Origin of the sequence: Kitasatospora sp. NPDC001309 (genome assembly GCF_042896295.1) — a bacterium.
Lineage (GTDB): Bacteria > Actinomycetota > Actinomycetes > Streptomycetales > Streptomycetaceae > Kitasatospora.
Genome location: NZ_JBIAXC010000057.1, coordinates 1 through 55,778 on the forward strand (window position 1 = coordinate 1; position 55,778 = coordinate 55,778).

Here is a 55,778-nt window from a genome sequence, read left to right on the forward strand (position 1 = left end):
ACCACCCGCCTGACCGCCAGCCCCGACAGAATCGGGCAATACCTCCGCCCGAAACCCTTCGCGGCAGCCTAAATCGGTATCGAACGCCCTCTGAGGCCGCGGCGTTCCTGCGCCACGGAGCCGAGCACTACGCCGACCGGCTCACCGACCTGTTCGAGGTCATGCTCGGCACCGGCATGCGCCGCGGCGAGATCCTCGCCCTGCACTGGTCTGACGTGCACCTCATGGACCGCAAGCTCTACGTCCGCTGGACGCTGACCGCCGTGAACAACGGGGAGATCCACCTCAGCGAGCCCAAGACCGAAGCCAGTCGCGCATGGATCAGCCTCTCCCCCAGAGTCATGGCCGCCCTCCACCGCCAGGCAGAGCTCCAGATGGCCCACCACCCCGACGGCCGGCTCGAAGGCCTCGTCTTCGCTCGCCCGGACGGCGAGCCCCTACGCCCGCAGTGGGTCCTCGAACAGCTGCGCAAACGCACCGCCGAACTCGACCTCCCCCGAATCGGCCTGCACGACCTTCGACACACCGCCGCCAGCATCATGATCGCCGCCGGAATCCCCCTCGCCGTCGCCTCCAAGACCCTGCGCCACGCCAACCTCGCCATCACCGTCGACCTCTACGGCCACCTCCTCAAGGACTCCGCCGACCAGGCCGTCAACGCCCTCGCCCGAGCACTCGACCAAGCCCAGGCAAGCCAGCTCCGGACCGTCCGCAGTGGCGACGACGACCTGCCGCTCGCGGCGTAACTCTGGCAGCCGCCCGACCTGCCGAGCTGTGCCCGTCATGCTCTGGCGGACGCGCTGTTGCGGGGAGACAGGGCACCGAGGCGGTAGTCACGTGGCCTGCTGCGGCGGTCAGGAGTCGGAGTAGCTGAGGTCTCCGACCGTCCAGCTGCTGATGTCCTCGATGGCGATGCGGTACATGCCGCCGGTGTGGGGCAGTCCGAAGTCGCCCTGCAGGATCCTCGCTCGGTGGAGATGCAGATGGGTGGGCCGTGCGGGCGGCGCGTCGGCGGGCGGGGCGAAGAGAGTGGCGAAGGGCTTCAGGTGCTCCGACGACTGGAGGACCTCGGCCACCCGCTCCAACCACAGGGCCACCGGGGCGAGTCTGCCGGTGATCACGGCCCCGGGGACCACTACGGTCAGGGACATCTGGTTGCTGTGCTCGGACTCGACCATCGCCGCGATGTCGATGAGCAGCCCGTCAGGGGTCGACATGTCCCACAGAATATGACATCGCCCTCCGCGGGCCCAAGGGCCTGGGCACCGGCCATGGCGGTCATCGTCCCTGCGCCTGCTGTACGGCAGCTGTGAGGGCCGGGCCGTCGCCTGGATCGCGCCGGCCGGCGGTGACGAGCAGGGCCGGCACCGAGGGCGGTGACGGTGGAGCCCGCAGAGCCGAGGGCCTTCGTCATGTCCGGCGTCAGCTCGCCGCCCAGGTTGGATGATGCGCTCCTGTCGCCGTCACCTTCGGCGGAGTGCTCGCGCGCCGCTTCGGTCCGGGCTTTGAAAGGACTGGCGGGCAGGGCGCTGCGGACTGCTGCAGTGAGCGCGGTTGAGGGCGTCGAGGACGCCGGTGTCGGGGCTTCTCGCTCTCGGGGCGGCCTGCGGTGAGCGCTGCCGCTCACCGCAGGCCGGTCTCGTCGGGCCGGCGGGCGGTCACGTGTCTGCGGTGGGCTCCTGGCGGTGTGGGGAGCGGCGGAGGTGTTCGTTGATGCGCAGGGCTTCTTCGAGTTGGTCTTCGAGGACGACGATGCGGCAGGCGGCTTCGATGGGGGTGCCCTGGTTGACCAGGTCGCGGGCCCGCATGGCGATCCGTAGCTGGTAGCGGGAGTAGCGGCGATGGCCGCCGTCGGAGCGCAGGGGGGTGATGAGGCGGTGTTCGCCGAGGGCTCGCAGGAAGCCGGGGGTGGTGCCCGTCATCTCGGCGGCGCGGCCCATGGTGTAAGCGGGGTAGTCGTCGTCGTCGAGCCTGTCGGGTGTGTCGGGGCTGGCCGTTGTAGTCACTGCACCTTTCTGGTTCTCGGGGAGAACGCGTCGAGGGGCCCCGGCGCCTTGTCGGCTCCGGGGCCCCGAAGGGGAACAACACCATCTACCGGCCTGGGCCGGTCCTTCTACTTCCGCAGTGCCCCGGGGAGGGGGTGCGGGGATCGCGTATGCGTGACCGGGAACCACCGTCCTTGCGTTGGGGTCTGCGGTGTCCGCCCGGACGAGTGTTCACGGGCCGGGCGATCCTGATGGCGCTTGCGCCCTCCGTTCATCCGTAGTATCGGTCTGTCACTTCGGTACTGCTGGCACTGCACCTGCTGGTCGGTGGCCGTGACGGCCCACCTGGTTCGAGAGCCCGCGCCCCGCGGGTCGTCCCGCGTCCGCGGTGACCTCGGAACCCAGTGCTCGAACCCCCGGGCACGCGCGCCCGCAGTCTGAGCGCCTTTGCCGAGGTCCTGCCTTTTCGCGACTGCTGGTACTGCACACTCACTGAACTGCGTACTGCTCGATACCGCCGGTGGCGGCCCCTGATGCCTGCGGGCCGCCTGGTCCGGCAGCCAGTCCCGTCGCCGCCGTACACCTGCCTGGCTTTGGAACTCCACTGCCGGACCGAACTGCGCACTTCGGTCAAACAACCCCGGCCAGTTCGTGTCTGGCCGGTATCGCCGACTGCTGTCTACGGGAGAAACCATAAACCGGCCCGCAAGCAATGTCTACTCCGGCGAACATAGATTTTGCGGCGCCGCCGCGTGAGGTAGCCCTGCTGTTCTGACGGCCCTCCGAGCCGCACCGCGTGCTGGAAGTACAGGCGAGACCGAGCAGTGAGGCGGGAATGGTGGAGCTGGTGGCGGCGGCTTCGGAGACGATCCGGGACGAACAGGTGGACCGAGGTTCTGGGTCGCTTCCGGGACGAGGCCGTCCAGACGCCGCTGCCGACGCTCGCACCGCCGGCTCCCTGAACCTGCTGGCCGCGCAGGATGACGGGTCTCCGCTGATCGAGCGCGCTCGAAGTCGAGGAACCACACCGAGACCGCGGCCGATCTGCTGGCGCCACGGCCCCCGACCGCGGCGCCGGCGCCGCGCGATCGGCTGATCCTGTCAATGCGCTTCACCGAAGCCTCACGCACTCCCCGATCGGCGCCCGCCCGGGCCTGTCGCAGGCGTGGGCCTCGCGGCTGCTCTCGCACGCCCTGGCGACCCTGCGAGAAGAGCCGAGCACCGACTGGGAGCGCCCCCGTCCGGCCCAGCTCCGCGCTGCGCGGACGCCGCCCTGGGCCGGCCGGCGACTACGAACCCACGCGGCACCGGACGACCAACGCGTTCTCGCGCGTGGTCACCACGAAGCCGGCCTCGACCAGGACCACGGACAACGCGGTCACCATCACCTGCCGGATCCCCTCGGAACGCTGTCGCTGCTGCGCCACCGTGAGCGGGCCGCGCAGTTCGGCGCTCGGACCGAGCAGGTCGGGGCCGGGGTTCCAGCCCACCAGCACCCCTTCATCGTGCTCCTGGGCGAACAGACCGGCTTCAGCCCCGCCGCCCCGGAGGGGCTGGAAGCCCGCAGCCCGCAGGGCCCGCATCACGTCGCCCGCGAGATCAGCGGCCGGCACGCACCGAAGGCTACCCGACCGGCCCAGAGAGCCGGGCCTCGCATGCCGGGACCGGCGAACAGAGGGCGACAGCGGACGGCGCGACCAGCGGGTGGGCCGGAGTGTGGCGGCCCGGGCACCACCATCGGTGGCCGGGCCGCACGTGGTGCCGGGGGCGACGTGACTCACTGGTCCCGGCGGTTCACTGTACGACACTTGCGCAGTGGCGCGCCGGCCACAAACCTCCTGCCGAGCCAGCGCGCTGACGGGCCGTCACGGTGCGGCGACGTCGGCCGCCGGCGGCTCGGGAACGTCGTCGTCGATCCCGGCCTCGTGGGAGGTGGGACTGTTCGGCTCCACCCAGCGCTCCCCGTCCGCCCAACGCGCACGCTCCGCGCTGTGGGGCTGGAGCTCCTCGTCGTGGCCCTGCTTCTCCTGCGGCGTCTTCACGGTCTGGTCCTCTCGTCGAATCGGACAGGCACCGGGCCAGTGCCGGCGGGCCCCGGGGCAGCCTGTGGGGCTGGCCTGTCGGGAAGTCCGTCTGCCCTGGATCGGCTGGAGGATTCCTGCGCATGTTCGTGCCGACCCGGGGCATCCGGTCTCGCGACACCGACTCGGAGGTAACGATGGTTCCCCTTCTTCTGGTCCTTCTGCTGGCTCTGCTCCTGTTCGGGCTCGGGTTCGCGATGAAGCTCTTGTGGTGGGCAGCCGTGATCGTGCTCGTCGTCTGGCTGGTGGGATTCGTGGCCCGCGGCACGAGCGCCTCCGGAGGCCGGGGCCGCTGGTACCGCTGGTAGCACTGCGCCCCAATCCCGGCGGTAGCCGCATTCGAATCTGAGAGGTGTTCGGATGACCACGACCCTGTTGCTGTTGCTGCTGCCGCTCGCACTGGCCGCGATCCTGACCGCGCTGGCGCCCACAGCCGTCCACCGCCGCACCCGGCCGCGGGCCGCCGTGGTCCGTACGACACGCTCCGCAGGACCGCGGCACGCCCGCGCCGCGCGCTGAGACCGCGGCGAGCACGGGCGAGACCCGGGCCCGACCAACCCTTGGAAGAGCCAAGTGCCTCACACGCCCGCTGGACCACCCCGAGGGGTGGTCCAGCGGGCGTTGGGCGTGTTGGGCAGCGAGCACCTGACGCCGCGTACAGCGGGGCTCGACTGCTCCGGCGCCAGCCGAGCCCGCGTCAAGGGCCGCACGGGCCCGTCTGCGGCGACTCTGGAGGTCAGCCCTGGCGCCGACAGCGGTGGCCATCGCGCCGCGCCACCGAACCGGCCGGCGGTCTCCTGGATCACCTCGCCCTCGATGCAACGAGCGATTTCGTTTCGCGCTCGGTCACCCGTGGCAACGTCGCCCGGTTGGTTCCGGGGCGGTCATGCCGACATCGCTCGACTGCACCGAGAGGAAGCCTCGTTCCCCACCGGCGAGGGCCCGATGAGCGTCGCCGCATCAAGCGGTAGGGGTCCGCGACAGACAAACCGCAGAGCTCTCGGCACCCCTGTGGCAGACCCCTTCCCGCCTGCAGTTCCAGGCGACCGGGGCGGGCCGACCGGAACGACCTCTTTCCCGACTGCGCCGATCGGACTGGTGCGACGCGACACGACACGCTGTAGGATGTCATCCATAAGATGACAGTGACCCAGTCAGCGAAAGAGTGACGTGGAATGGACGTGCAGGACACCGGCGGGACCGGAGTGGGACCGGCCTCTTTCCTGGCCGCTGCTGCCGCGCTGGGCATGATGGACGCCGCTGCCCGCACGGCCCGACACGCGCCCCCGGACGACTCGGGGCAGCGCGATCCCGCCGGGGCCCTGTCGGCGCTCATGATGCTGCGCCACCTGCGTGAGGAACTCGCCGGCTGGGAGACCGGGCTCATCGAGACCGCCCGCGGCGCCGGTGCCACCTGGGCGGATCTGGCCGAACCCATGGGCGTGCAGAGCCGGCAGGCCGCGGAGCGGCGCTACCTGCGCATGCGCCCGAACGCCGATGCCGGCACCGAGGCGGGCAGCACCGGGGAGCAGCGCGTCCAGGCCACGCGCGACCAGCGCGCCGCTGACCGGGCGGTGACCACCTGGGCCCGCGACAACGCGGTGGAACTGCGCCGCCTGGCCGGACAGATCGGCGCGTTGGACGACCTCACCACACCGGCGGCCCCCGCCATGGAACGCCTGCTGGACGCGCTGGGCCACCACGATCCCGCGCTCCTGCTCGCCCCGCTCGCCGACACCCGGCCCCTCCTCGCGGCGGAGCATCCGAAGATCGCCGGCCGCCTGGACGAGCTCAGTGCCCACACCGAGCAGCTGCGTGCGGACAGCGACCGGCAGCGCCGCACGCCCCCGGCTGGCCCCTGAGGCCCTGGGCCACACCTTGGCGGGGGCTCGGACCGCCGACGCGAGCCTGCCCCCGGCCCCGCAGAACGTGACGCGCGCTTCCCCGAGAGGCCTGACGCGATGACCGCCTTCCGGTGACGGCGTGCCGTCCCCCGACCCCGATCGACACCCATGACCCCAGCCGACCTGCAGCAGCTGCTGATCACGCGCGCGCCCGGTATTGCGGGCATCGCCGGCGCCCGCAAGCGGGACGACGACAGCCCCTACGGACTGGCCGTGACCCTGGACGGCGGCGGACAGGTGTGGTGGTCCGTCACCGGCGCCCTCGGCCCCGCGCCCACCACGGAGCCGGCCAAGGCCGAGGGCGTGGAGGCACCGGACCTGACCGGCCAACCGGTTGCTGTGGCCCTCGTCGAGCAGGCCCTGGTCGCCGCCGCGTCCGATCCGTGCGGCGACGTCGTGCGCGCCGAGCGGTACAGCACCCGCCCGAACCCGCCCGCCGTGCGCTACGGCGCCACGCTGGAATGCGGAGACGGATGGAAGCTCTACCTCTCGTGCTACGGCACCGCCCGCCCCGGCCACAGCCGCCCCGAGCAGCCCTATCAGCCCCTCAGCCATGTCTGACCGTGAGCGGACCGGCCACTTGGCCGGCTGCGACGACCCGGCCCCCTCTTCCCACCTCTCGAAGGAGACCCCTCCCGTGGCCAGCCCGACCCAGACGCTGGAGTTCCAGGCGGAGACCCGCCAGCTGCTGCAGCTGGTGATCCACTCGATCTACTCGAACAAGGACATCTTCCTGCGTGAGCTGATCTCCAACGCCTCCGACGCCCTCGACAAGCTCCGCCTGGAATCCCTCACCGACACCGGCCTCGACGTCGACACCTCCGACCTGCACATCACGCTGGAGGTCGACAAGGGGGCCCGCACCCTGACGGTGCGGGACAACGGCATCGGCATGACCCGCGACGAGGTCGTCGAACTGATCGGCACCATCGCCAAGTCCGGCACCGCCGGCCTACTGGCCAAGATCAAGGAGGCCAAGGACGCGGACGCGGCGCAGCACCTGATCGGGCAGTTCGGAGTCGGCTTCTACTCGGCGTTCATGGTCGCCGACAAGGTCACCCTGCATACCCGCCGGGCCGGCACCGAGCAGGGCACCGCCTGGGAGTCCGACGGCGAGGGCACCTACACCATCGCGCAGGCCGAGGGCCTGCCGGTGGGCACCTCGGTGACGCTGCACCTCAAGCCGGCGGACGGCGAGGACGGGCTCGGCGACTACCTCGCGGCGTGGAAGATCCGCCAGATCGTCAAGCAGTACTCGGACTTCATCCGCTGGCCCATCCGCATGGCCACCGAATCCCTCGGCAACGCAGAGCCTGCTGCCGAAGAGGGCACCGAGCCCGCCACCGGAGACAGGGCCGCCCCCGAGCTGGAGACGCTGAACTCGATGAAGGCACTGTGGGCACGCCCGCGCTCGGAGGTGTCCGAGGCGGAGTACCGCGAGTTCTACCAGCAGATCAGCCACGACTGGCAGGCCCCGGCCGAGACGATCCACATGCGCGCCGAGGGCACCTTCGAGTACGAGGCGCTGCTGTTCGTCCCCGCCCACGCCCCGTTCGACCTGTTCTCCCGCGACACCAAGCGCGGCGTCCAGCTGTACGTCAAGCGCGTGTTCATCATGGACGACTGCGACGCGCTGATGCCCAACTACCTGCGGTTCGTCAAGGGCGTCGTCGACGCCCACGACCTGTCGCTGAACGTCTCCCGCGAGATCCTCCAGCACGACCGCCAGATCACCGCCGTTCGCCGGCGCCTCGTCAAGAAGGTCCTCGGCGCCCTCAAGGACATGCAGACCAACCGGACGGACACCTACACCGGGCTGTGGGAGCAGTTCGGCCGGGTCCTCAAGGAAGGGCTCATCGAGGACCGCGACAACACCGACGCCCTGCTGGAACTGGTCAGCGCCGCCTCCACCCACGACCCGCAGGAGCCGACCACGCTGCGCGAGTACGTCGCGCGGATGAAGGACGGCCAGGACGCCATCTACTACCTGACCGGCGAGAACCGGGCCATGGTGGAGAACTCCCCGCACATGGAGGCATTCACCGCCAAGGGCTACGAGGTCCTCATCCTCACCGACCCCGTCGACGAGGTCTGGACCGACCAGGTCCCCGCCTTCGACGGCCACCGCTTCCAGTCCATCGCCAAGGGCCAGGTCGACCTCGACAACGACGCCGACGAGGAGGGTGGTGAGGAGGCGAAGGCCGAGAAGGCCCGGCGCGAGCAGGACTTCGCCCTGATGGTCTCCTGGCTCCAGAGCACGCTGGCCGACCACGTCAAGCAGGTCCGCCTCTCCACCCGCCTCACCACCTCCGCCGCCTGCCTGGTCGGCGACACCCGCGACCTGACCCCCACCCTGGAGAAGATGTACCGGGCCATGGGCCAGGACCTCCCCCAGGTCAAGCGCATCCTCGAACTCAACCCCACCCACCCTCTCGTCACCGCCCTGCGCCAAGCCCATGACACGAACCCCGACGACCCGGCACTGGCCGAGGTCGCCGAACTCCTCCACGGCTCCGCGCTGCTCGCCGAAGGCGGCGACCTGCCCGACCCGGCCCGCTTCACCCGCCTGCTGACCGACCGCCTCACCCACACCCTGTAACCGCCCCCGGGTGCGGCCGGCCCACCGCCACTGCCCGACCCGCCCGGCCGACCACACCCAGGCCATGGCGGCCAGGACCGCCCGGGTCGACAGGCGCGCACGCGGGCGGAGCACCCCCAGCAGGAATGCAGCCCGCAGCACCGCTCCTACCGCTTCGGCGGCCGGAAACGGCCGCCGCTCCCGCCGATCATCAGCCGACCGACCAGGACATCCGCACATGTACGAGTACACCGACCGCAGGGACCGCAGCCTGGCCGACCGCGTCAACGCTGCCGCCGAGCGCCGCCCGGACCGGGGCACCGAGCAGGACAAGGCCGCCGCGACCGCCCTGCTGGCCGACCTGCTCCAGGCCGCAGCCAAGCACGGCATCACCCTCGACACCTTCGACTGGGTCGCCGACCTGCCCGGAAACTGCTATGCCGCCGTCGTCTCACCCCCGCGGGCACAGGCCGCCCAGTGGGCCACGGCCAGCTGAACACGACGTCCGAGCCCAGCCGGCCGTCTTCCCCGCGCGGCCGACGTCTGCGCACCGGCCGCGCTGGGCCGCGGTCCCCACTGACCCGCACCAGCTCGCGGCACAGCCCCTACAGCTCCAGACCGGCGGCCGGCAAGGACGCACCGACCGTACGTTGAGGGGGTGCTCATTCTCGACGGCTCCGTGCTGCTCGGGGAAGACCTCGTGGGTGCACGTACAGCCGGCGCCCCGCAGCCGTCGGTGCCCATCGCCCGAAGACGCCCGTTCGGCCAGGGGCAGACACCTCGCGCCTCGCAGGCGGAATATCCAAGATCCGCAGATGGTCGAGTCTCATGCCCGCGCTGCCACCCACCTCGCCACCTCCAAGGCCACACGTGCCAACACGAATCCGACCGCGTCCGTGTCGCTGGGCACAGGACGGGCAGGCGTATTCATGGACCCTCCGGCCAGAGCGAACCGGCACGGCCACGATCGATCGAAGGCGGTCCACACCATGGGTGACAACGCACGCGGCCCCGGCGGCAACATCGATTCGTGCCTTCTGGGCATCTACCTCAACGATCACCTGGCCGGCGCCTGCGCCGGGGTCCAGCGCGCCCGCCACCTCGCCGACGCGACCAGTGGAACGCCACTGGGCCGGGCCATGAGCCCGATCGCGGCCGAGATCGCGCAGGACCGCGCCAGCCTGCTGGCCATCATGCGCCAGCTCGACCTGCCGGTACGCCGCTACAAGGCGTGGGCCGGTTGGCTGGGCGAGAGTTTCGGGCGACTCAAGACCAACGGCCGCCTGCTGCGCCGCTCCCCGCTGACCACGTACCTCGAACTGGAGCTGCTGCGCACCGCCGTCGAAGGCAAGACAGCGGGATGGCAGACTCTGCGCCGTCTGGCCGAATCCCACCAGCTCCTCGACCCGGCGCCGCTCGACGAACTGCTGCAACGGGCCGAACGCCAGCAGCACACCCTGGAACTGTGGCGGCGGCGCCAGACCGCCGCCGGTTTCACAGCCGGCTGACCTCGGCTTCGCGCCGCTGCTCCCCGTCTGCGACCACTGCCCCCGTCCACGCCGCGGGCCAAGGAAGTCGGGGCCCGAACCGTCGACCAGGCACGGGCCGGTCCCGGCGAGTCCGCGACCACCAACCGCTCCCCCACGAGAACCAACTCGCTCTCCCATGCCGGCGGTCAGCGTTCCCGCTCCGGTTCCCAGGGCCCGACGAAGGAGCGCCGTACAACGAGGCCTAGCAGCAACGTCCACTGCCGCTCGCAGATGAACAGGAAGGAACTTACCGACCCCCTCGGATGCTGACCACCCGGGCGACCAGTCGCAACGGCCATGGGTCGGCGTTGACCTGCGTCAGCGGAACATCGAAGTCGAATGCCAAGGGTTACGGGTCAGCTGCGTCCTCACCGACGGATGTGCAGCGCGCAGACATCGTCGTGCCGGCTGTCACGAGCCACCAGCTCAGTCACGAGGGCGGCAAGGAGACCGGGCTCGCCGGCGCAGAGCAGTGCGGCACGAGCCAGACGCGCCAGGCCCTCGTCGATGGGCTCGCCCGCCCGCTCGACCAAGCCATCGGTGTAGAGGAGTACATGGTCACCCTCCGTCAGGTCGAGCGAGGCCACCTCGTAGCGTGCCGTGGGGGTGGCGCCCAGGAGGATGCCACCGGGCGCGGGCAGGAAGCGGGCTTCGCCGTCGCGCAGGAGCAAGGGCGGGAGGTGGCCGGCGCCGACCCAGCTGAGACGGCAGGCAGCGGGCTCGTAGCGGGCCATGATCATGGTGGCTGTGCGGCTCTCCCGTCCGGTGGCATGAAGCAGGAGAGCGTTGAGGCGGGCGAGGACGACGGGCAGCGGGGTGCCGGTCATGGCCATGCCCTTGGCGGTGAAGCGAAGCAGGGCCATCGTGGCGACTGCGTCGAGTCCGTGGCCGGCGACGTCGCCGACGACGAACAGGGCGCTTTCGTCGGGGAGTTCGATCGCGCTGTACCAGTCGCCGCCGAGGTTGAGTCCTTCTTGGAGTGGCTGGTAGGCGATGTCCACGGTGAGTCCGGCGACCTGCAGGGTCTGCTCGGGCACGGGCAACAGGGTGTTCTGGAGGCGGGCGGCCAGATCGCGCTCAGCGGCCAGCAGCGCCTGCTGGGCGAGGGCGTTCTGTTCGTGTTCCAGCAGCTGCTGCTCAGTCTGTTTGGCTTCGCTGAGGTCCTGGAAGAAGCCGTACAGCTGGACCGGCTGGCCCTGAGCGTCGGTCTCGGCCTCCATGACGACCCGCACGTGCCGCGTCCGCCCGTGCGGCAGGTGGACGCCAAAGGTGCAGTCGGCGGACTCGCCCGACTTCAGCAGCCGCTGGACCGCCTCGACCAGGGCGGGGCGGTCCTCAATGTCGGCGTAGGCGGACAGCTCCTCCAACGCCAGGGGGCCCAGGGACCGGTCACGGTCGAAGATCGAGTACACCTCGTCGGACCAGGCGATCGCGCCGCGGACGAGGTCCCGGTCCACCCACCCCATGTTGCCCAGACGCTGCATCACGTCCAGGCGGCGCTGTTCGCGCTCGCGCCGATCCAGCCGGTTCCACGAGACGACCAGTCCCCCTTCGCACGGCGTGGCACACACCCGGTACCGGGAGCGGTGGGGGATGCCGGCAGCGGCCTCCTCGTACTCCAGGTCCCCCTCCCAGGCTGTCTCCGTCGCCAGCACGCGCAGGTACCCGCGCCACAGGTCGGTACCCGCCACGGCGGGATAGGTCTGGAGGACGGTCAGCCCCACCAGGTCCGAGCCGCGTCGGCCGCCGATGTCGACCGCGCGGGGCGAAGCAGCGGCGAAGCGGAGGTCCTCCACCTCGCCGCTGGGACCGAATTCAGGCACGAGGAAGGCGACCGAACCGGGAAGCCCGGCCAGCACACGACGGACCACCTCCAGCGAGGCTTCGTTCACCGTGCTGCTGTGCACGGGTCGTGCTGCCGCTTCCTCGTGCTCCGCCATGCACCGAGCATGCCACGCATCAGCCGCGATGCCGACCGTGTCTGCCGCGCCGCCGCGTTCGTCGGGCAAAGCGCCGCAATCGGCTCGGACGCATGGTGCGCATCCGGTCGGCGGCCGAGTCGCATGCGCACCACGGGGGTGGTCCTCGCGTGTTCCTACCTGCGTGCTTCGCGCCGACGCCCCAGGCGCATGCCACCGAACACGAGTGCGGCGACGAACAGCACGGCGCCGATGACCAGCAGCCACAGCAGGCCCTTCACCAGGGCGCCGACGAAGCCGCACACCACGGCGATGAGGACGATGAACAGGAACAGGGCCATGACGGCGCCTCCCTCGGTCAGTCCTTGTGCCCCAGGGCGCCCTTCAACCGGTCGACGGCGCCCTGCGCGGCCTCCTTCACGTCGTCGACGACCTGCTTGGCCTTCGACTCCACCTGGTCGGCCTGGCCCTCGCCCTTGAGTTCCTGATCCCCGGTCAGGTCGCCGGCCTTCTCCTTCGCCTTGCCGGCCATTTCCTGCGCCTTGTTCGACAGGTCGCCCATCGGATCCTCCAGTCGTCCGGCGAGCGGTGCCACCGGCACCGCCTGTTCGTCACTATTTCTACCGATTCCTCTGCATTTTCGCTCGCCGAGCACACCTGCGGCCTCGGACCGCCCCGGGTCAGGCGGCGGCCGGAGTGAGGTCAGCGCGGCCGAACAGGAGCGCGTAGCCGCGGGGCAGGCAGGCCAGCAGGTGGGCGGTGAGGCCCTCGCCGGCCAGGTCGGCGAGGGCGGTCAGGACGCAGGAAGCGTCCCACCGAGCGCCCGCCAGGGTGGTGTTGAGGTTGCCGGCCACGGCCTCGACGAACGCCGGGGCGCCGACCGGTCGGTCGAGCGGGATCGGGGCCACGAACACGGCACGGGCGCGTTCGGGCAGGGCGGCGGCGAGGGCGCAGCGTTCCTCGCCCGCGAGCTGGGCGCCGAGTATGGCCACGACGGTGTCCAGAACGTGCTCGGCTTCCTGGTCGGTGGTGTAGCCGCCGAGTTCGCGCAGCTGCGCAAGGAGGCGGTGGTGCCGGTTCATGGCGGGTCTTCCGGGTGCGGTGCGGGAGCGGTCGGTCAAGGGGTGTGGTCCTGGGGGCGGCCGAAGAGGATGTCGTAGCCGGGGGGCAGTTGGAACAGGATGCGCCGCAGGAGGTCCTCGCCGGCGGCGTCGGCGACCGTGGACAGGACGGCGCCGATGTCCCACAGGGCCGTGGTCTCGCTGGCGCCATCGATCCAGGCGGCGGTGGCGCGCACGAACCGTTCAGGGGCCAGCGGTTCGGTGGCCTGCAGCGGGTTGAGCAGGATCAGGGCCAGGTGTTCGGGCAGACGGGCGGCGAGCTGGGCACGGATCTGGCCCACGAGGTGGGCGCCGAGCAGGGCGAGCACGACGCGCGCCGCCCGTTCGGCCTCCACCGCGGTGTCGTACTTGCCGCGCTCGCGGACGGCTTCGAGGAAGGCTTCCCATCGCAGGGTCACGTCGTGTCTCCCTTCCGCGGCGGCACCGGGGGGCAGGACCCGGGGAGCAGGTGCCGGTGCAGGCTGGTGAGTCGGAACAGCCTCTTGAGGTCTCGCCCGACCCCGCGCAGGACCAGGTGCGCGCCCAGGCGGTCGGCCAGGTTGCGGGCGTGGACCAGGGCTGCCAGCCCCGCGCAGTTCATGAACGTGACCTGGGACAGGTCGAGCACCACGTCCCGGTGCGCGTGCAGCGCGGCGACGAGGCTTCGGCGAAGTTCGGGGGCAGTGGCAAGGTCGATGTCGCCACAGGCGGTCACGGTGGCGGCATCAGCCGTGTGAGGAGCGTGCATGGCGCCCTCGCTGTCAGCTCGGCCTGCACAACGCCCGGCGGGCTCGGGGCGGATGTCCTGTGGGGTGGTGCCGTGGGCTGCGTCGCGCGGCCGGGGGGAACCGCGCGACGCAACCCGGCCCGGGTGCTGCCGGTCAGGCCTGGATCTGCTTGCGGTCCCCGCTGTGGCTGATGGAGATCTTGCGGGGCTTGGCCTTCTCCGCGACCGGGATCTTCAGGGTCAGCACGCCGGACTCGTAGTCGGCGGTGATCCCTTCCGGATCGAGGGTGTCGGAGAGCATGACCTGGCGGGAGAACACGCCGAGCGGGCGCTCGGCGAGCTCCCACTTCACGCCCTCACCATCGCGGCGCGGGCGGCGCTCGGCCTTGACCGTCAGCATGTTCCGTTCCACGTCGATGTCGATCGCCTCCGGATCCACCCCGGGCAGATCGAAGCAGATCACGTACTCGTCGCCGGCGCGGTAGGCGTCCAGCGGCATCGGCGTGGGACGCGACCAGGTGCCGGTCGTGTTCAGGAACTGCTGAGTCAGCCGGTCCAACTCGCGGAACGGGTCAGTGCGCATCAGCATCGCGAAACGCCTCCACTTGATTGTTGGGTGCCAGTGCGCTTCACCTGACACCTTTCTAGCACGTCATCCACTCGATGACAAATACTGAGTCGTCAAAGAAGTGACATCAGCTGGGAGGCAACACGCCCCTGGCGACACGACGTCGGACTTGCTGGGCACGCACGGCCAGGCAGGATCGGCCGGCAGACAGGCGGCCCAGCTGAACGACGGTCTCCTCCGCCCAGGTCCGCCGGGCGGTGTCGTCGGGCAGCGGGTCGCAGCCGGTGAGCCAGTTCCAGCCGGTGGGGGCCGCTGGGCGCAGGTGGCGGGGCAGCGCAGGGCGGCGGCGGAGGCTTGCCGGGTCCGGGCCCGGGCGAGTGCCTGGTTGAGCGCGCGGGCCGGCGGCGGTAGGCGGCCAGGAGCCAACGGGTGGAGGCGGCTACCACGGGTGTCAGGTCGGTGGGCACGGCGTCGGTTCCTCGTGGGCGTACTCGCCCGGGTCCGGTGCGGGCCGGTTTTTCGCGCCGCGTGAGCTGAGCTGAGCTGCCCCGCTCGCGACGGACCGATGTAGGTGGCCGCCGCTGTCCGACGGAAGGACCCGCATCACGCCCTGCCCGGGCGGGTGGCCGGCTCGGCGAGCGGGACGCCTTCGGCAGGGCGGTGTGCGCCCGGCGTCCTGGCTGTGCCCAGGGGGCTGATGGTCCTGCACGTGGTGTCGATCCAGGAATCCGCTCCCCGCCGGGAGACCATGGGGCCATGAGCACTTCGGACGAGAACGACGCCCCGACCGACGACGCGACACGGAAGCGGTCCGCGGAGCAGCGCAACATCACGGCCCCGACTCCCGAGGACGTCCGGGCCAAGGCCGATGACGAGAAGGACGGAACGGACGACGAGCCGCCGGCAGCCGACCCCCAGGCTCCGTGAGTACCGGGCCGCGGCGAGCACGATCCGCGGCCCCGGACGCCGGTGGCAATCTTGCGGCGGTTACCCCGCTCAGGGGCTCTGGCCCCGGTTCCCGGCGCCCCGGGGGTGCGTGACGTTTGCACCTGCCATGAGTACGAGGTCATTCGTCCGCCTGGCTCGTGCAGCTGCAGGCCAGGACGCCGAAGATGTGCACCAGCCGCTCAGTGAGGGCATCCAGGTCGCCGTGCCCGACGAGCTGGGGCAGCCGGAGCACCATAGGCCGCAGGCCGTAGGAAAGCAGGAAGTAGGCGGCGGTGGCAAGGCAGGCGAGCACTGGTAGGCCGGCGGCGGCCGCTGAGCCGACGGCGGCGGTGAGCCAGATGGTCGCGGCGGTCGTCAGGCCGCACACCGACCCGCGCTGGACGAAGATCACGCCCGCGCCGATGAAGCCGAGCCAGGAAACGATCTGGGCTGCCATCCGCGAGGGATCCACGCTCACCGTGCCGGAGTGCAGCACGTCGGTGAACCCGTACTTGCTGATGAGCGTGAACGGGGCTGCACCCAGGCCGACAACCGTGTAGGTGCGCAGCCCTGCGGCCTTCTGGCGGATCTCGCGTCCCGGACCGATGACACCCGAGAGCATCAGGGCGATGCCGAAGCCGTCGGCCAGCTGTGCCCAGCCCTGGACGGACGGTTCGATGATCCCGTGCAGTGTCCGGCCTCTGATCGGCTTGTTCACGCCGCCCGGCCACTTCGGCCGGCCGGCCGGGCGGGCGGGTGTGCCCGTAACTCAACGACGTCCCCGCGTTACGTCCCCGCCCGCCTGCGCCCTCCTTGCCCGTGCCCTTCCCGTCGGGGCGGCCGACGGCACCGCCCGCCTGGTGAGGGCCAGGGGGCCTGGCCGGCCGAGCCGGCCTGGTGAGTCCGGCCTGCCAGATGGTCCGCCGCAGGGGGATTCCGCCGCCCGAGCGGCTGGGCCTGCGGGGACGACAGCTGGTGACGGAGGAACGCTGCTGCGTTGCTGGGCCGCACGGGATCCCGGGCGCTGGACGGCGCGGTCAGGGCAGCGCGGTGGCGTGTAGGCAGGTGTGCCGGCTCGGACCTGGGGCCGCGGCCAACGGCTTGGCCACTCCGGCTTGGACCTCCACCCGGAACGTGCCGGTGTCGTCGGCATAGATCGGGGCTCCGGCGGCGCTGAGCTCGCCGGTGGCGTGGACGACGACGACCTCGGGAGGCCGGTGCGCACCGGGCGGGCCCGGCAGGGTGACGGCGTAGCGTTCGGCGATGTCCACGGCGGGCCTCATCCGGCGGGCGGGCAGCGGTCGCCGCTGAGAGCGGCGCGCAGGGTGTCACGGATGGTGAGGACCTCGGCGGTGCCGGTGACCTCCAGCAGCCGCCGGGGCTGCGGGAGCGGTGCGGCCAGCACCAGCTCGGTTCCGATGGTGCGGGCGTCCAGGCGCGTCTCGAGCAGGACGTTGCGGCCGGTGGAGTCGCAGAGGACGAGGCGTGACAGGTCGACGACCAAGAGTGGCGGGCCGTCGTCGAGTGCGCCGGCGAGCGCGCCTTCCAGGCGGTGGCGCTCTTCCTGATCGACCTCGCCGTCCAGGCGGACGAGGATGGCCGTTCCCGGCAGGCCCGCGGTCGTGTTCCGCAGGACCGGATCATCGGGTGCCGACGTATCCGCCGGATGGGTCTGGCGGTGGGCGCACATGAGAGGGCCTCCTCGCGCGGGAAGCTGTCCGCCTACGATCCTCCTCTACGGATCGGTGACCGTCCACCGCCCGGAGCCCCGAGGCGACCGCTCGGCCTGCCCCGGCAAGCCGCACCGTCCGCACGCCCGAGTTGCCGCGACCGGCGGGCGCCACAAGACAGACCGGGTTCGGCCGGCCGGCGCTGCCTGCGACGGCGCCACAACCCGTACCGACCTAAAGTCCTGTCTGGAGGGATTTGTTCGGTTTGATACTCAGTTGGTCGGGCAGCCGACCAACGCCAGGTGATGCACAGACAAGCCCTGGCTGGCCACTCGGAAGGAGCACACGGCATGACCGTCAATCCCGGACCGCCCGAAGGGCGCCCTCACGCGCCCCTGGTCACCGAGACCCCCAACCCCGGCCCGCCCGCGCGCGGCGGGCGGGACGCCAAGGACGCCGCGCTCGATGCCGCCCGGGCTGTGGATGCGGACGGGCCGCTCACCACCGACCAGGGTGTGCGCGTCGACGACACCGACAACTCCCTGACGGTGGGCGAGCGCGGCCCGACGCTTCTGGAGGACTTCCAGCTGCGCGAGAAGCTCACGCACTTCGACCACGAGCGGATCCCCGAGCGGGTGGTGCACGCCCGGGGTGCCGGCGCCTACGGCTTCTTCGAGCCGTACGAGTCGCTGGCCGAGTACACCTGCGCCGACTTCCTCCAGGAGCCGGGGCGCCGCACGCCGGTGTTCGTGCGCTTCTCCACCGTCCAGGGCCCGCGCGGCTCGGCCGACACAGTGCGCGACGTGCGCGGCTTCGCCACGAAGTTCTACACCCGGCACGGCAACTACGACCTGGTCGGCAACAACATGCCGGTCTTCTTCATCCAGGACGCGGTCAAATTCCCGGACTTCGTGCACGCGGTGAAGATGGAGCCGCACAACGAGATCCCCACCGGCGCATCCGCGCACGACACGTTCTGGGACTTCTGCTCGCTGCAGCCCGAGTCCACCCACATGCTGATGTGGGTGATGTCGGACCGGGCGATCCCGCGCAGCTACCGGATGATGCAGGGCTTCGGCGTGCACACCTTCCGCCTGGTGAACGCCCAGGGCCAGGGCTCCTTCGTCAAGTTCCACTGGACGCCGAAGCTCGGCACCTACTCCCAGGTCTGGGACGAGGCGCAGATCACCGCAGGACGCGACCCCGACTTCCACCGCCGCGACCTGTGGGCGGCCATCGAGGCCGGCGACTTCCCGGAGTGGGAACTCGGCGTACAACTGATCCCCGAACAGGACGAGTTCGCCTACCCCTTCGACTTGCTCGACCCGACCAAGATCGTCCCCGAAGAACTGGTGCCGGTTCGGCCGGTCGGCCGGATGGTGCTGGACCGCAACCCGGAGAACTTCTTCGCCGAGACCGAACAGGTCGCCTTCCACACCGCCAACATCGTGCCGGGCATCGACTTCACCAACGATCCGCTGCTGCAGGGCCGCAACTTCTCCTACCTGGACACCCAGCTGATCCGCCTGGGCGGCCCGAACTTCTCCCAACTGCCGGTCAACCGCCCACTGGCCGAGGTGCGCACCAACCACCGCGACGGCTACGGCCAGCACACCATCCACTCCGGTACCGGCTACGCGCCGAACTCGGTGGGCGGCGGCTGCCCGTTCACCCCAGGCGGCGGACGCCTGCCCGAGGGCGTCTTCGAGCACTACCAGCAGCGCATCGACGGCGCCGCGATCCGGCGCCGCAGCCCCAGCTTCGCCGACCACTACAGCCAGGCCGCGCTGTTCTGGCGCAGCATGGCCGACTGGGAGCGCGAGCACATCACCGCCGCGTTCTCCTTCGAGCTCGGCAAGGTCGGCGACCGGGCGGTGCGGCAGCGGATGGTGGCCAATCTGACCCGGGTGGACCAGAGCCTGGCCGAGGAGGTCGCCCGACGCATCGGCGAACCCGCGCCCCAGCCGTCCCCCGCGGACGGCGAGGCGAACGCGGCCGGCGTGCCGGTCTCGCCTGCGCTGAGCCTGGAGAACCAGCGCGCAACCGGCATCCGCACCCGCAAGATCGCCGTCCTGGTGGCGGACGGCGTGGACGCCGAGCAGGTCCAGGCGGCGCGGGACCGCCTCGGCGCCGAGGGCGCGACGGTGGAGACTCTCGCCGGCCACGGCGGCACAGTGTCCGGCCGCGACGGCCAGGACGTGGCGGTCGACCGGGCGCTGGCGACGACCGCCTCGGTGCTGTACGACACCCTGGTGCTGCCGGACGGCACAGTGGTGCTCGCCGCCGATACCGACGCCGTGCGGTTCGTCGGTGAAGCCTTGCGGCATGGCAAACCGCTTGCCGTGCTGGGCTCGGGGGCGGCACTGTTCGAGGCCGCAGCAAGTGGCCGACCGGAGCAGGTGGCCGGGGTCGCGGTCCGCGGCAACGGCCAGGAAGCCGACACCGCGTTCTGGGACGAGTTCGTCGCCTTGACCGAACAGCACCGCTTCCCCGACCGCTGACGCCCGCGAGCTTCGCACCCCCGTGCGCCACCCCCTGGTCTCCGGCCGGGGTGGCTGTCGCCCGGCGCCGTCCGGCCTGGCGTGGTGATCGGACTACTCAAACCCGCAACGCGCACCGTTCGAAAGGAGCGGATGTCGATGACGGAGTACGGCTACTTCCTGGCGTGCGAGGAGTTCACCCCAACGGAGCTGATCGACCAGGCCCGCCGGGCGCAGGAGGCGGGGTTCACGAGGTTGGCGATCTCCGACCACTTCCACCCGTGGAACGACGCGCAAGGCAACAGCGCCTTCGTGTGGTCGATGATCGGCGCGCTGTCGCAGACCGTCGGCCTGCCGGTCACCACGCTGGTCACCTGCCCGACGGTGCGGCTGCACCCGGCGGTGACCGCGCAGGCCGCCGCCACGTCCAGCGTCCTGCTCGGTGGGCGGTTCGCGCTCGGCGTCGGCACCGGGGAGGCGCTGAACGAGCACATCCACGGCGACGCGTCGCCCTCGTTCGACGTGCGGGCCGAGATGCTGGAAGAGGCGGTCGAGGTGATGCGTCGGCTGTTCACCCGCGAGGTGACCAGCCATCGGGGCCGGCACTACACGGTCAACAACGCCCGCCTCTACACCGCCCCCACGCAGCCTCTGCCCATCTACGTGTCCGTGTTCGGGACGAAGGCCGCCGAGCTGGCCGGCCGGATCGGGGACGGCTTCGTCACCATGACCTCGGACGCGGACCTGGTGGGGGCCTTCCGGGAGAACGGGGGCGCGGGCAAGAAGGTGGTCGGCGGGGTGAAGGTGTGTTGGAACAGCAACCGGGAGGCGGCGGTCGAGGCGGTGCACCGGCTGTGGCCGACCGAGCTGCTGCCCGGCGAGCTCGCCCAGGTGCTGCCAACACCGGCGCACTTCGAGCAGGCCAGCGAGCTGGTCACCCCCGAGATGGTCGCCGAGACGGTCACCTGCGGCGACGAGGCGGAGGAGCACGTGGAGACGGTGCGCGCCTATGTGAGGGCCGGGTTCGACGAGGTGTACGTCGGACAGATCGGCCCGGACCAGGCGATCTTCTTCGACGCCTATCGCGAGCTGGTCCTGCCCGCCCTCCGCCGCTGAGCCACGCGCCGGGGTCCGGTATGCAGGGCACCCGCGTCTGCAGGTCGACACGTGCGGGTCGGTGTTACTCGGCGGCGCAGCGTGCGGCCATCAGGTCCGCGCTGGGGGCCTGCACAAGGTGCAGTCCTACGGCGTGCAGTTCCTCGGCCAGTTGTTCGGGCGGGGTGGGCCACAGGTCGAACGCCTCCCGTACCTGGCGCAGCACGTCGCCGTCGCGTTCGACGCGGTAGGTGAAGACCGTGCGCACGATGCCGCAGTCCGGCCGACGGGTGACGTCGGCGCTGTACAGGTCCGGGCCCACCCGCACCGGCCCGAGCCGGGCCACCGACTCGCACCCGTCGGGCAGGCCGGCCGGGGGCGGGTCGAACAGGAGCAGGCCCCCGGGCACCAGGGCTGTTGAGATCGCCTTCCAGACGGCGCGTCTGGTGGCGGGGTCCAAGCTGGCGATCACGTTCGAGGCGACCGCCACATCCGCCACAGCGGCCAGACCCGCCTGTGCGAGGGGGTCGGGATGCACGGTGACCCGGGCGCGCTGGTCCGCGCCGAGGTGGGCCAGACGGGACAGCAGGGCGGCGCGCATGGCCGGGGCCGGTTCGACGGCGTGAACAGGCACGCTGGAAGCCCGCAGCAGGACTTCGGTGACGATGCCGGTGCCCGCCCCGACATCCACGATCGCGTACCGGGCGCGGCCGGCTGCCCCGGTGAAACGCCGCTCGGCCAGACGCCGGTCGGTCTCGGCCTGCAGCAGGTCGTAGAACTCCGCGGAGACCGCGTAGCTGCCGCTGTCGTCCACCTTCGGCGCTACCTACCGGCCGCCGGCCGCGAACCCGGCCAGGCCACCGCGCGCGCTGTCGCCGAGGCAGACGAACAGGCCAGCGTTCTCAGCGTGATCGCGGTCCCACCCAGAAGGTGGTGGTCCAGGAGCCGACCGCCGCTTGTGCCGATCGCCTTGCGGATGCGGGCCCGCGGCGCGGCGTGGCCGACCCACGCGAGCTCCTCGGTCCGTCCGACCGCCTTGTCGGCGCCGGTGTCGAGCTGCGTGCCATCAACGTCGAACAGTTCCGCCGCCGGCATCAACCACACCACCTCCTCACGCTGGACCCGCGCTCCGACGCTACGGCCCAGCACCCGCCCCCCGTCTGTTTGCCACGCCGAATCCGGGAAACCCGGAGCACCATGGAACCTGTGGAACCTGCTTCCCCCACCGTCGTGATCACCGGGGCCGGAGCGGACGCGGGACCCTCCCGCACGGTAGTTCGCCACCTTCACCGAAATCGGCCCCGACGATCTCCGCAACGCCACCAAGGTCGTCTGCCTCGACCCCGTGACGCCGTCCGGGCCGCCCTGGCGCGCCAGCTGCCCCACACCAGCGAAGTGGCCGTCAGGTCCGCACGCGGCGAGCGCCTGCACGAGATCCGGCTGCGGAACGCCTGCAGCAGCGCCGCGCCCGGGCCGCGGACGCGGTCGGCAGCAGCAGGCCGCGCGAGCCCGTCACTGGTCCTGCGGACACGCGGCCGCACGGGCGCAAGCCGGTCGGCTCGCCGCCAGCACCTCGGATTCCTCTCACAGATGCGGGAAACAGGCGCCCCGCAGCGATCGGACAGGAGTGTGTGACCATGCCTCGCGGTTCAAGCCCGAAGCGGGAGCGGCAGTACGAGCACATCAAGGAAGCGCACTGGAGCGCGGTGAGAGCAACAAGCGCGCCGAGGAGATCGCCGCCCGCACGGTGAACAAGGAACGCGCCCGGCACGGCGAGTCGAAGACCGCCAGCCGCAGCTCGGTCAAGGACATGTCCTCCGCCCGGCGCGGCGGGCTGCACTCGTACAGCGGCTCCACGGGCCCCACGAAGGAGCAGCTGTACAACGAAGCCAAGCAGCGAGGCATCCACGGCCGCTCGAAGATGAACAAGAAGCAGCTCGAACACGCCTTGGGCCGTTAAGAGGTGACGACCATGGGCACCGTGCCCGTTCCATCCGACCCCGACGTCATCCCGGTTCCGCCGCCCGAACCGCCGCAACCGCCCGCCCCGCCCCAACCGGTGGAGCCGCCCGCCCCGCCCTAGCCGGTCGAACCCCCGGTGCCACCCGACCCGCCCACGCCACCGGACTCGCCCACGCCGCCCGGCTCGCCGCAGCCACCCCCCGAACCGTTGGCCCCACCCGGTCCAGCTGAACCAGCCCCTGAGCCCGCCGCGCCGGAGCTTTCACGGCCCCGCACACCAGAGCCCCTGACTGACCGGGGCGGCGAAGACGCCGAGCAGTGACCGGGCCCTCGGCGTCCAGACCTGCGTTTGTGCTACTCACCAGGGCCGTCATCTGCCGGGTCAAGGGCGGCTACTGGCTGCGGATGTCGGGCATGTCGGACAGAGCCTGCTCCTCAGCGGCACGCGCAGAAATATCTGCACCAAGCAAGAAGCCGAGCGGTGTGGTACAAAACTGCCGGACGTTGGTTACACATGGGTCTCCGACCATGACGGAGATTGCCATGCCCCCTTCGCCGCAACAGCAGCAGGACCGCCAGGCCCAGCGGCGCCTGGCGGTCCTGAGACACGCCGAGGAAGTCACCGGGAACGTCTCGCTGACCTGCCGGTACTACGGAATCAGCCGCAACTGCTTCTACAAATGGCAGCGGCGCTACCAGGAGGAAGGCATCGAGGGCCTGCGCGACCGCTCCAGCGCGCCGCACCACAGCCCGAACGCCACCGACGCCGACATCGTGAACAAGATCGTCTATCTGCGGCAGAACTACCACTTCGGTCCGATGAAGATCCAGATGTACCTCAAGCGGTACCACGACATCGACATCGCCTGCTCCGCCGTCTACCGCATCCTCAAGCGGCTGGGCCTGAACCGCCTGCCGGCGTCCCAGCGCTACAAGCGCCACGACCAGCGTCACACGCGGTACGAGAAGCAGCTGCCCGGCAACCGGGTCCAGATCGACGTCAAGTTCATCGAGCCGATCGGCGTCCCGACGCAGACGGCATCACCGGAACCTGTCCCGGTCACCGGCAAGGCCCCCAAGGTCCGCCGCCGGGCCAAGTACTACCAGTTCACCGCGATCGACGACTGCACCCGTCTGCGCGTTCTGCGGATCTACCCGCGGTGCGACCAGAAGACCGCCGTCCAGTTTCTGGACTACGTCCTGGAGCGGCTGCCGTTCCGCGTCGAGGTCATCCAGACCGACAACGGCGCCGAGTTCCAGTCCGCCTTCCACTGGCACGTGCTCGACAAGGGCATCGCCCACACCTACATCAAGCCGGCCTCCCCGCACCTCAACGGCAAGGTCGAACGCTCACACCGCATCGACGCCGAGGAGTTCTACCGCATGCTCGCCGGTGTCGTCATCGACGACACCGGCGCCCTCAACGAGAAGCTCCGAGAATGGGAGGACTACTACAACTTCCACCGCCCACACGGCGCTCTCGGCGGCCAGACCCCCTATGAACGCCTCAAGCAGAAGACCGAGAGTCACGTGTAACCGAGCTCCGGCAGATGCACACGCGACGATGCCTATCACCGGGCACAGTTCAGTCCTCGCCGCCGCCGGCGGCCATGGTGGAAGGGCCGGACACGATGAACAGAGCAGTACGAGCCAGGATCGCGCACCGAACCGGACGCCCGCGAGTCCGCCGCCCAGCGCCCGTGCGGCGACGCCGCCTTGCGCGCGAACACCGCAGGGTGAAATGTGCGCGGATCGCCGCCCGGCTCCTGGGAGAGCTGATCGGCGGAATCCTCGGATCCTGACAGCACACGCAGCCGATTCCCGCCCCCGGCGCACTTGCGCAGACCTAACCTGTCCCGGCACATGGGGTGAAGCCCGACGCCTGGGCGGCGGGTGGCCCCTCCTGGACCAGGGCTCGGATGGCAGCGGGCCGGGCGCCGAGCCGGCGCCCGTGGACCGGGGTGTCGTCAAAGATCCCGGGCCGGATCGGGCTCGCCGAGGGTGCGGGCGTGGTGGGGGCGGGTCGCCGCCCGCCCCAGGACGTTCATGCTCCTCGGCGTATTCAACCCGACCCGCGCCACCCTCACCGCCCCGCGACAGGACGTGCTCTTCTGACCACGGGCGCGGCCGCTCGCGGGGGTACCAGGCCAATCGCGAACTGTGGTGGAGAAGGTGAAGGGGCGCGGTGTGCACTGCGCGCCCGGCGAAAGGCAGCGATGACGAAAGTCGCGGACCGTGACCGGCTCGTCCGACCATCAACCGCGGACGCCTTCGAAGCGCCGAGCTGGAGGCCTATGCCGCCGCTTTGCTGTAGAGCTGGGTCGGTGCCACTGGCCGCGAAAGCCTACGAGGCGAAGCGACGCACGAGGGGTCTCTCGACGTACCGGTAGACGGCCAGCGACATCGTCACGGCCGCGGCGATCAGGGACAGGGCGATGGCGAAGCCCACCCATGGCGGAAGGCCTGGTCGGATGCCGATGAGGTGGCGGACGGTCATCATCAGGGGCCAGTGGGTGATGTACAGCGCATAGGACGCCTCGCCCAGGGCGAGCAGCGTCGGACTGGGCAGGCGGCCGGCGCGGCCGGCGAGGTCGGCCTGGGCAATCCTGGCGATGACAGCGGCCATGGCGGGTGCCGTCGCCGTGGCCAGCGCGTACTGCGCGGGCAGGAACGGGAGGGCTGCGAAGAAGGCCACGAGGAAGGTGCCGATCGGTAGCCGACCGATGTTCCGCCAGGTGCCGGTCTGGATCATGCGGGCGGTGAGGATGCCGAGGAGAAATTCCAGCAGCCTCACGGGTGGGAAGACGTAGATGAACCACAGGCTGTTCTCGTTGACCGGAAGCCAGTCGAACAGCACGGGCCCGGGGACGAGCGTGGACGCCAGTGGCATCACCAGGATCGCCGCTGCCAGGAGCGGCCACACGATCTGCAGCTGACGCACCGGGATCCTCCGGGCGGCAACAATGAGGACCGGGAAGAGTGCGTAGAAGAACGCTTCGCACGAGATCGACCAGGCGGGGGTGTTGAAGCCGGTGTAGAGGTCGGCGTCCGGTACCCAGTCCTGGATGAGGAGCAGGTTCGCCACGGCCGTGCCCGGCCCGTGCGACGGTGGCACGGTCATCGGTACCGGCGCTGAGGTGAGAGCGAAGAACGCGGCGGTCGCGCCCCATCCGAGCAGGTGGTTGGGGATGATCTTCCACCACCGGCGACGCCAGAACGCCCGTGCCCGTTCGCCGGGCCGGTGGACCCACGTCAGCAGGAATCCGGACAGAACGAAGAAGCCGCTCACTGCGCCGGTGGCGAGAGGCTCGCCCGCGCCGAGTGCCTTCTGCAGGGAGCCGCTGAAAAATCCCGACACGTATGTCACGTGGTACCAGACCACGGCAATGGCGAGGACGAACCTCAGTCCCGTCAATGACGGCAGGCGGCTGGATAAAGGCTGGTCAGGCATGTCGTATCTCGACTCCTGGGGACACGGGTGGCCCCGCCAACCGCCTCCGTGCGGAGGGGACGACTGGCAAGGGGGTTGCGGGATGCTGCGTTGGACATGTAGGTGGAGCCGACCTCGCGTTGCGTGTGCGGGCGGGGTTCAGGGGTGTGGGATGACGGCGGTGGGGACCTTCGAGTGGTGAATCACGGCGTGGGCCACGGGGCCGATGTGCAGGCCCAGCCGGGTCCGGCGGGCGCGTCGCCCGATGACCAGGAGTGAGGCGTGGGCGGAAGCGGTGATCAGAGTGTGGGCCGCTCCGCCGGTCTGAATGTCCTCGGTGACGTCGATCTCGGGGAACCGCTCCCGCCAGTCGGCGACGGCATTGCCCAGCAGCTCGGTCTCCAGGGCGCCGAACTCCTTCAGCAGCTCGGTCTCCGGAGGTAGCCAGCCCGCGTAGCCGTAGCTCGACGGCAGGTCCCAACCGTGCAGGACCCGTAGTCGGGCACCGGTCAGCGCGGCCTCGCGGAAGGCGAATTCGAGTACGGCGTCAGCCGGGGTGTGGGTGTCGAGTCCGACGACGATCTCGCGCACGGGCGTGCTGTCCGGCCAGACGACCTCGTCCGTCTCTTCCGCGCGGATCAGGATCGTCGGGATCTCCGTGCGTGCCACGGTCCCGAGGCCGACCGAGCCGACGAGCAGTCCGCGGAAGCCACCGAGTCCACGGGTGCCGAGAACCAGCAGGTCGCCCTCCGCCGCGGCGGTGGCGAGTTCGTCGGCGACGGCTTCACCGGGGATCAGGGCGGATTTGATGTCCAGGTCCGGGTGACGACCGTGGGCGAAGACGGTCAGCTCGGCCAGCATGCGCTGGACTGCGGCGTGGGGGGTGGTCTGCTCGTCCTTGGCCTCTGGAGCTTTGTCGAGCGCGGGCCCGACGTGAATCAGCCGCAACGGCGTGCCTCGTCTGACGGCCTCATCCGCCGCCCAGAGTGCTGCGGAGCGGCTGCGGAACGAGCCGTCGACTGCGGCGAGAACGGGACGTGCCATGGTCAGGTCTCCCTGCGTGGTGGGTCCGGTGAGGCGCAGCTCCGATACCGAGCTACGCGGAAATGGTCTTCGAGCCAGCTTCGGTGACGGGATGCCAGGCCCTGCTGAAGCGGACCGGTCGGCGACCGGTGGTCCGGTCGGTTGGTGCGGGTGGGATTCTGTCTGCGGCGAAGTCGCTGCGGTTCGCCCCGATCGGACTAGGAACGCCCTCGTCCGAGGTCGCAGACCATTGCCCTTCCGTCGGCTGCGGTGAGCACGACATCGGCCAGCTCCGTGCCCTCGCCGCGCGTGTGGACGGCGTCCGCGCAGCGGCCCGTTGCTCGGATGCCGCCGCCGGCCCTGATGGCGTCCAACTCGCCGTCGACCGTCACCGTGGTGAGGTCATCGCCGGAGGTTGCGATCCGTCCGCCGACCGTGACGCGGCCGATCCGTCCGCCTTGCTTGATGCTGAGGGCGGTGGCCTGGAGCTGGACCTGTTCGCCGCGCACAAGGCTGGTGCCGGTGCCACCCGAGGTCGTCAGGTCGCCGCGGACGTCCAGCTGCGGCAGGTCGCGGCTGACCTGGATGCCGATGGCTCCATCGCCGGTGGTGGCGATGCTGTCGAAGGAGGCGTGCCGCAGAGTGCCGTCGTAGAAGTTGAAGCCACGTGCGCCGGTGCCGTGGGTGGTGATCGGGGCCCGGACGTCGAGCCGGTCCAGGTCACCGAAGTTGACGAAGCCGATGCCGCTCGGCCCGTAGGTGGTGATCGTGGCGGTGGCGGTCCAGGACCGTGCCCGTCCCCAGTTGTCGAGTGCCATGTCGTTGGCGCCGTGGGTGGTGATGGTGCCGGTGTTGAGCACCTCGTCGACCACGGCGCCGAAGGAGAGGAAGACGGCGCCGCTGATCAGGTCGGGCGTGCCGGGCCGGATGCCGCCGTCGGTGTGGATCTGCCCGGTGCGCAGGGTCGTGACTCGGGTGGTGCCGCCGGGGACGGCGGCGTCCTGGTCGGCGTGTCCGCCGAGGAAGATGCCGCTGCCGCGGACCGGGTGAGTGGCGCTGCCGGCGCTGATGTCGAGCAGTTCGGCGGTGATCTCGGTGCCAGGGTCGGGTTGCTGGTTCCAGAGGGTGAACGCCCCTTGGAGGGTGTCGACGCCGAAGCCGTGCGGGCTGTCGGTTCGGCCGCGCAGGTCGGCGGCCTCGACGGTCAGGTCTTCGACGTGAACGTGGCCGGAGCGGACGGCGTCGCGGGCGAGGAGCAGTACCTGTCCGCTGGTGCGCACGCGTCGCAGTGTGAGGGTGCCGAGGGTGGTAACCGTGGTGTCGTTGAGGATGGCCGTCTCGTGCTCGGGGGTGCGGATCGTCACGTCTTCCAGGGTGTTGCCCTGGGTCAGGCGTACGCCCTTGGCGCCGAACTCGATGGTGCCGCCGCGCAGCCGGGTGCCAGGTGGCAGTGTGAGCATCGGCATGCCGCAGATCACGGTGTCGACGTGGATGGCCGGTGCGCATTCGTGGATGGCGGCGGCGAGTTGGGCGGCCGTGGACACGTGCTGCCACTCAGTCACGGTGGCCTCCTGCCTGGCGGGTGCCGGCGGTGGTGAGGCGTATGAGTGCGGCGGTGGTGGAGTCGAGCAGGTCGTTCCAGGACCGGGTGAACTTCTCGACGCCTTCGTCTTCGAGGAGTTGGACGACGTCTTCGTAGGAGATGCCGAGCCGGCCGAGAGTGTCGAGGTCGGCACGGGCCTGTTCGTAGGTGCCGCTGATGGTGTCGCCGGTGATGTGTCCGTGGTCGGCGACCGCCTGCAGGGTGTCCTCCCGCATGGTGTTGACGATTCCCGGTGCGACGAGTTCGTCGACGTACATGGTGTCCTTGTAGGCGGGGTCCTTGACGCTGGTGGAGGCCCAGAGGGGTCGCTGCCGGTTGGCGCCGGCCTTCTCCAGCTGCGTCCACCGTTCGCCGGCGACGAATTCCCGGTAGGCCTGGTAGGCGAGACGCGTATTGGCCACGGCGGCCTTTCCTCGGGCCTGTCGAGCGGCAGGGGTGCCCAGGGCCTTCAGGCGCATGTCGACTTCGGTGTCCATACGGGAGACGAAGAACGATGCCACCGAGTGGATCCCGGACACGTTCAGGCCGGCGGCCCTGGCCTTCTCGATACCGGCGCAGTAGGCGTTCAGGACCTCGCGGTAACGGCTGATGGAGAAGATCAGGGTGACGTTGACGCTGATGCCGGATGCGATCACCTCGGTGATCGCGGGCAGGCCCGCCTTGGTGGCCGGGATCTTGATGAGGACGTTCGGGCGCGCCACGAGGTGGGCCAGTTGCCTGGCTTCGGCGATGGTGGCCCGGGCGTTGTGGGCCAGGCGCGGGTCGACCTCGATGGAGACGTGGCCGTCGCGGCCGCCGGTGGTGTCGAAGACGGGGCGAAGGATGTCGGCGGCGTCGCGGACATCCGCCGTGGTGACAAGGCGGATGGCCTCTTCGGCGGTGACATCGAGGTTGAGGGCGGCGAGTTCGGCGAGCTCGTTGTCGTATTGGTCGCCGTGGGCGATGGCCGTCTGGAAGATGGACGGGTTGGTGGTGACACCCGTGACGTGGCGGCGGTGCACGAGGTCGGCGAGGTTGCCGGAGGTGATGCGGGCGCGGGACAGGTCGTCCAGCCAGATCGCGACGGATTCGTCGGCCAGGCGTTTGAGGTTGTCGGTCATGAGGCTGCATCTCCTGGTGGGGGTCCCGGTCGGCCGAGCCGGGGCGTTTGGGCGGTTGGGCGGACCCCGGGGCGGCGGGGAAGACGGGGCGCTACCCCGGGGAGGTTCGCGCGGAGCAGGCCAAGGCCCTGCGGGGGCTTGGTGGTGAGGTGCTCGGGCGCCGGCTGGGTCAGATCGCGCAGCCGTCGGCCGTGCAGGCGCCGGTGTCGGGAGTGGGAGGTATGCCCTGGGCCGCGACGTCTTCGAGAACCTTGCGGAAGGTGGCGGTGGACTGCGCACCACGCACGGCGAGGCGGCCGTCGAACACGAAGGACGGCACTGCCCGGACGCCGATCCGGTCCGCGTGGCGCATCTCGGCCTTGACCTCTTCGGTGCCGGTGTCGCCGGCGAGGGCGGACCTCACCTTGTCGGGGTCCATCCCCGCCTGCTGGGCGAGTGCGACGAGGGTGTCCAGGTCGGCCACATTGCCGCCGTCTGCGAGGTAGGTTCGCATGAGCGCGTGCTTGACCACGTGCTGGACGCTCGCGTCGTAGTCGCGTTCGGCGAGCCACACGAGTCGGTGTGCGGGCAGGGTGTTGACCGCGAGTGCCCGCTCCAGGTCGAAGTGGAGCCCTTCCTCAGTGGCCACGTCGGCGGTCTGCGCGTGATCGTCGCGGAAGGCGGCGCCGCCACGGGCGAGGTAGTAGTCGAGGAGCGGCTGCGGCTCGTACGGCATGTCCGGGTTGAGCTGGTAGGGGCGGTAGGACACTTCGACATCGGCCTTGCCCGGGAACTCCTCCAGGGCTCGTTCGAACCGGACCTGCCCGATGTAGCACCACGGGCAGGCGATGTCGCTGAAGATCTCGACCTTCATGTGCTTGTCCTCCCTTGTCTCTGCTGCTGTGGGTTATTGAGGTGCTCGGCGACGAGGCCGATGAGGTTGGCCTGGACCGCCGGGTTGGTCTTCGTGGCCAGCCACAGGAGGTGGAAGGCTCCTTCGAGGCGCCGCTGCCGGACGGGAACCCCGGCGGTGGCCATGGCTTGGGCGTACTGCTCGCCCTTGTCGCGCAGAGGGTCGAGTCCGGCGGTCACCACGAGTGCCGGGGGAAGGCCGGTGAGGTCCGGGGCCAGCGCCGGGGCGGCGCGGGGGTCGCTGCGGTCCTGCGGGTCGGGCACGTACTGGTCGGCGAACCAGGCGAGCAGCTCGGTGGTGAGGTAGGGGCCGTCGTCGAATTGACGGCGGCTCACGGTGTCGGCCTGTGGCGGGTACAGGGTATGCGGGACGATCAACACCTGAGTGGCGAGGGCCGCCCCGCCGGTGCGGGTCAGCCGGGCCGTGACGGCGGCCAGGGTGGCTCCCGCGCTGTCCCCGGCGACCGACAGCTTCTCCGGATCGATGCCGAACTGCGATGCGTGGGCAGCGACGTAGCAGGCCGCGGCCTCCGCGTCGTCGACGGCGGCCGGGAACGGGTGCTCGGGGGCGAGGCGGTAGTCGACCGACACCACCACATGCCCGGTGCCGGTGGCCAGGGCTCGCAGGAAGCCGTCGTGGCTGTGGTCGCCGTGGATGACGAACCCGCCGCCGTGGAAGTACACCAGCCCCGGCTACGGCCCCGTGTCGAGGACCGGCCGGTAGACCGTCAACGGGATCGGGCCGCCGGGCCCGGGCATCGTGGTGGTCGTCACCTCGGCCACGGGTGGCGGCGGTCCGATCACCGCGGTGAGAGCGGAACCGGCCCGCGCCTGTGCCGCGCTGGTGGGCGGGTGACCGCTGTTGCCGTGCGCGGCGATGACGGCGAGCGCGGCGCGGGTGTCCGCCGTGTAGTCCGGCACCGCGGGCTCGGCGGTCACGGCTGGTCCGGGGCTTCGGTGGTGCTGATGACCGCACCGGCGGTCAGGGTTCGGTGCACGGGGCAGTGCTCGGCGATCTCCATCAGGCGCCTGCGCTGGTCGGCGTCGAGGTCGCCGTCGAGGCGAATTCTCCGGGTGATCCGGGAGACGAGGGCGCCCGGGTTGCCGTTGTCGCACTCGGCGCGGTCTGCGGCGTGGACACGCTCGTGGCGCAGGGAGACGGTCACCTGGTCGAGGGGCCAGCCTTTGCGGTCGGCGTACATGCGCACCGTCATGGAGGTGCAGCTGCCGAGGGCGGCGAGGAGCAGGTCGTAGGGGCCGGGTCCGGTGTCCTGGCCGTCGGGTTGGGGCTCGTCGGCGGCCAGGAGGTGCCGGCCGGCTCTGACCGACTGGCCGTAGGGCCGGACTCCGTTCTCGGCCACGACGACGAGTCCGCGCTCCAGTCTTCCGAGGCAGGCGGACAAAGTGGTCACCGGTGGGGTGGTGGCGTGTTCGGTCATGACGGTGTCTCCATGGGTTCGTCGGGGTGGCGGGGTGTCACCTGGTCGCCGTCACGCCTTGGCGGACGCGGCCGGACCGGGTCGGGTGTAGCGGGTGGCCCAGGCGGCGAGGACTGCGGCGATGTACTCAGCGTCCGCACGCTCACTGAGCAGGTGGTCGGCCCCTGGCAGGGTGACGTAGGACTTGGGGTGGCGGGCGGTCTGGAAAATCTGCCGTGCGTTGTCGACGCTGACGGTCCGGTCGATCGGTGAGTGCATGACGAGCAGGGCCGCGTTCAGGGTGCGGATGCGCATGGCCTGGGGCTGGGCGAGGAGGTCGTCGATGAACTGCCGGCGGATACGGAAGAGCCGGCCCGCCAGGCCGACGTCCGCTTCGCCGTGCCGGGTGATCTCCGCCTGCTGGGGTGCGAATTGGCGGACCACGTGGCGGGGTTCGGCCGGGGTTCCGATCGTCGCGACCGCCCTCACCTCGGGGATGCAGTGGGTGGCGGCGATCACGGCGGCGCCGCCCAGCGAGTGCCCGATGAGCAGGGACGGGGCCCGGTGGTTCTCGCGGAGGTGGTCGGCGGCGCGGACGACATCGGCGACGTCGGAGCTGAAGGTGCTGTCGGCGAAGTCGCCGCCGGAGTGGCCGAGGCCGGTGAAGTCGAAGCGCAGCACCGCGAGGCCGTACGCGGTGAGGGCTTTGGAGATGCGGGCCGCGGCGTGGCTGTCCTTGCTGCAGGTGAAGCAGTGCGCGAACACCGCGTACGCCGTCGGGGTGCCCGCGGGCAGTTCGAGGGTCGCCGCCAGTGGCGCTCCCTGGGAGCCCGGGAACGTGAGGTTGCTGCTGGGCCTGGTCACCGCCGTCCTCCTTCTTCGTGGTCTCGGCCCTGGACGCCGGCCTGCCTGTGCGGCGGGCGGCGCGGGTGGGCTGTCAGAAGGCGTGGGCCGGGGCGTTGACCTCGGCCAGGACGACGAGTTCGGCCAGCAGGGCGCGCAGCAGGCTCTCGGTGATGTCGTCGCCGGTGAAGTTGCCGTCTGCGTCGAAGCGGTGGTGGGACTGGAAGACGGTGACCTCCGGGTGGGAGACCACCGGGGTCTGGACGCGGTGGAGGATCTGGCGCAGGACGAGCTGGCCGCGGGCGGTGCCGAACTGGGAGGGGGAGGCGCCGAGGATGGCGGTGGGCTTGCCGCGCAGCGCGTGCTGGCCGGCGGGGCGGGAGAGCCAGTCGAGGGCGTTCATCAGGACGCCGGGGATGGCGGAGTTGTACTCGGGGGTGGCGATGATGACGCCGTCGGCCTCCCGCACGCGGCGGCGCAGGTCGGCGACCGCGGCGGGTTCGGGGCCGCTTTCGAGGTCCTGGTCGAAGTAGGGCAGGGTGCCGAGTCCGTCGTAGAGGTCGATGGTGACGTCGGCCGGGGCGAGGGTCTGGACGGTGCGCAGCAGGCCGGTGTTGTGGGAGGTGCGGCGCAGGCTGCCGGAGATGGCGAGGAAGGTCAGGTCGGACATCGCGGGGGTGCTCTTTCGGTGGCTGCGGGAGGGCGGGGTGGGGCCGGCCCGGCACCGCGGTCGGTGCGGGGCCGGCCTGTGGTCCGCGGTGGCGTGCGCCTTGCAGGGCGACGACGTGGGCCCGTGGACGGCTAGGTCACATCGGGTAGACGGGCTGGTGGGCGCGGACGGTGATCCAGCGGGTCTCGGTGAAGGCCTCGATGTTGGCCTCGCCGCCGAAGCGGGCGCCGGTGCCGGACCAGCCGACGCCGCCGAAGGGGATGAGGGCGTCGTCGTTGATGGTCTGGTCGTTGATGTGCACGAGGCCGCTCGGGATGCGCTCGGCCAGGTCCAGGCCGGCCATGACGTCACGGGTGAGGATGGCGAGGGAGAGGCCGTACTGGTCGTCGGCGGCGAGCTGCGCGGCCTCGTCCACGGTGGTGAAGGTGCGGATCGGGACGACGGGGCCGAAGACCTCGTCGGCGTAGGCGGGTGCGTCGTCGGGGACGTCGACGAGGACGGTGGGGCGGTAGAAGAGGTTGTCGTAGGTGCCGCCGGCCAGCACGCGGGCGCCGGCTTCGATGCTGGCGGTGACCTGGGAGTGGATGAGGTCGCGCTGGTGGGCGTTGATGAGGGGGCCGAGGTCGACGTCGGAGGCGGCGGGGTCGCCGACGGTGAGCTGCTCGGCCTTCGCGGCGAGGCTGGCGGTGAACTCCTCGGCGATGTCGGCGTGGACGAGGATGCGGCCGGTGGCCATGCAGACCTGGCCCTGGTTGAAGAAGGAGCCCCACGCGACCGTGGACACGGCGCGGTCCAGGTCGGCGTCCGGGAGCACGATCATCGCGTTGTTGCCGCCGAGTTCGAGGTGGGCGCGCTTGACGCCGCGGGCGGCGGCTTCGCCGACCTTGCGGCCGGCGCCGGTGGAGCCGGTGAAGGAGATGACGCGCACGTGCGGGTCGTCGACCAGCGCGGCGCCGGCGGCGCCGTCGCCGGGGACCATGGTGAGGACGCCCTGCGGCAGGCCTGCCTCTTCGAAGATCCGCATAATGATGACGCCGCCGGACACGGCGGTGCGGGGATCGGGCTTGAGGACGACGGTGTTGCCGAGCGCGAGGGCCGGGGCGACGGAGCGAATCGCCAGGATGAGGGGCACGTTGAAGGGCGAGATGACGCCGACGACGCCGGCGGGCATCCGGCGGGTCATGCTCAGGCGCGGCTCTGTGGAGGGCATGACCTGTCCGATCGGGTGCGAGCAGAGCACGGCGGCCTCGTAGCACTCCTGCTCGGCCTGGTCGGTCTCGAAGACGGCCCGGGCGCGGGTGCTGCCGCTCTCGCGGATCAGCCAGTCCTGGATCTCGGGCGCGGTGGCGGCGAACAGTTCGGCCGCGCGCCGCAGGATGGCGGCGCGTTCGGTGTGCGAGATGGCGGCCCAGGCGCGCTGGACCTCGGCGGCGCGGGAAGCGGCGCGGGCGATGTCGTTCGCGTCGCCGGAGCCGATGTGCTCCAGGGTCTCTCCGGTCGAGGGGTTTATGACGGCGGTCTTGCCTCCGGCGGCGTCGTGCCAACCGTCGATGTTGATCTTTCCGGACCACAGGACGGGGTCGAACAGGTTCATGGCTTTCCTCGAAATCGTGGTGAGTCCGCTCAGAGGGCGGGACACGTGGTGGTTGAGCGGGCCGGGGACGGCCCGCCCGGTGGCTCGGGGGTAGCGGCCGGGCGGGCCGGGTCCGCGCGGCGGGCCCGGCTACGGGGGTGCCGGTCCTGCCGCGCGGAGTCACAGGGTCAGCGCGTGGCGCGGTACGCCTGCTTGATCACGTCCGTGACCGCGGCGGGGTGGCTGACCATGACGGCGTGGGAGCTGCGGACCTCGGTGACGTGGGCGCCGGCGCGCTTGGCCATGAAGCGCTCCAGACTCGGGGCGATGGCGTGGTCGTTGGTGGCGACCACGGCCCAGGACGGGATCGTCTTCCACGCGGCGTGCTCGGCCGGCTGTCCGAACGCCTCAGCGGCGATGGGTCGCTGGGAGGCGGCCATGAGGGCCGCGGTCTTCGCGTGCACGTCACCGGCGAACGCGTCGGCGAACCTGGCAGGGTCGAGCATGACCTCGGTGCCGGTGATCCCGTCGGGCCGGGTGAACTGGAACACCTGCTGCGGCAGCGGCGGCACGCTCGCGTCCGGGTGCTTCTCCAGCAGCCCGCCAAGCGTCTCGCCCTGGTCAGGTGCGAAGGCGGCGACGTAGACCAGCGCCTTGACGTCGGGGATGTCGGCTGCCGCGTTGGTGATGACGGCGCCGCCGTAGGAGTGGCCGACGAGGATCTTCGGGCCCTTGATGGCCTTGAGCAGACCCTCCAGGTAGGCGGTGTCGTAGTCCAGGCCGCGCAGCGGGTTGGCGATCGCCTGGACCGGGAAGCCCTGGTGGCGCAGCTGGGCGGCGGTGTCGTTCCAGCCTGAGGCGTCGGCGAACGCCCCGTGGACGAGCACCACGGTGGGCTTGGGCGCCGAGGTGCCCTGGTCCTCCGCGACGGCGGGCGACAGGGAGGTGAGGGAGGCGACCACCGCCGCCGCGGTGGCGGCGACTGCGGCGGCACGACCGGTGTGCTTCTCGGTGCTCATGAGATTCCTTGCATGTTTCATGCGGCGCACGCCGCGAATGGATGGCCGGACCGCGTCTGCTTCCGCTCCCGGCATGGGGATGGGCGGCAGCCTTGTATCTGCTGCCCCAGTGGCGCGCTGTCCCGGTGGAACAACCATGCACCACAAGTTTCGTTACAGTCAATTAGTGAAACTAAACTGCTTACTGCGCGACCCGAAACTGGCTAGTGTTGATGCCGACAGGAAGGGACATGCCGTGAGCAGCAAGGACCAGACGACCGCGAGCCGCACACGCCGCCCGCGCCCCAAGGCGGGGACGGAGGCGGCCGCGCCCGAGCAGGAGCGCACACCCCACCCCGGTGGCAGGCCACGGGACCCGGCGATCGAGGGGGCGATCCTCCAGGCCACCCGCAACCGCCTGGCCACCGACGGCTACTCGCGGATGACGATCGGGGACATCGTCGCCGACGCCGGCGTCACCCGCCCGACCCTCTACCGGCGCTGGCCGAACAAGTACGAGCTGGTCGTGGACGCGCTCCACTACGGCCTGCAGCAACGGGAGGCCGCCTTCCCGCCGATGGAGCTGGAGCGGATGACTCCCCTGGAGGCATTCACCGAGGCCGTCCGGCGCCTCGACCCCCGGGCCAACAATGAGCGCGCCATGGCTCTGATCGGCAACTTCATGGGCGAGACCGAGCGCGAACCGGGCCTGTTCGAGCATCTCATCGAGCACGGCAACAAACCGCGCTGCGAGGAACTGCTCCTGACCCTGCGCCATCTCCAGGACAAGGGTGCGGTGCGCCGTGACGTCGACCTCGACACGCTGGTCAGCCTGTGCCTGGGCAGCTACTTCGGTGACTACCTGCGCACCGGCCAGAAGACCCCCCGCGACCTGGCCGACCGCGTGGTGGCCACCATGTGGCCAACGATCAGGACGGACGAGCATGAGTAGCCTCCATCAGGCGGAAAGACCGTGCCGACTCCTGGATGCCGGGCACGTGCGGCAGCCGTGAGACGGCGACGCGAAGCGGGGCCTGCGCACGCCCGGTGCGACGACGCGCGCAGGCATCCGCAGTCAGTCGCCCTCGGCCGCCGCAGTGATCAGGCGGGCGATCTCCTCACTGCGCCCGAACATCGCGGCGTGGCCCGCCGCAACCTCCACCGAGACGGCGCCGATCCGCGCCGCCATCTCCCGCTGCCCCCACGCCGGTACCATCCGGTCCCCCGTGGCGACGGCGAAATAGCACCGCACCGCCTTCCAGCCCGGCGGGCCCGCCTTCTCCGTCAGGGCGGCCAGCGCCACCGGCCGCTGAGATGCCGCCAGCCCGCTCGCGGTCTCCGCGTCGACATCGGGCGCGAACATGGTGCCGAACTGGCTTGGATCGATGAGCAGTTCGATGTTCGGCAGCCCGTCGCACCCGGGGATCTCGCCGGGCGGAACCGGCAACGGCAGCGGCTGGGTGATCCTCGCGGCCGGTCCGCCGTACCTCGCGTCCAGGTCCGAACAACTCTCCCCTTCCTCGGGAACAAACGCCGCGACGAACACCAACGCCGTGACGTCGCCCAGGCCGGCGGCCGCCTCGGAGATCACCGCGCCGCCATAGGAGTGGCCGACCAGGACGACCGGCCCCGGCACGCTGGTCAGCAGACACCGCAGATAGAGGGCGTCATGGCGAAGCCCGCGCAATGGGTTGGCGATGGCCACCACCGGATAGCCGCGCTCCTGCAGGATGCGCGTGACCCCAGCCCAACTGGAAGCGTCGGCGAACGCGCCGTGGACCAGCACGATCGCAGTCCTGTTCATGTCACTGCCTTTCTGGGGATCGGTCGATGAAGATCCGAGCGGACTCGGCCACCTGGTCAATGGGCTTCGATGTCGCGCCTGGAAGTCGCAGGGACGGTGTTCGCCGACGTTCGTCCACGCAAGCGGCGGCATCATCCGGCACAGAAAAGATCGCGGAGCCGACTTCCGGCGCGATGATCACGCCCGCAAGCCCCATCGCGGTCGCGACGAGCATCGCGTTCACCGATGCCGACAAAGGACTCCGCGAAGTACCCGCCCACTCACTGAGGGCCATGCCTGCTCCTTCCCTGCCGCTCGCAGCGCCGACAGCTGATTCACCCGATGGGCAGTGCCCAACGAGGACACTCGACCGGCCGCATTCGCTTCGACTAGCGCTTCCGGATCGCCGGTGAACTACCGGGAGCCCGGTGAGTCCTCGATCACAGGCCCCCGCCACTCGCTACGGGCGAGGCTGGCGACAGGGCTGCGATCCTGGCCGTCGGTCACGCAAAGCGATGCACACACGGCTTGCCTGACGTCCCCTCATGACCGGTGCGTCGTAGCCGTGATCACACTCTCCCCGCGCCACTGAACGCCGACTGAATGCCCGCCGAACGCCTCGGTCGCACGACGACCGCAGGCAACAGCCCGCCCCCGGTTCGCGCCCCTGGACCTCGGCCGGGGCGGCGCAATTTCACAAGATCATCACCGCGACCACTACGCTGACGAAGTTTCGCTACACACATGTCGAAGTTCGGAGGACCCGTGGGTCACATCGAGGCACCCCGGTGCTCGCCCGACGCGGTTCGGTTCACGCTCCTCAGCGGAGTCGAAGCGCACCGCGGCGGCCAGCGGCTGCACCTGGGGCCGCCGCAGCGCAAGGCGGTGCTGTGCGCGCTTGTCTTCCGCCGCCGCCAGTGGGTGTCGGCCCAGAGCCTCCTCGACGCCTTGTACGAGGAATCCGTCCCGGCCAGCGGCATCGGCGTGATCCAGACCCACGTGGCCGGACTACGCCGGGTCCTCGAGCCCGAACGCAAACCGCGCACCCCACCCGCAGTACTGTTGTCCGGCCACGGCGGCTATCAGCTGCAAATCGGCGGCGAGCAGACCGACCTGGGCGAGTTCGACCGCCTGGTCGCCGAAGGCGAACGCTCCCGCGACCGATCCGACTTCACCGGCGCCGAACAGGCCTACGCCCGGGCGCTACGGCTGTACAGCGGCGAACCGCTGGCCGGCATACCCGGCCCCTACGCCGCCATGTGGCAAACGGCCCTGACTGAACGCCACCTGGCCGTCCTGGAAGACAGCCTGGATGTCGCCCTCACCCTGGGCCGGTGCGACGCGGTCATCGACAAGTTGCGGGTGCTGACCACCGAACACCCGCTGCGCGAACGCTCGCGCGCCCTGCTCATGCGCGCCCTGCACCTTCGCGGGCGTCAGTCCGACGCCCTGGAGGTCTATGCCCGGACCCGCCGGCTCCTCGTGGACGAGCTCGGCGTCGAGCCGGGCCACGAACTGCGCACTCTGCACAGCCAGATCCTGTCCGGCCGCGCTCCGGCGGCAGACCTGACAGCACTCCCCGACCCCGTCAGTGCAGCCGCGCCGACCGCCACTCCGAGCACGCCTGGCAAGACCTCCCCCGACCAGCCCCCGCTGACCGACCGTGAGGAGCAACTGGCCACCATCCTCGCGTCGGCCGAACGTGCCGCGGCCGGCGAAGGCGGCCTGGTCACGGTCTCCGGACTCTACGGACACGGCAAGTCCCGGCTCCTCGACGAAACGGCATTCCGCATACCCGGCACACGACGGGTCAACCTCCCGCCGACGACCGCCGCAGACAATGAACCGCTCGGCCTGCTGGCCGACATCCTCGGCAGCCTCGGTCTGCGTCCGGGCGAAGGCGGAGCAACTCTCCAGACCCTGCATGCCGGAAGAACAAACCACGAACTGGCGGACCTGGTCTTCCAATCCCTGGCCGGCAGTGCTGCCGGCCAGCAACTCGTGCTGCTCGTCGACAACGTCACCTTCGTCGACGAGCAGTCGCTCCGGCTCCTCCAGATCCTGGCGCAGCACTTGCGCACCTCACGGGTCCTCCTGGTGCTCGCTCTGGAGGAACAGCCGTGGGATCCGGTGGCAGTCCAGTGGAACGCCGCACTGGAGAAGGCCGCCTCCGCGGTCCTGCACCTGGGCAAGCTCAACGAGTCCGCGATCACCGAACTCGTGGCCGGCCGTCCGGGCGTGGACCGCCCCGAGGAACTCGCCACGAGCATCCACCAGGCTACGGCGGGCATCCCCTTGACCGTCGTCGCGCTGATCACCGATCAGTCGAATCTGCCCGACCCGCAGAACGTTCCGGCGTTTCCACCGGAGGGCCGGTTCACGCGGGCGCTGTCGCAGGTACTGGAGCACTACGAAGCCAAGCGTGCGATGCTGCTGCGGGCTCTGGCCGTGCTGCACGACGACCGGCCGACGCTTGAGGTCATCGCCGCGGCGTGCGAGGAGCCCGTGGCGTCTGTCCGGGACAAGTTCGAGCGCATGGTGACGGTCGGCATGCTGGCCTCGGTCAACCCCCCGCAGTTCCGCCACCCCGTGGTCGCCAACGCCATGCGATGGCTCATCACACCGCAGGAGACCACGCGCTTTCGCGTCGCGGCCGCCCAGCACGCCCGACTCTCCGGGCACAGCGCCCGCCGGATCGCCCACTACCTGGACGACCTCGCCGGCCCGCAGTGGTCCCACTGGACCTCCGTCCTGGTGGAGGCCGCCGATGAGTGCCTGCGTGACAACCTGGTTCAAGAAGCCCTGCGCCACCTCCAGGCCGCCCTGCGGGTCGCCGCCCCCGAGGAGCGCGACACCGTCCTCGTCAAGCTCGGGCAGCTGGAACTGTGGGTGAACCCGGCCGCGTCACTGGCCCACCTCGACGAGGCGCTCAAGACGCAGCGGGCCGCGAAGACGGCCCCCACCGCAGTGATCCCGCTCGCATGGACCATGGCCTCGCACCGCCAGGCCCAGGCCGCGCTCGCGCTCATGGACGAAGTGATCGCCGAGACCGAGCGGCAGTACCCGACGACGGCGAAGGCCATCCGAGCCTCCGCCTGGATGGTCGGTGCGCTCACCTACGAAGGCTGGGCATCGTACGTACAGCGGCTGCGTGCCGAGCAGACGGCCGGCACCGGCGCCCACGACCCCATCGCGGCCGCCGCCCTCACCTGGGATGACGCGTTCAACGTCCGGTGCAGCGCGCAGGAAGCGATGGCCCGCTTCCCCTCAGAGGGCAACGAGGACGGGGCGTGGGGGAATCTGCCTCGGGAGGTGGTCGGCATCCTGACCCACATCGCCGTGTGGGCCGATGACCTCACCCTCGCCGCCCAGCTCAGTGACCAGAACGATGACCGATATTTCGGCACCATCGACATCTACCGGCGCGTCCTGCTTTCGGAGATCCTCATACGCTGCGGCGACTACCAGAGGGCACTGGACGAGTGCGCCCCGGTGGCCGGCCTGCCGCTGGATCAGGTCCCGCGGCGCCCCGCCGCGCTGGTCGCCCAGTACGCCCATGCTCTGCTCGGCCTGGGCCGAGTCGACGAGGCCGAGCAGTGGCTGGACAGTGTGACCGAACACGCGAACCCCGAGGCATGGGAGTGGACGGTCGTGAAGTACGTGCGCGCCCTGATCTGCTCGGCCCGCGGACAGGCTCGCCAGGCCGCCGCACACTTCCTCGACTGCGGCCGGCGCAACGCCGCCTGGGGCCTGAACAACCCCGCCTACATCGCCTGGCGCTCATCCGCCGCGATGGAACTGCTCAAGATCGGCGAACACGAACGCGCCCGCGAACTCGCGGCGGCCGAACTCGCCATCGCGCAGCGCTGGAACACCCCCTTGACCATCGGACGCGCCTGGCGGGCCGTCGCACTGACCTCTCCCGAAGCCGTCACTCTGCCCCTGCTGGAGCAGGCCGTCGGCCACCTGCGCCGCAGCGAGACTCTGATCGAACTCGTCCCCGCCCTCTTGGACCTGGCCCGAACCTGCGTCAAGATCGGCGACACCCGGCGTGCCCGCGAGCTCCTGCTGGAGGCACGCGGCCTTGCCGACCCCCGAGGCATGGCTCTGCTCACCATCCAGATCGACGCCCGACTCGATGAGATCCCCCGGCCCGACGACGCGGTGCCGACACCCTGACGGCGGCGTTGGACCGACGTTGAGACGGGATTCAGCCTGCCCGAACAGGGTGGATCCATGAACCTCCTCACAACGGCGGCCAGGCGCTCGGTTGTCCCACACAAACCGCGTGTCGACGCGCCCATGGAATCGTCCGCCCGCACCACCACCTCGCGCGGGCGGACGAAGGCCCGTCCTCCGAAACCTGGGACGCCGGTGAGTTGCCCCGCGCCAGGCCTCCTGCCCGCCCCCCTGGGCTCCGCCGCTCTCCACATGCAAACCCCGCTCGCCGCCGTCAGCACGCCGAGGCCCGCCTACGGCCCCAGCGCCATGGCATGCGAGCGCCCCGGCGAGCCGGCCGACCTGCCGGAGATGCCCGACCCGTACGCCGTCCGCTATCGCGACGCCCGCGACCTCTCCCGGACCCTGCTGGGTCGGCTGACGGAGCTGGAGAAGGACACCCCGGCCCACTCCCACGTGCGCGGGGCACTGATCGAACTCAACCTCTCCCTCGTCAGGTTCGCCGCCCGCCGCCTCGGCACTCGACCGGAGACATACGAGGAGGTCCTGCAGGTCGGAACAATCGGCCTGATCAACGCCGTCGACCGCTTCGACCCGGCACGAGGCGTGGAGTTCGCCAGCTTTGCGATGCCCACCATCGTCGGCGAGATCAAGCACTTCTTCCGCGACTCCACGTGGGCTGTCCACGTGCCCCGACGCCTCCAGGACCTGCGTTCCACACTGGCCGACGCCCGGGCCCACCTCGAGCAGAACCTCGGACGCACCCCGAGCATGGCAGAACTGGCCGAACACCTCTCGATCGGTCCAGCAGACGTCTCTGATGCGCTCACTGCCGCCAACGCCTCCACCGCCGCCTCGCTTGACGCACTCCTGGACGCCGGGTCCCGACAGGCCGATCTCGAGCGCGGTTTCGGCTTCGACGATGCCCGCTTGCCTTTGGTCGACGAGCTTCTGTCGCTGCGCCCGTTGATCGCCGGCCTCACCGGACGCGAGCGCCTGATCCTTCACTTGCGCTTCATCGAGGAACTGCCCCAGACCGCCATCGCCCAACGCCTCGACATCTCGCAGATGCAGGTCTCCCGACTGCTCTCCCGCATCCTTTCCACCCTGCGCACCGGCCTGATCGGCGAGCAGGCTACGCCCCGCCCCTGAACCGTCCACGGGCTTCGAGAGCAGCGGCAACCGAGTGCCCGTGGAGCCGGGGTTGGCCGGCGACCCGGCTCACTGAGCGTCCACCGCCTCGTCCGGTGTTGCAGTCAGGAGCCGCTGGTGTCGAGCTCGTCGAGGACGTGTCGGGCGATGGCAAAGGCCGTGTTGGCGGCGGGGACACCGCAGTAGACGGCGGTCTGCAGCAGGACCTCGCCGATCTCCTCACAGGTCAGGCCGTTGGTGAGAGCGGCGCGCACGTGCAGGGCCAGCTCCTCGTGGTGGCCTCCGGCGACCATGGCGGTGAGGGTGACGCAGCTGCGGGAGCGTCGGTCCAGGCCCGGCCGGGACCAGATCTCTCCCCAGGCGTAGCGGGTGATGAAGTCCTGGAACTGTGCGGTGAAATCAGTGGTGCGTGCCACTGCCTGGTCGACGTGGGAGTCGCCTAGGACGGCGCGGCGCACCTGCATGCCTACGGCGTGCCGGTCGGCTGCACCGTCGGCGGAGGCCGCAGTCGTGGCGAAGTGGGCGTGGAGGGCGGCGGTGACAGGGCCGGGTTGTTCGACGCCGGCGAGGTGGGCGGCCTCGCGCACCTCGGTGAGTGCGGCGTCGGGGATGTTGTCGGCGAGTTGTCGGGCGTGGGCCGGTGGGGTGGCCGGGTCCTGGCGTCCCGCAACGACCAGCGTGGGCGCGGTGATCCGCAAGAGATCGTCGCGCAGGTCGTAGTCGGCGAGGGCGTCGCAGCAGGCGGCGTAGCCGGCAGGGTCGGCGGCGGCCAGGTCGGCGAGCAGGGTCGCGCCGTACGGGGTGGCGGCGGTGGCCGGTTCGGCGAACCAGCGGCTGGGGGTGGTGGCGAGCAGCGGTTCGGTGCCTTGCTCGCGGACCAGGCGGGCCCTCTCGTGCCAGGCGGCGGGTTCGCCGAAGTGGGCGGAGGAGCACATAAGGGCGAGGGTGGAGATGCGGTGGGGGTGGTGGATGGCGAGGTGGGCGCCGATGGCGCCGCCGAGTGAGATGCCGGCGTAGTGGAAGGCGGGCCAGCCGTGGTGATCGGCGAGGTCGAGCACGAGTTGTGCGAGATCGGCCACGGTGGTGGCCCCGGGGGCCGGGTTCGGCAGGACGGTGGTGGGCGTGCTGCCGTGGCCGGGCAGGTCGAAGCGGAGCACCCGGTGGGTGCGGGCGAGTGCGTTCAGCTGGGGAGCCCAGACGGCCAGTGAGGTACCCAGCGAGGGGCCGAGGATCAGCGGCGGCGCGTCGGTGGGGCCGTCGAGGTGGTGGTGGAGCAGACGCGGGTGATGACTCACGGGTGTTTCCTTCTGCGGCACGTCGGGGTGCCGGGTGGTGGCTCAGTGCTGCGCGGGCGGGGTACGCAGGGAACGGTCGACGAGGGCGGTGGCGGAACCGAGGTAGTGGGCGGGGTCGGCGAGTTCGGCCAGTCGGCCTTCGGGCAGGGCAAGCCCGGTAAGGGCTGGATCCTGGCGTAGTGCCTGGTAGAGGGGGATGCCCTGTTCGGCGGCGCGGTGGGAGGCGCGGGTGAGGAGGTCCTTGGCCGGTCCGCGTCCGATCAGTGGGGCCAGGGCGATGCCGATCCGCTCGGAGACGATCAGCCCTTCGGTGAGGTCGAGGTGGGTGCGCATCCGCTGCGGCATGACCCGGAGTTGCTCGGCGAGTTCGGCGGCGCCGCGGGCGGCGCCGCCGGTCAGCCTGAGAGCCTCGCGCAGGGTCTGCCATTCGGCGTGCCAGGCGCCGGAGGGTCGCTCGTCCTCGGCAGTCATCGATCCGAGCAGGATCGCGGCGAGCGCCGGTAGCCGGCGGGCAGCTGAGGCGATCAAGGTGGCGTGGACCGGGTTGTTCTTGTGCGGCATGGCCGAGGATGCTCCGCCACTGCCTTCGGTGACCTCGGCGATCTCGGTGCGGGAGAGAACAAGAACGTCGGCGGCGATCTTGCCGAGTGCCCCGGCGGTGAAGGCCAGCGCGGCGCCGAGATCGGCGATCGGGGCGCGCAGGGTGTGCCAGGGCAGTGCGGGCTCGGCGAGCCCGGTCTCGGTGGCGTACTCGGCCAAGAGCCGCAGTCCGATGTCGCCGCCTGCAACGGGAGTCCGGTCGGCTTCGGCGTAGGCATGGAAGGCGGCCAAGGTGCCTGCAGCGCCGCCGAGTTGGACGGGCAGCGATTGCCGGACGGCCTGCAGGCGGGCATCGGCATCGAGGACCAGGGAGCGCCAGCCGGCGACCTTGAGGCCGAAGGTGGTGGGGACGGCGTGCTGGGTGAGGGTGCGGCCGGGCATCGGGGTGTCGCGGTGCTCGGCGGCGATGTGGGCCAGGGCGGCGGCGGTGCGCTCCAGGTCGGCACGCACCGGGGGGAGGGTGCGGTGGGTGACCAGCATGGCGGCGGTGTCGAGAATGTCCTGGCTGGTGGCACCGCGGTGGACGTAGGCGGCCGAGCCCGGATCCCGCATCGCGACGGTCGTGGTGAGGTCGGCCACGAGCGGGATCACCGGATTGCCACCGGAGCCGGCGCGCCGGGCGAGATCCGGCAGGTCGTAGCTGTCGGCGGTGCAGGCCGCGCCGACCGCCCGGGCGGCCCGGGCGGGGGCTAGGCCGACGGTGACCTGGGCGCGGGTGAGGGCCGCCTCCGCGTCCAGCATGGCCTGCAGAAAGGCGGCGTCACCGGTGGCGGTCTCGGCCGCCGAGCCGGCGTATCCCGGGGAGAGCAGGCCGAGGACGGCGCCCGGTGAGGAGTTGCCGGCGCGGTTGTCAGGCGAACTCAAGGAAGACCGTCTCCTCGTCCGGTCCGTCCCCCGCCTGGAGGCGGATGTCGAAGTGGTACACCCCGTCGCGTTCGGCCGTGGCGACCAGGGTTGCCCGGCGCTCGGTGGGCAGTTCGCCGAGCACCGGGTCCGCGGCCAGCGCCGTCACCTGCTCGGGCAGGTAGATACGCGTGTACAGGTGCTGCAGCAGGCCGCGGGCGAAGACGCACACCGCCAGGTAGGGCGTCGCACCGTCGCGGTGGGCACCCGGTGCGAGCGTACGCAGGGTCCAGCCACCGTCGCTGCCTGTGGCGACACGGCCGAAGCCGGTGAAGTCCACACCGGTGCGGCCCAGGACGGCGCCGGTCCCCGGGTCGCGGCGCAGCGACCCGGGGACGCCGGTCAGGCTGCCGTCCGGGGCGGCCTGCCAGAACTCCAGGAGCGCGTCGGGTACCGGGGCACCGGCGCCGTCGAGGACGCGTCCGCGGATGGTGATGGTGGCGGGGTGGCCGGTGGGGGCTATCGTCTCGCCGCCGGTGAACGGCAGGGCGTAGCCGTAGAAGGGGCCGATGGTCTGCGAGGGGGTCGGGGGAAGATGGATCATTGGCGGCCTTCTTCGGTCCAGGTGGCGGCGGGGCCGTCGAGGACGATGTCCCAGCGGTAGCCGAGCGAGCATTCGGCGACGGACAGGTTGTGGTCGTAGGTGGCGACCAGGCGCCGGCGGGCGGCGGCGTCGGTGACGGAGTGGAGGATGGGGTCGTAGGGGAAGAGCGGGTCGCCGGGGAAGTACATCTGGGTGACGAGGCGCTGGGTGAAGGCGGTGCCGAAGAGGGAGAAGTGGATGTGGGCGGGCCGCCAGGCGTTGGTGTGGTTGCGCCAGGGGTAGGGGCCGGGCTTGACGGTGGTGAAGCAGTACAGGCCCTGGTCGTCGGTGAGGCAGCGGCCGGCGCCGGTGAAGTTGGGGTCCAGTGGGGCGGGGTGCTGGTCGCGCTGGTGGGTGTAGCGGCCGGAGGCGTTGGCCTGCCAGATCTCCACCAGCTGGCCGGTGACGGGTCGGCCGTCGCGGTCGAGGACGCGGCCGGCGACAGTGATGCGTTCGCCGACCGGCTCGCCGGTGTGCTGGCGGGTGAGGTCGGAGTCGAGGTCGGTGATGTCGGTGACGCCGAAGGCGGGGCTGGTCAGTTCGACGGCTTCGGGGTCGTGCACGGCGACCAACGGGCCCAGCGGGTGGCGAAGCCTGCTGCTGCGGTAGGGCGGGTAGTCGCGGTCGGGGTGGTGGCGGTGGGGGGCTCCGGCGGCGCGGGTTTTGGCGTAGGAGTCGCGCAGGTCGGCAATCTCGCGGTTGATGGCGGCCTGGCTGACCGGCTCTCGCGCGGGTGGGGGTGCGGCGGTCATGAGGTTGGGTCCTTCTGCGGGCGGGGTCGGGTCAGCGTTCGAGGACGATGGCGAGTCCCTGTCCGACGCCGATGCACAGCGAGGCGAGACCCTTGCCGGAGCCGGCGGCGGCGAGCTGGTGGGCAACGGCACCGGTGAGGCGGGCGCCCGACGCCCCGAGGGGGTGACCGATGGCAATGGCTCCGCCGCGCGGGTTGACGATGACCGGGTCGAGGTCGGACAGGGCGGCAAGGCAGCCGAGCGCCTGCGCGGCGAACGCCTCATTCAGCTCCACGGTCTGCAGGTCTCCGAAGCCGGCACCGACCTTCGCCATCGCCTTGGTGATGGCGTCGACCGGGCCGAGGCCGAAGTACTGAGGCTCGATCGCGGAGACCGCCGAGGTGCGGATGCGGGCCAGCGGCTCGCGGCCGATCGCGGCAAGACCTGCCTCGTCAGCGAGCAGCAGGGCGGCCGCGCCGTCGTTGAGCGGGGAGGAGTTGCCGGCGGTCACGGTGCCGCCGGTGCGGAAGGCCGGCTTGAGGTGGGCCAGTGCCTCCATGGAAGTGTTGTCGCGGATGCCCTCGTCGCGGGAGAGCACCACTCCGTCGACCGGCGCGATCTCGTCGTCGTAGAGGCCGTCCTGCCAGGCGCGGGCCGCCTTCTGATGGCTGGCCAGGGCGAAGGCGTCCTGTGCGTCGCGGCTGATGCCGTACTTGTCGGCGATCAGCTCGGCTCCCTCACCGAGTGCGACCGTCCACTCGTCGGGCATCCGGGGGTTGACCAGGCGCCATCCGAGGGTGGTGGAGGAAAGCTGCGCATGGCCTGTCGGGAAGGCCCGCTCGGGCTTGGGGAGCACCCAGGGAGCGCGGCTCATCGACTCCACGCCGCCGGCGATGACGACGGAGGCATCGCCCAGGGCGACGGCGCGGGCGGCCTGGATGACCGCCTCCATGCCGGAGCCGCAGAGCCGGTTGACGGTGGCACCGGGCACGGTGACGGGAAGTCCGGCGAGCAGCGTCGCCATCCGGGCTACGTTGCGGTTCTCCTCACCGGCGCCGTTGGCGTTGCCGAGAACCACATCGTCGATGCGGGTCGGGTCCAGGTCGGGGCTGCGGCCGACCAGGGCGCGAAGCACTCCGGCGGCGAGATCGTCGGGACGTGTCCCGGAATGAGCGCCGCCGTAGCGGCCGATCGGGGTGCGGACGGCATCGACGACGTAGACGTCCCGCGGACGCTCGATCATCAAGGGGCTCCTGGGGGTAAGGGTACGGGATGGTACGAGGAGGCCCGCCGGCGCGGCGACTGTCCGGGGTACCGGGCTGGCGGGCGGCCGGCGGACGGTCAGACCGATGTCGCCAGGGCCGACACGACGCGGATGGGGGCCGCGGTGCGGGCGGCGATCTCCTCGGCGGTGACACCGGGGGCCGTCTCGACGAGGACCAGGCCGTCGTCGGTGACGTCCAGGACGCCGAGGTCGGTGATGATGCGGTTCACGCACGCCTTGCCGGTGAGCGGCAGGGTGCATTCGGCGACGATCTTCGGGCTGCCGTCCTTGGCGGTGTGCTCCATCAGCACGATGACCTGGCGCGCGCCATGGACCAGGTCCATGGCCCCGCCCATGCCCTTGACTATCTTGCCGGGGATCACCCAGTTGGCCAGGTCCCCGCGGGCCGAGACCTGCATGGCGCCCAGGACGGCGGTGTGGATGTGGCCGCCGCGGATCATGCCGAAGGAGAGCGCGGAGTCGAAGAACGCCGCGCCGGGCAGGACGGTGACGGTCTCCTTGCCCGCGTTGATCAGATCGGGGTCGACCACCTCCTCGGACGGGTAGGGACCGACCCCCAGGATCCCGTTCTCCGACTGGAGCACCACCCGGATCCCGTCCGGCACGTGGTCCGGGATCCGGGTGGGCAGGCCGATTCCGAGGTTGACGTAGTCACCGTCGTTGAGCTCCATGGCGGCGCGGGCCGCCATCTCGTCCCTGGTCCAGGCCATCAGGCGTGCACCGTCCTCTTCTCTATTCCCTTGTCCGCCGCCTGCTGGGGCGTCAGTTCGACGACGCGCTGGACGAACACGCCCGGCAGGTGGATCTCGTCCGGGTCCAACACGCCGGGCTCGACCAGTTCCTCGACCTCGGCGACGGTGATCCGCCCGGCCATGGCGGCCAGCGGGTTGAAGTTGCGGGCGGAGCGGTGGAAGACCAGGTTGCCGAGACGGTCGCCGCGGGCAGCGCGCACCAGGGCGTAGTCAGTTGTGATACCGCGCTCCATCACGTACTGGCGGCCGTCGAAGGTACGCACCTCCTTGTGCGGCGATGTCACGGCCACCGACCCGTCGGCGGCGTAGCGCCAGGGCAGGCCGCCCTCGGCGACGAGGGTGCCGACACCGGCCGGGGTGAAGAAGGCGGGGATGCCACAGCCGCCGGCCCGCATCCGCTCGGCCAGGGTGCCCTGCGGGGTCAGCTCCAACTCCAGTTCGCCGCCCAAGTACTGGCGGGCGAACTCCTTGTTCTCGCCGATGTAGGACGCGGTCACCCGCGCGATCTTTCCGGCGGCCAGCAGGATGCCCAGGCCCCCGCCGTCCGTGCCGCAGTTGTTCGACACCACGCGCAGTCCTGTGACACCGCGCTCGAAGAGCGCGTGGATCAGCACGTTCGGGACGCCGACCAGACCGAACCCGCCGACGGCGAGCGACGCGCCGTCCGCCATGTCCGCCACTGCCTCCTCGGCAGTGGCCACCACCTTGTCCATCAGCAGAGCGCTCCAATCCGTTCGTTCATCAAACTTGTGCGGCATATCGCCGCCGGTTCCCCGCCTTCGAAGCCCCTGGATCGAATCACCACCCGCCCCGCGACCCGGGCCTGGAACCCGCCTGCCGATCACCAGCCCGTAGGCCTGTCAGGGCGGCAACGCGGGGCACCCACAGTGGGCCGCCGGCAGGCCCGGCAAGGCCGTGGCCCCTGCCACGCCCCCGCGCATGACCACCGAGGCGCGACATCTTCCGGCTCCAACGGCGCATCGGTGGCGCCTACTTGGCGACCGGCCTGGCGTCGTAGGAGATGCGGCCCGCCGGCAGGTAGAACAGGGCGATCAGCCCGCCACCACGTCCCTCGGGGTAGTGCTTGCTCGCCGGCGCCGGGGCGGTCCAGCCCGCCCCCTGCCAGCCGTGCGGGCCGCGGAGCTCGGCGCCCGCGTCGATCGGGACGACCATGTTGATCTCGCCGTACGGGTGCTGGTGGAACTGGCCCCGGTAGACCGGCACGCTGTTCATGTACACCGCGGTGATACTGAAGTACTCGGTCCGCTCGGAGGGCGGCTCGATGACGCTGCGGCGGTAGTGAGGACCGTCGATCTCGACGTTCGCGGCCCACCCCTCCTCCAGCCCCTGCTTGACCAGCTTCGACAGGTCCGTGTGCAGCTCGGAGTCGGGGCCGTAGGTGGTGTTGAGCCAGGTTTCCAGTTCCTTGCCTGCGGTGCGGTTCTTGATCTCCCGCAGGAACGGGATACTGCGCTCGACGAGAGCCTGCCTGCTGTCCACGGTGTTCACCTTCTCTGTGGTGTGGGGAATGAGCTTGTGGAGTGGAGCCGCAGGCTAGTTACACCGAATCGGCGTAACTAAACATGCGGTGATCATTCGGCCTTGTCGGACCCACCTGGAAGGCGACTGGGCCCGGTGGCCTTGCGCCGCCCGGGAGCGTTGCCCGGCGGGACCGAGTGCTGCGCGGGGCAGGCGCCACGGCTGTCCCCTGGGGAAGGTTCAGGACCTGCCCGCGGCCTTCTCCATCCACCAGATGTCCCCCTCGGGGCAAGTTACTTTACAGATAGAGACTGTAACTTTTCTTTTCCGGACGGGGAAGTCCGAGCGACCGGGAAGGACACCGCGAACCTGACCGGGCTCGCTGCCGGCAGCCGGACGACCATCTCCCGGTTCCGCGTTCGACAACGTGCGTCGGACACTTGAGAGGCAGACCGTCGGCGGTGGCGGGCTGGTGAAGCTATTCCGTTCCGATCGCCGTCAGGACCGGGGTGCGGGCCGCGCGGCGCGCCGGCCACAGCGAGGCCAGGAGACCGGCGAGTGCGGCCAGGAGCAGGAGGACGACCAGGCGCCCGACGGGCACGCCGTGGTGGTAGCCGGAAAGGTGGCCGGCGATCAGTTCACCGCCGGCCCAGCCGAGGAAGACGCCCAGGGCGGTGCCCAGCACGCCGCCGAAGACGGCGATGACGACGGCTTCGGCGCGCACCATGGCGCGCACTCCCGCCCGGGTGAGGCCGATCGCCCGCAGCATGCCGATCTCGCGCCGGCGCTCGGCGACGGACAGCGCCAGGGTGTTCGCGATACCCAGGAACGCGACCGTGACGGACAGCGCGAGAAGGGCGTAGAGCAGGTTCAGCATGCGGTTGGTGCCGTCTGCGGCCGCCCGTGCCAGGTCGTCGCTGCTGTCGATGCTCAGGGCAGGGCTGTCGCCGAGGGCGTGAGTGAGGGCGAGCCGCAGCGCGGCGCTGGGGTGGTCCCGGGTGGTGAGAAGGACCTTCTTGGCGGTGTCAGGGGCCGAGGACAGGACGGCGGTGTCGATGAGGATGCCGGTCAGCAGAGTGTTGGACTCGTACACGCCCGCCACCGTCAACTGCGCGGGCCGTCCGTCCGGTAGCTGGGCGTTGAACCGGCTTCCCGCTGTCCAGCCGTAAGCGCGGGCGTCGTCGGTGGTCACCAGGACTCTCGGGCCACCGAATGCATCCGCCGACCCGCCGGCCAGACGAAGGCGCAGCATGTCGCGCACGGCCGTGGTGGGAACGGCCAGTGCGTACTGCCGGCCCTGGTTGATGGACAGTTCCGCTTCACGGATCGCTGCGGTGGCGGTGACGTCGGAGCTGGCGGCCAGGCGCTGTTCCACGGTGGCGGACAGGGGAGTGAGGTCCTGCATCGAGACGACGTAGTCGGCCTTGACGACGTGGGCGCTCTGGGCGTTGGCGGCGGCGAGGCCACCGGCCGCGATCATGGTCAGGGCCGTCACCAGGCTCACGCCGATGACCAGCGAGGCGGCGGCCGCCGCGGTCCGCCAGGGGTTTCGGGTGCTGTTGCGTATCGCCAGCCGCGCGCTGATCCCGGCCCTGCCGAGGAGGGGGCGGACCGGGGCGAGGGCTGGTGCGACCAGCATCGGCAGGAGTGCGAGCAGGCCGGCGGCGGCAAGGACGGCACCCAGTGCCACCACCGGGGCGCCGTTCTGGATGCTGTCGGTCCTCGGTCCGGCCAGCAGACAGGCCACCCCGCTGTCGGCCAGCAGGATGCCAACGAGCACGCGGGCCCTGCCGCTGCTCTTCGGTGCCGGGGCGAGAGCGGTGCGCAGGGCGGCCAGCGGCGCGATTCGGGCAGCCCTGCGGGCGGGCAGCCATGCGGCGACCAGCGTGGTCAGCACCCCCGCCAGCAGGGGGAGGACGAGCGCGTAAGCGGGCAGGCTCAGAGACCCACCGGTGGGGAGTGGGCCGCCCTTGCCCAGACCGCTGGCAAGGGGGCGCAGGCCCTGGGCGACGCCGATGCCCACCGCGATCCCGGCCAGTGACGCCACGAGCGCGACCAGAAAGGCCTCGGCCAGCACCAGACGGGTGATCTGGCGACGCGAGGCCCCGATCGCCCGCAACAGGCCGATCTGCCTGGCCCGTTGGGCGACGAGCATGCCGAAGGTGTTCGTGATCAGGAAGCAGGAGACGAACAGCGCGACGGCGGCGAAGGACAGCAACGTGGTGCGCAGCCCGGTGACCGTGCTCTGAGCGGCAAGCTGCTGGTCCCGGGTGAGGAAGGCCGCCGTCATGGTGACCGTGCCCGGGAGCGTCCGCTCCGCTGCCTGCTGCAGCTGCTCGGCCGGAATGCCGGGTGCGGCCTTGACGTGGAACTCGCTGTAGTGGCCGGGGCTGGTGAAGTGCTGCTGCGCGGTCGCGGTGTCGAACAGCACCAGGCTTCCACCGGCGGTGACGGCGGGCTCGGCCTGTGTGGTGAAGACACCGCTGATCCGCGCGGTGAGACCAGGCCCGTCCACCGAGATCCGGGCGGTGTCCCCCACATGGTAACCGCACCGTGCGGCGCTGGCCTCGTCGACGGCGATCTCGCCGCCTCCGGCGGGTGGGCGACCGCCGATGAAGGTGAATCGAGGGTCGCCTTCGCCGCTGTCTGCGTAGTTGCCCGCCCTGGCGGGGCCGCCGCGACCGGCCGGGCGGCCGTCCGGACAGCCCAGGGCCGTCGAGCCCGAGACGACGGCGAGGACACCGCCGGCCTCGGGAAGGCCCTGCACCCGCCGCAGGTCGGCCGGGGTCAGGGACGGCAGCCGGTCATCCGGCGCCGCGGCGGCTCCCCGGCCGTCCGGACGGATCACCACATCGGTGTGGGTGTACGTCTGCTGGTAGGAGCCGGTGAGCGCATCGGAGACGGTGGCGGTGAACAGGAGGATCCCGGTGACGAAGGCGACGCCGACGGTGACGGCCAGCGCAGTCAGCGCCATGCGGGACTTGTGGGCGCGTACGGTGCGCCAGGCGGTGCGAAACATGAAAGTGCGAAGTCCTGACTTGGCAGCGGGCAGCCTTGCCGGCCGCGCAGCGGTAGGGGCGGACGAAGTCAGCGCGATCGCCGGGCGTCGAGATCCTTCATCCGGTCCAGCACCGCATCCGCGGTGGGTCCGTCCATCTCGTCCACGATCCGGCCGTCCATGAGGAACACCACCCGGTCCGCGTAGGCGGCGGCGCCCGGGTCATGGGTGACCATGACCACCGTCTGCCCGAGCTCACGCACCGAGTGCCGCAGGAAGCCGAGCACCTCCGCTCCGGAGCGCGAGTCGAGGTTGCCGGTCGGCTCGTCAGCGAACACGATCTCCGGCCTGGCCGCGAGCGCCCGGGCGATGGCCACGCGCTGCTGCTGGCCGCCGGACAGCTGGGAGGGCCGGTGGGAGAGGCGAGAGGCCAGCCCCACCGTCGCGATGACGGTGTCCAGCCACTCCTTGTCGGGTGTCCGGCCCGCGATGTCGAGGGGCAGAGTGATGTTCTCCAACGCGCTCAGCGTCGGCAGCAGGTTGAACGCCTGGAAGATGAAACCGATCTCGTCCCGGCGCAGCCGGGTGAGCTGCTTGTCGTTCAGGGCGCCCAGCTCCGCGGTGCCGATGCGCACCGAGCCGCTGGTGAAGGAGTCGAGGCCGGCCATGCAGTGCATCAGCGTCGACTTGCCCGACCCGGACGGGCCCATGATCGCGGTGAACATGCCCCGACCGAAGTCCGCGTCGACCTTGTCCAGCGCCACGACCCGTGCCTCGCCGCTCCCGTATGACTTGCTCAGACCCCGCGCGCAGGCGGCGGCCTCGTTCGGCAATACGGTCGGCGCGGTCAAGGTGCTGCGTTCACGGCTCATACGAACTCCTCAGGGGCAGACGGCAGATCGACATCGACGATCCTCCCGGCACGGGCCGGGTGCGCGGATCGACCGGATGGCCGACTGCCATGCCGGAGCCTCGGTCAAACGGTGGAGGGCCGGCGGATGCGCGTGGGCGTAGCGTGGGCCGACATGTTCACCACCTCGGCGCGCGCCATGCTCGCTTCCTGGCTCCGAAGCCACCGCGGCCACGCCATCGCCGCCGCGTCGGCCCTGGCCGTGATGACCGCCGAGGCCCTCGACACCGGCTTTGCGCCCACAACCGCCGCGACGATCGCCGTCGGTCTGCTGTGCGTCGCGGCGCTCCTGGCGCCGCCCCACCATCTGACGCGCACCGGATGGGCCGCGGTCACCGCCTCCACCGGCCTGTCCCTGGTGACCGCCCACCTGGCGCACCGACCCGAGCACTCTCCCGGCACCACGGAGATGGGCGTGCTGCTGCTCCTCACCATCCGCACGATCCGCCACGAGCCCGTCCGAGGGATGATCCCGCTCGCCACCGCCGCCTATCTCGCCGCCACGCTGGTTCTGCTGCGCCTGCCCGGCTCCGAGTTCGTCAAGGCGGCCAAGTACAGCGCCCCGGTCTTGCTGCTCGCCGCCCCCGTGCTGGTCCTCCTCGGCCTCTACCTGCGCCTGCTCGATGCCACCCGTGAACGTGAGCACCAGGCCCGCCTGAACGCCCAGCGCCTCGAATACGCCCGTGAACTGCACGACTTCGTCGGTCACCACGTCACCGCCATCACCGCGCAGGTCAAAGCCGTGCGCTTCACCACCGCAAACGGCCGCCCGCCGACATCCCAGGTTCTGGACCAGGCCTTGGCCAACATCGAGGACGCCGCCGCACAGGCGACGGACTCCATGCGGGCCATGGTCACCTTCCTGCGTCAAGCGGACCGCTCTGCGCCGCTGGATGCCCCCGATGGACTGCATGGCCTGCCGGACCTCGCGGAATCCCTGCGCTCGGCCGGACCCGCCGTCCGCCTCACCATCGACCCCAGGCTGCTCGCGGCGCCCCCGGCCGACCACATCGCCTCAACGGTCCACCACATCGTCCGGGAAGCCCTGACCAAC

At 70.9% G+C, this 55,778-nt stretch carries 56 protein-coding genes and 1 pseudogene (1 of these 57 running past the window's edge); 17 read left to right on the top strand and 40 right to left on the bottom strand.

Annotated elements, in window-relative coordinates; translation table 11 throughout:
- Positions 1-149 precede the first annotated feature (149 nt).
- A complete protein-coding gene (locus tag ACFY2K_RS37695; RefSeq protein WP_387717208.1) occupies positions 150-746 on the top strand; it encodes a site-specific integrase in 597 nt (198 codons plus the stop codon).
- Between the two features lie 108 nt (positions 747-854).
- Here ACFY2K_RS37695 and ACFY2K_RS37700 read toward each other — a convergent pair whose 3' ends face one another.
- From ACFY2K_RS37700 to ACFY2K_RS37715, 4 genes are all read right to left on the bottom strand, one after another.
- Positions 855-1,217 (bottom strand): hypothetical protein, encoded by a 363-nt coding sequence (locus tag ACFY2K_RS37700; protein ID WP_380533190.1) that lies wholly within the window; start codon positions 1,215-1,217, stop codon positions 855-857.
- Positions 1,218-1,658: 441 nt separating this feature from the next.
- Positions 1,659-1,940, bottom strand: coding sequence for a MerR family transcriptional regulator (locus ACFY2K_RS37705; RefSeq protein WP_380533193.1), 282 nt, complete (start codon positions 1,938-1,940; stop codon positions 1,659-1,661).
- 1,334 nt (positions 1,941-3,274) lie between these two features.
- A complete protein-coding gene (locus ACFY2K_RS37710; protein WP_380529357.1) occupies positions 3,275-3,598 on the bottom strand; it encodes a hypothetical protein in 324 nt (107 codons plus the stop codon).
- Positions 3,599-3,850: 252 nt separating this feature from the next.
- Complete coding sequence (locus ACFY2K_RS37715; protein ID WP_380645043.1) at positions 3,851-4,027, bottom strand: hypothetical protein; 177 nt, start codon at positions 4,025-4,027, stop codon at positions 3,851-3,853.
- Positions 4,028-4,203: 176 nt separating this feature from the next.
- Here ACFY2K_RS37715 and ACFY2K_RS37720 point away from each other — a divergent pair, with 176 nt between their 5' ends.
- The 7 genes from ACFY2K_RS37720 (at position 4,204) to ACFY2K_RS37750 (ending at position 10,056) form a co-directional block, all read left to right on the top strand.
- A complete protein-coding gene (locus ACFY2K_RS37720) occupies positions 4,204-4,374 on the top strand; it encodes a hydrophobic protein (RefSeq protein ID WP_380529354.1) in 171 nt (56 codons plus the stop codon).
- A 52-nt stretch (positions 4,375-4,426) separates the two neighbouring features.
- Positions 4,427-4,585 carry a hypothetical protein gene (locus ACFY2K_RS37725; RefSeq protein WP_380645044.1) on the top strand — a complete coding sequence of 53 codons (159 nt, stop codon included), beginning with the start codon at positions 4,427-4,429 and terminating at the stop codon, positions 4,583-4,585.
- A 656-nt stretch (positions 4,586-5,241) separates the two neighbouring features.
- Positions 5,242-5,928 carry a type III effector protein gene (locus ACFY2K_RS37730; protein ID WP_380529350.1) on the top strand — a complete coding sequence of 229 codons (687 nt, stop codon included), beginning with the start codon at positions 5,242-5,244 and terminating at the stop codon, positions 5,926-5,928.
- A 150-nt stretch (positions 5,929-6,078) separates the two neighbouring features.
- Positions 6,079-6,531: a hypothetical protein gene (locus ACFY2K_RS37735; protein ID WP_380529349.1), complete on the top strand. Its 453-nt coding sequence runs from the start codon at positions 6,079-6,081 to the stop codon at positions 6,529-6,531.
- 76 nt (positions 6,532-6,607) lie between these two features.
- A complete protein-coding gene (htpG, locus tag ACFY2K_RS37740; protein ID WP_387717169.1) occupies positions 6,608-8,569 on the top strand; it encodes a molecular chaperone HtpG in 1,962 nt (653 codons plus the stop codon).
- A 217-nt stretch (positions 8,570-8,786) separates the two neighbouring features.
- Positions 8,787-9,044 (top strand): hypothetical protein, encoded by a 258-nt coding sequence (locus ACFY2K_RS37745; protein ID WP_380641709.1) that lies wholly within the window; start codon positions 8,787-8,789, stop codon positions 9,042-9,044.
- A 319-nt stretch (positions 9,045-9,363) separates the two neighbouring features.
- Positions 9,364-10,056: a hypothetical protein gene (locus tag ACFY2K_RS37750; RefSeq protein ID WP_380533118.1), complete on the top strand. Its 693-nt coding sequence runs from the start codon at positions 9,364-9,366 to the stop codon at positions 10,054-10,056.
- A gap of 389 nt (positions 10,057-10,445) precedes the next feature.
- Here the strand turns inward: ACFY2K_RS37750 and ACFY2K_RS37755 are convergent, their stop codons facing one another.
- The 7 genes from ACFY2K_RS37755 to ACFY2K_RS37785 all read right to left on the bottom strand — a co-directional run bounded on the left by ACFY2K_RS37755 (position 10,446) and on the right by ACFY2K_RS37785 (position 14,412).
- The gene (locus ACFY2K_RS37755) at positions 10,446-12,017 is read right to left on the bottom strand and encodes a PP2C family protein-serine/threonine phosphatase (protein ID WP_387717171.1); all 1,572 of its coding nucleotides are present in this window, start codon (positions 12,015-12,017) and stop codon (positions 10,446-10,448) included.
- Positions 12,018-12,172: 155 nt separating this feature from the next.
- Positions 12,173-12,337, bottom strand: a complete 165-nt coding sequence (locus tag ACFY2K_RS37760) for a hypothetical protein (RefSeq protein ID WP_380532076.1) — start codon at positions 12,335-12,337, stop codon at positions 12,173-12,175.
- 17 nt (positions 12,338-12,354) lie between these two features.
- Positions 12,355-12,558, bottom strand: a complete 204-nt coding sequence (locus tag ACFY2K_RS37765) for a CsbD family protein (protein ID WP_380641713.1) — start codon at positions 12,556-12,558, stop codon at positions 12,355-12,357.
- A 118-nt stretch (positions 12,559-12,676) separates the two neighbouring features.
- Positions 12,677-13,117, bottom strand: coding sequence for a DUF2267 domain-containing protein (locus ACFY2K_RS37770; RefSeq protein WP_380532071.1), 441 nt, complete (start codon positions 13,115-13,117; stop codon positions 12,677-12,679).
- Positions 13,114-13,515 carry a DUF2267 domain-containing protein gene (locus ACFY2K_RS37775; protein ID WP_380641718.1) on the bottom strand — a complete coding sequence of 134 codons (402 nt, stop codon included), beginning with the start codon at positions 13,513-13,515 and terminating at the stop codon, positions 13,114-13,116. Before ACFY2K_RS37775 ends, ACFY2K_RS37770 begins: the two co-directional genes overlap by 4 nt.
- Positions 13,512-13,844, bottom strand: coding sequence for an STAS domain-containing protein (locus ACFY2K_RS37780; RefSeq protein ID WP_380532065.1), 333 nt, complete (start codon positions 13,842-13,844; stop codon positions 13,512-13,514). Before ACFY2K_RS37780 ends, ACFY2K_RS37775 begins: the two co-directional genes overlap by 4 nt.
- A gap of 133 nt (positions 13,845-13,977) precedes the next feature.
- On the bottom strand, positions 13,978-14,412 hold the full coding sequence (locus tag ACFY2K_RS37785) for an Hsp20/alpha crystallin family protein (RefSeq protein WP_380532062.1): 435 nt from the start codon (positions 14,410-14,412) through the stop codon (positions 13,978-13,980).
- A gap of 735 nt (positions 14,413-15,147) precedes the next feature.
- On the opposite strand from ACFY2K_RS37785, the gene ACFY2K_RS37790 reads away from it, so the two are divergent.
- Positions 15,148-15,318 (top strand): hypothetical protein, encoded by a 171-nt coding sequence (locus ACFY2K_RS37790; RefSeq protein ID WP_380532059.1) that lies wholly within the window; start codon positions 15,148-15,150, stop codon positions 15,316-15,318.
- Positions 15,319-15,457: 139 nt separating this feature from the next.
- Here ACFY2K_RS37790 and ACFY2K_RS37795 read toward each other — a convergent pair whose 3' ends face one another.
- The 3 genes from ACFY2K_RS37795 to ACFY2K_RS37805 form a co-directional block, all read right to left on the bottom strand.
- Positions 15,458-16,036 carry an MgtC/SapB family protein gene (locus ACFY2K_RS37795; RefSeq protein WP_380641721.1) on the bottom strand — a complete coding sequence of 193 codons (579 nt, stop codon included), beginning with the start codon at positions 16,034-16,036 and terminating at the stop codon, positions 15,458-15,460.
- Positions 16,037-16,355: 319 nt separating this feature from the next.
- Positions 16,356-16,589 (bottom strand): DUF6296 family protein, encoded by a 234-nt coding sequence (locus ACFY2K_RS37800; RefSeq protein ID WP_380532050.1) that lies wholly within the window; start codon positions 16,587-16,589, stop codon positions 16,356-16,358.
- Between the two features lie 8 nt (positions 16,590-16,597).
- The gene (locus tag ACFY2K_RS37805) at positions 16,598-17,008 is read right to left on the bottom strand and encodes an STAS domain-containing protein (protein WP_380532047.1); all 411 of its coding nucleotides are present in this window, start codon (positions 17,006-17,008) and stop codon (positions 16,598-16,600) included.
- Positions 17,009-17,338: 330 nt separating this feature from the next.
- Between ACFY2K_RS37805 and ACFY2K_RS37810 the strand changes: the two genes are divergently transcribed.
- Both ACFY2K_RS37810 and ACFY2K_RS37815 read left to right on the top strand, forming a co-directional pair.
- On the top strand, positions 17,339-19,489 hold the full coding sequence (locus ACFY2K_RS37810; RefSeq protein ID WP_387717175.1) for a catalase: 2,151 nt from the start codon (positions 17,339-17,341) through the stop codon (positions 19,487-19,489).
- A 138-nt stretch (positions 19,490-19,627) separates the two neighbouring features.
- Positions 19,628-20,584 (top strand): TIGR03557 family F420-dependent LLM class oxidoreductase, encoded by a 957-nt coding sequence (locus tag ACFY2K_RS37815; protein WP_387717177.1) that lies wholly within the window; start codon positions 19,628-19,630, stop codon positions 20,582-20,584.
- Positions 20,585-20,648: 64 nt separating this feature from the next.
- On the opposite strand, the gene ACFY2K_RS37820 is transcribed toward ACFY2K_RS37815, so the two are convergent.
- Both ACFY2K_RS37820 and ACFY2K_RS37825 read right to left on the bottom strand, forming a co-directional pair.
- Positions 20,649-21,377 carry a methyltransferase gene (locus tag ACFY2K_RS37820; RefSeq protein WP_387717179.1) on the bottom strand — a complete coding sequence of 243 codons (729 nt, stop codon included), beginning with the start codon at positions 21,375-21,377 and terminating at the stop codon, positions 20,649-20,651.
- Positions 21,378-21,385: 8 nt separating this feature from the next.
- Positions 21,386-21,670, bottom strand: coding sequence for a hypothetical protein (locus ACFY2K_RS37825; protein WP_380532038.1), 285 nt, complete (start codon positions 21,668-21,670; stop codon positions 21,386-21,388).
- Positions 21,671-22,200: 530 nt separating this feature from the next.
- Between ACFY2K_RS37825 and ACFY2K_RS37830 the strand changes: the two are divergent.
- Both ACFY2K_RS37830 and ACFY2K_RS37835 read left to right on the top strand, forming a co-directional pair.
- Positions 22,201-22,523: pseudogene (locus ACFY2K_RS37830) on the top strand (plasmid stabilization protein).
- A 545-nt stretch (positions 22,524-23,068) separates the two neighbouring features.
- The gene (locus ACFY2K_RS37835) at positions 23,069-24,061 is read left to right on the top strand and encodes an IS481 family transposase (RefSeq protein WP_380641727.1); all 993 of its coding nucleotides are present in this window, start codon (positions 23,069-23,071) and stop codon (positions 24,059-24,061) included.
- An 808-nt stretch (positions 24,062-24,869) separates the two neighbouring features.
- Here the strand turns inward: ACFY2K_RS37835 and ACFY2K_RS37840 are convergent.
- From ACFY2K_RS37840 to ACFY2K_RS37895, 12 genes are all read right to left on the bottom strand, one after another.
- Positions 24,870-25,976: an acyltransferase family protein gene (locus ACFY2K_RS37840; RefSeq protein ID WP_380526008.1), complete on the bottom strand. Its 1,107-nt coding sequence runs from the start codon at positions 25,974-25,976 to the stop codon at positions 24,870-24,872.
- 138 nt (positions 25,977-26,114) lie between these two features.
- On the bottom strand, positions 26,115-26,999 hold the full coding sequence (locus tag ACFY2K_RS37845) for a universal stress protein (protein WP_380526010.1): 885 nt from the start codon (positions 26,997-26,999) through the stop codon (positions 26,115-26,117).
- 197 nt (positions 27,000-27,196) lie between these two features.
- Positions 27,197-28,540 (bottom strand): hypothetical protein, encoded by a 1,344-nt coding sequence (locus ACFY2K_RS37850; protein ID WP_387717182.1) that lies wholly within the window; start codon positions 28,538-28,540, stop codon positions 27,197-27,199.
- On the bottom strand, positions 28,533-29,681 hold the full coding sequence (gene tal, locus ACFY2K_RS37855; RefSeq protein WP_387717184.1) for a transaldolase: 1,149 nt from the start codon (positions 29,679-29,681) through the stop codon (positions 28,533-28,535). The genes ACFY2K_RS37850 and tal overlap by 8 nt, the downstream gene beginning before the upstream one ends.
- Before the next feature lie 169 nt (positions 29,682-29,850).
- A complete protein-coding gene (locus ACFY2K_RS37860; protein WP_387717186.1) occupies positions 29,851-30,534 on the bottom strand; it encodes a DsbA family protein in 684 nt (227 codons plus the stop codon).
- Positions 30,531-31,256 carry an alpha/beta hydrolase gene (locus ACFY2K_RS37865; protein ID WP_387717188.1) on the bottom strand — a complete coding sequence of 242 codons (726 nt, stop codon included), beginning with the start codon at positions 31,254-31,256 and terminating at the stop codon, positions 30,531-30,533. Before ACFY2K_RS37865 ends, ACFY2K_RS37860 begins: the two co-directional genes overlap by 4 nt.
- A gap of 9 nt (positions 31,257-31,265) precedes the next feature.
- Complete coding sequence (locus ACFY2K_RS37870; RefSeq protein WP_387717190.1) at positions 31,266-31,511, bottom strand: hypothetical protein; 246 nt, start codon at positions 31,509-31,511, stop codon at positions 31,266-31,268.
- A complete protein-coding gene (locus tag ACFY2K_RS37875; protein ID WP_387717192.1) occupies positions 31,508-32,011 on the bottom strand; it encodes an OsmC family protein in 504 nt (167 codons plus the stop codon). Before ACFY2K_RS37875 ends, ACFY2K_RS37870 begins: the two co-directional genes overlap by 4 nt.
- A gap of 51 nt (positions 32,012-32,062) precedes the next feature.
- Positions 32,063-32,854 carry an alpha/beta hydrolase family protein gene (locus ACFY2K_RS37880; RefSeq protein ID WP_380526021.1) on the bottom strand — a complete coding sequence of 264 codons (792 nt, stop codon included), beginning with the start codon at positions 32,852-32,854 and terminating at the stop codon, positions 32,063-32,065.
- Positions 32,855-32,927: 73 nt separating this feature from the next.
- The gene (locus tag ACFY2K_RS37885; RefSeq protein WP_380526022.1) at positions 32,928-33,503 is read right to left on the bottom strand and encodes an NADPH-dependent FMN reductase; all 576 of its coding nucleotides are present in this window, start codon (positions 33,501-33,503) and stop codon (positions 32,928-32,930) included.
- Positions 33,504-33,639: 136 nt separating this feature from the next.
- Positions 33,640-35,097, bottom strand: coding sequence for a benzaldehyde dehydrogenase (locus ACFY2K_RS37890; RefSeq protein WP_380526024.1), 1,458 nt, complete (start codon positions 35,095-35,097; stop codon positions 33,640-33,642).
- Positions 35,098-35,264: 167 nt separating this feature from the next.
- Entirely contained in the window at positions 35,265-36,095 is an 831-nt protein-coding gene (locus ACFY2K_RS37895) for an alpha/beta fold hydrolase (protein ID WP_380526026.1), read from the bottom strand.
- 235 nt (positions 36,096-36,330) lie between these two features.
- On the opposite strand from ACFY2K_RS37895, the gene ACFY2K_RS37900 reads away from it, so the two are divergent.
- The gene (locus ACFY2K_RS37900; protein WP_380641733.1) at positions 36,331-37,026 is read left to right on the top strand and encodes a TetR/AcrR family transcriptional regulator; all 696 of its coding nucleotides are present in this window, start codon (positions 36,331-36,333) and stop codon (positions 37,024-37,026) included.
- Positions 37,027-37,149: 123 nt separating this feature from the next.
- On the opposite strand, the gene ACFY2K_RS37905 is transcribed toward ACFY2K_RS37900, so the two are convergent.
- Both ACFY2K_RS37905 and ACFY2K_RS37910 read right to left on the bottom strand, forming a co-directional pair.
- Entirely contained in the window at positions 37,150-37,878 is a 729-nt protein-coding gene (locus ACFY2K_RS37905) for an alpha/beta fold hydrolase (protein ID WP_380526030.1), read from the bottom strand.
- Position 37,879: 1 nt separating this feature from the next.
- Positions 37,880-38,152, bottom strand: coding sequence for a hypothetical protein (locus tag ACFY2K_RS37910; RefSeq protein WP_380526032.1), 273 nt, complete (start codon positions 38,150-38,152; stop codon positions 37,880-37,882).
- 470 nt (positions 38,153-38,622) lie between these two features.
- Between ACFY2K_RS37910 and ACFY2K_RS37915 the strand changes: the two genes are divergently transcribed.
- Positions 38,623-42,036, top strand: a complete 3,414-nt coding sequence (locus ACFY2K_RS37915; protein ID WP_380641736.1) for a BTAD domain-containing putative transcriptional regulator — start codon at positions 38,623-38,625, stop codon at positions 42,034-42,036.
- 252 nt (positions 42,037-42,288) lie between these two features.
- Entirely contained in the window at positions 42,289-43,188 is a 900-nt protein-coding gene (locus tag ACFY2K_RS37920) for a SigB/SigF/SigG family RNA polymerase sigma factor (RefSeq protein WP_380526035.1), read from the top strand.
- 104 nt (positions 43,189-43,292) lie between these two features.
- On the opposite strand, the gene pcaC is transcribed toward ACFY2K_RS37920, so the two are convergent.
- The 10 genes from pcaC to ACFY2K_RS37970 form a co-directional block, all read right to left on the bottom strand.
- The gene (gene pcaC / locus ACFY2K_RS37925) at positions 43,293-44,483 is read right to left on the bottom strand and encodes a 4-carboxymuconolactone decarboxylase (RefSeq protein ID WP_387717196.1); all 1,191 of its coding nucleotides are present in this window, start codon (positions 44,481-44,483) and stop codon (positions 43,293-43,295) included.
- Positions 44,484-44,525: 42 nt separating this feature from the next.
- The gene (pcaB, locus tag ACFY2K_RS37930; protein ID WP_380526039.1) at positions 44,526-45,947 is read right to left on the bottom strand and encodes a 3-carboxy-cis,cis-muconate cycloisomerase; all 1,422 of its coding nucleotides are present in this window, start codon (positions 45,945-45,947) and stop codon (positions 44,526-44,528) included.
- The gene (gene pcaG / locus ACFY2K_RS37935; protein ID WP_380641739.1) at positions 45,934-46,530 is read right to left on the bottom strand and encodes a protocatechuate 3,4-dioxygenase subunit alpha; all 597 of its coding nucleotides are present in this window, start codon (positions 46,528-46,530) and stop codon (positions 45,934-45,936) included. The genes pcaB and pcaG overlap by 14 nt, the downstream gene beginning before the upstream one ends.
- Positions 46,527-47,321 (bottom strand): protocatechuate 3,4-dioxygenase subunit beta, encoded by a 795-nt coding sequence (gene pcaH, locus ACFY2K_RS37940; protein WP_380526043.1) that lies wholly within the window; start codon positions 47,319-47,321, stop codon positions 46,527-46,529. The genes pcaG and pcaH overlap by 4 nt, the downstream gene beginning before the upstream one ends.
- 31 nt (positions 47,322-47,352) lie before the next feature.
- Positions 47,353-48,543 (bottom strand): thiolase family protein, encoded by a 1,191-nt coding sequence (locus ACFY2K_RS37945; protein ID WP_380526045.1) that lies wholly within the window; start codon positions 48,541-48,543, stop codon positions 47,353-47,355.
- A 98-nt stretch (positions 48,544-48,641) separates the two neighbouring features.
- Complete coding sequence (locus ACFY2K_RS37950; protein ID WP_380526047.1) at positions 48,642-49,295, bottom strand: CoA transferase subunit B; 654 nt, start codon at positions 49,293-49,295, stop codon at positions 48,642-48,644.
- Positions 49,295-50,050 (bottom strand): CoA transferase subunit A, encoded by a 756-nt coding sequence (locus ACFY2K_RS37955; RefSeq protein WP_387717199.1) that lies wholly within the window; start codon positions 50,048-50,050, stop codon positions 49,295-49,297. The genes ACFY2K_RS37950 and ACFY2K_RS37955 overlap by 1 nt, the downstream gene beginning before the upstream one ends.
- A 277-nt stretch (positions 50,051-50,327) precedes the next feature.
- Entirely contained in the window at positions 50,328-50,837 is a 510-nt protein-coding gene (locus tag ACFY2K_RS37960; protein WP_380526051.1) for a DUF4863 family protein, read from the bottom strand.
- Between the two features lie 457 nt (positions 50,838-51,294).
- Entirely contained in the window at positions 51,295-53,835 is a 2,541-nt protein-coding gene (locus tag ACFY2K_RS37965; protein ID WP_387717202.1) for an ABC transporter permease, read from the bottom strand.
- A 68-nt stretch (positions 53,836-53,903) separates the two neighbouring features.
- Positions 53,904-54,686, bottom strand: coding sequence for an ABC transporter ATP-binding protein (locus tag ACFY2K_RS37970; RefSeq protein ID WP_380526055.1), 783 nt, complete (start codon positions 54,684-54,686; stop codon positions 53,904-53,906).
- A 153-nt stretch (positions 54,687-54,839) separates the two neighbouring features.
- Here ACFY2K_RS37970 and ACFY2K_RS37975 point away from each other — a divergent pair, with 153 nt between their 5' ends.
- Positions 54,840-55,778, top strand: partial view of a sensor histidine kinase gene (locus ACFY2K_RS37975; protein ID WP_380526057.1) — the 5' portion only. Its footprint extends 273 nt past the window's final position; 939 of the gene's 1,212 nt are visible here — the first part of the coding sequence; the start codon lies at positions 54,840-54,842; the stop codon falls past the right edge of the window.

What these genes read in the sequence shown, in the direction of transcription:
- ACFY2K_RS37705 (WP_380533193.1), bottom strand. Translation starts at nt 1,940, where the DNA reads ATGGGCCGCGCCGCCGAGATGACGGGCACCACCCCCGGCTTCCTGCGA.
- pcaH (WP_380526043.1), bottom strand. Translation starts at nt 47,321, where the DNA reads ATGACCGCCGCACCCCCACCCGCGCGAGAGCCGGTCAGCCAGGCCGCC.
- ACFY2K_RS37805 (WP_380532047.1), bottom strand. Translation starts at nt 17,008, where the DNA reads ATGTGCGCCCACCGCCAGACCCATCCGGCGGATACGTCGGCACCCGAT.
- ACFY2K_RS37910 (WP_380526032.1), bottom strand. Translation starts at nt 38,152, where the DNA reads ATGGCCCTCAGTGAGTGGGCGGGTACTTCGCGGAGTCCTTTGTCGGCA.
- ACFY2K_RS37780 (WP_380532065.1), bottom strand. Translation starts at nt 13,844, where the DNA reads ATGCACGCTCCTCACACGGCTGATGCCGCCACCGTGACCGCCTGTGGC.
- ACFY2K_RS37750 (WP_380533118.1), top strand. Translation starts at nt 9,364, where the DNA reads ATGGTCGAGTCTCATGCCCGCGCTGCCACCCACCTCGCCACCTCCAAG.
- ACFY2K_RS37745 (WP_380641709.1), top strand. Translation starts at nt 8,787, where the DNA reads ATGTACGAGTACACCGACCGCAGGGACCGCAGCCTGGCCGACCGCGTC.
- ACFY2K_RS37970 (WP_380526055.1), bottom strand. Translation starts at nt 54,686, where the DNA reads ATGAGCCGTGAACGCAGCACCTTGACCGCGCCGACCGTATTGCCGAAC.
- ACFY2K_RS37765 (WP_380641713.1), bottom strand. Translation starts at nt 12,558, where the DNA reads ATGGGCGACCTGTCGAACAAGGCGCAGGAAATGGCCGGCAAGGCGAAG.
- ACFY2K_RS37895 (WP_380526026.1), bottom strand. Translation starts at nt 36,095, where the DNA reads ATGAGCACCGAGAAGCACACCGGTCGTGCCGCCGCAGTCGCCGCCACC.
- ACFY2K_RS37920 (WP_380526035.1), top strand. Translation starts at nt 42,289, where the DNA reads ATGCAAACCCCGCTCGCCGCCGTCAGCACGCCGAGGCCCGCCTACGGC.
- ACFY2K_RS37755 (WP_387717171.1), bottom strand. Translation starts at nt 12,017, where the DNA reads ATGGCGGAGCACGAGGAAGCGGCAGCACGACCCGTGCACAGCAGCACG.
- ACFY2K_RS37890 (WP_380526024.1), bottom strand. Translation starts at nt 35,097, where the DNA reads ATGAACCTGTTCGACCCCGTCCTGTGGTCCGGAAAGATCAACATCGAC.
- ACFY2K_RS37735 (WP_380529349.1), top strand. Translation starts at nt 6,079, where the DNA reads ATGACCCCAGCCGACCTGCAGCAGCTGCTGATCACGCGCGCGCCCGGT.
- ACFY2K_RS37950 (WP_380526047.1), bottom strand. Translation starts at nt 49,295, where the DNA reads ATGGCCTGGACCAGGGACGAGATGGCGGCCCGCGCCGCCATGGAGCTC.
- ACFY2K_RS37955 (WP_387717199.1), bottom strand. Translation starts at nt 50,050, where the DNA reads ATGGACAAGGTGGTGGCCACTGCCGAGGAGGCAGTGGCGGACATGGCG.
- ACFY2K_RS37905 (WP_380526030.1), bottom strand. Translation starts at nt 37,878, where the DNA reads ATGAACAGGACTGCGATCGTGCTGGTCCACGGCGCGTTCGCCGACGCT.
- ACFY2K_RS37845 (WP_380526010.1), bottom strand. Translation starts at nt 26,999, where the DNA reads ATGGCACGTCCCGTTCTCGCCGCAGTCGACGGCTCGTTCCGCAGCCGC.
- tal (WP_387717184.1), bottom strand. Translation starts at nt 29,681, where the DNA reads ATGACCGACAACCTCAAACGCCTGGCCGACGAATCCGTCGCGATCTGG.
- ACFY2K_RS37875 (WP_387717192.1), bottom strand. Translation starts at nt 32,011, where the DNA reads ATGACCGAACACGCCACCACCCCACCGGTGACCACTTTGTCCGCCTGC.
- ACFY2K_RS37815 (WP_387717177.1), top strand. Translation starts at nt 19,628, where the DNA reads ATGACGGAGTACGGCTACTTCCTGGCGTGCGAGGAGTTCACCCCAACG.
- ACFY2K_RS37885 (WP_380526022.1), bottom strand. Translation starts at nt 33,503, where the DNA reads ATGTCCGACCTGACCTTCCTCGCCATCTCCGGCAGCCTGCGCCGCACC.
- ACFY2K_RS37790 (WP_380532059.1), top strand. Translation starts at nt 15,148, where the DNA reads ATGAGCACTTCGGACGAGAACGACGCCCCGACCGACGACGCGACACGG.
- ACFY2K_RS37720 (WP_380529354.1), top strand. Translation starts at nt 4,204, where the DNA reads ATGGTTCCCCTTCTTCTGGTCCTTCTGCTGGCTCTGCTCCTGTTCGGG.
- ACFY2K_RS37860 (WP_387717186.1), bottom strand. Translation starts at nt 30,534, where the DNA reads ATGAAGGTCGAGATCTTCAGCGACATCGCCTGCCCGTGGTGCTACATC.
- ACFY2K_RS37760 (WP_380532076.1), bottom strand. Translation starts at nt 12,337, where the DNA reads ATGGCCCTGTTCCTGTTCATCGTCCTCATCGCCGTGGTGTGCGGCTTC.
- ACFY2K_RS37700 (WP_380533190.1), bottom strand. Translation starts at nt 1,217, where the DNA reads ATGTCGACCCCTGACGGGCTGCTCATCGACATCGCGGCGATGGTCGAG.
- ACFY2K_RS37725 (WP_380645044.1), top strand. Translation starts at nt 4,427, where the DNA reads ATGACCACGACCCTGTTGCTGTTGCTGCTGCCGCTCGCACTGGCCGCG.
- ACFY2K_RS37945 (WP_380526045.1), bottom strand. Translation starts at nt 48,543, where the DNA reads ATGATCGAGCGTCCGCGGGACGTCTACGTCGTCGATGCCGTCCGCACC.
- ACFY2K_RS37785 (WP_380532062.1), bottom strand. Translation starts at nt 14,412, where the DNA reads ATGCTGATGCGCACTGACCCGTTCCGCGAGTTGGACCGGCTGACTCAG.
- ACFY2K_RS37730 (WP_380529350.1), top strand. Translation starts at nt 5,242, where the DNA reads ATGGACGTGCAGGACACCGGCGGGACCGGAGTGGGACCGGCCTCTTTC.
- ACFY2K_RS37810 (WP_387717175.1), top strand. Translation starts at nt 17,339, where the DNA reads ATGACCGTCAATCCCGGACCGCCCGAAGGGCGCCCTCACGCGCCCCTG.
- ACFY2K_RS37965 (WP_387717202.1), bottom strand. Translation starts at nt 53,835, where the DNA reads ATGTTTCGCACCGCCTGGCGCACCGTACGCGCCCACAAGTCCCGCATG.
- ACFY2K_RS37840 (WP_380526008.1), bottom strand. Translation starts at nt 25,976, where the DNA reads ATGCCTGACCAGCCTTTATCCAGCCGCCTGCCGTCATTGACGGGACTG.
- pcaG (WP_380641739.1), bottom strand. Translation starts at nt 46,530, where the DNA reads ATGATCCATCTTCCCCCGACCCCCTCGCAGACCATCGGCCCCTTCTAC.
- ACFY2K_RS37835 (WP_380641727.1), top strand. Translation starts at nt 23,069, where the DNA reads ATGCCCCCTTCGCCGCAACAGCAGCAGGACCGCCAGGCCCAGCGGCGC.